54 protein-coding genes and 1 tRNA gene (1 of these 55 cut by a window edge) are annotated in these 57,028 nt (G+C 61.6%); 37 read left to right on the plus strand and 18 right to left on the minus strand.

The features are described from left to right. Nucleotides 1–616 precede the first annotated feature (616 nt). Nucleotides 617–835 carry a hypothetical protein gene (locus DM374_RS00005; RefSeq protein WP_110968035.1) on the minus strand — a complete coding sequence of 73 codons (219 nt, stop codon included), beginning with the start codon at nt 833–835 and terminating at the stop codon, nt 617–619. Between the two features lie 527 nt (nt 836–1,362). Between DM374_RS00005 and DM374_RS00010 the strand changes: the two genes are divergently transcribed. Then, complete coding sequence (locus DM374_RS00010) at nt 1,363–1,923, plus strand: hypothetical protein (protein ID WP_157969641.1); 561 nt, start codon at nt 1,363–1,365, stop codon at nt 1,921–1,923. Between the two features lie 310 nt (nt 1,924–2,233). On the opposite strand, the gene DM374_RS00015 is transcribed toward DM374_RS00010, so the two are convergent. Together DM374_RS00015 and DM374_RS00020 are read right to left on the minus strand one after the other, a co-directional pair. Then, nucleotides 2,234–2,617 carry an aegerolysin family protein gene (locus DM374_RS00015; RefSeq protein WP_110968037.1) on the minus strand — a complete coding sequence of 128 codons (384 nt, stop codon included), beginning with the start codon at nt 2,615–2,617 and terminating at the stop codon, nt 2,234–2,236. Nucleotides 2,618–4,465: 1,848 nt separating this feature from the next. Then, nucleotides 4,466–4,550 (minus strand) — tRNA-Leu (locus tag DM374_RS00020). A gap of 113 nt (nt 4,551–4,663) precedes the next feature. Between DM374_RS00020 and queA the strand changes: the two genes are divergently transcribed. The 6 genes from queA to DM374_RS00050 all read left to right on the plus strand — a co-directional run bounded on the left by queA (nt 4,664) and on the right by DM374_RS00050 (nt 10,746). Further along, nucleotides 4,664–5,713: a tRNA preQ1(34) S-adenosylmethionine ribosyltransferase-isomerase QueA gene (gene queA, locus DM374_RS00025; protein ID WP_110968038.1), complete on the plus strand. Its 1,050-nt coding sequence runs from the start codon at nt 4,664–4,666 to the stop codon at nt 5,711–5,713. A 14-nt stretch (nt 5,714–5,727) separates the two neighbouring features. Next, nucleotides 5,728–6,843 (plus strand): tRNA guanosine(34) transglycosylase Tgt, encoded by a 1,116-nt coding sequence (tgt, locus tag DM374_RS00030; protein ID WP_175651912.1) that lies wholly within the window; start codon nt 5,728–5,730, stop codon nt 6,841–6,843. 47 nt (nt 6,844–6,890) lie between these two features. Next, on the plus strand, nt 6,891–7,229 hold the full coding sequence (yajC, locus tag DM374_RS00035) for a preprotein translocase subunit YajC (protein WP_110968039.1): 339 nt from the start codon (nt 6,891–6,893) through the stop codon (nt 7,227–7,229). Nucleotides 7,230–7,291: 62 nt separating this feature from the next. Then, nucleotides 7,292–9,157: a protein translocase subunit SecD gene (gene secD / locus DM374_RS00040; protein WP_110968040.1), complete on the plus strand. Its 1,866-nt coding sequence runs from the start codon at nt 7,292–7,294 to the stop codon at nt 9,155–9,157. Nucleotides 9,158–9,166: 9 nt separating this feature from the next. Next, complete coding sequence (gene secF / locus DM374_RS00045; RefSeq protein ID WP_110968041.1) at nt 9,167–10,078, plus strand: protein translocase subunit SecF; 912 nt, start codon at nt 9,167–9,169, stop codon at nt 10,076–10,078. A 119-nt stretch (nt 10,079–10,197) separates the two neighbouring features. After that, on the plus strand, nt 10,198–10,746 hold the full coding sequence (locus DM374_RS00050; RefSeq protein ID WP_110968042.1) for a glycine zipper 2TM domain-containing protein: 549 nt from the start codon (nt 10,198–10,200) through the stop codon (nt 10,744–10,746). Nucleotides 10,747–10,894: 148 nt separating this feature from the next. Here the strand turns inward: DM374_RS00050 and suhB are convergent, their stop codons facing one another. Then, the gene (gene suhB / locus DM374_RS00055; RefSeq protein ID WP_110968043.1) at nt 10,895–11,710 is read right to left on the minus strand and encodes a type III secretion system regulator SuhB; all 816 of its coding nucleotides are present in this window, start codon (nt 11,708–11,710) and stop codon (nt 10,895–10,897) included. 145 nt (nt 11,711–11,855) lie between these two features. Here suhB and trmJ point away from each other — a divergent pair, with 145 nt between their 5' ends. The 21 genes from trmJ to DM374_RS00160 all read left to right on the plus strand — a co-directional run bounded on the left by trmJ (nt 11,856) and on the right by DM374_RS00160 (nt 30,483). Further along, the gene (gene trmJ, locus DM374_RS00060) at nt 11,856–12,617 is read left to right on the plus strand and encodes a tRNA (cytosine(32)/uridine(32)-2'-O)-methyltransferase TrmJ (RefSeq protein ID WP_110968044.1); all 762 of its coding nucleotides are present in this window, start codon (nt 11,856–11,858) and stop codon (nt 12,615–12,617) included. Continuing rightward, on the plus strand, nt 12,617–13,399 hold the full coding sequence (gene cysE / locus DM374_RS00065; protein WP_095159534.1) for a serine O-acetyltransferase: 783 nt from the start codon (nt 12,617–12,619) through the stop codon (nt 13,397–13,399). Before trmJ ends, cysE begins: the two co-directional genes overlap by 1 nt. A 166-nt stretch (nt 13,400–13,565) precedes the next feature. Continuing rightward, nucleotides 13,566–14,057 carry a Fe-S cluster assembly transcriptional regulator IscR gene (gene iscR / locus DM374_RS00070; protein ID WP_095159535.1) on the plus strand — a complete coding sequence of 164 codons (492 nt, stop codon included), beginning with the start codon at nt 13,566–13,568 and terminating at the stop codon, nt 14,055–14,057. Nucleotides 14,058–14,100: 43 nt separating this feature from the next. Continuing rightward, the gene (locus tag DM374_RS00075; protein ID WP_110968045.1) at nt 14,101–15,315 is read left to right on the plus strand and encodes an IscS subfamily cysteine desulfurase; all 1,215 of its coding nucleotides are present in this window, start codon (nt 14,101–14,103) and stop codon (nt 15,313–15,315) included. A gap of 46 nt (nt 15,316–15,361) precedes the next feature. Beyond that, complete coding sequence (gene iscU, locus DM374_RS00080; protein ID WP_003248539.1) at nt 15,362–15,748, plus strand: Fe-S cluster assembly scaffold IscU; 387 nt, start codon at nt 15,362–15,364, stop codon at nt 15,746–15,748. Between the two features lie 29 nt (nt 15,749–15,777). Beyond that, entirely contained in the window at nt 15,778–16,101 is a 324-nt protein-coding gene (gene iscA, locus DM374_RS00085) for an iron-sulfur cluster assembly protein IscA (RefSeq protein ID WP_095159537.1), read from the plus strand. An 8-nt stretch (nt 16,102–16,109) separates the two neighbouring features. Further along, nucleotides 16,110–16,631 carry a co-chaperone HscB gene (hscB, locus tag DM374_RS00090; protein ID WP_110968046.1) on the plus strand — a complete coding sequence of 174 codons (522 nt, stop codon included), beginning with the start codon at nt 16,110–16,112 and terminating at the stop codon, nt 16,629–16,631. Nucleotides 16,632–16,673: 42 nt separating this feature from the next. Further along, complete coding sequence (hscA, locus tag DM374_RS00095; protein ID WP_110968047.1) at nt 16,674–18,539, plus strand: Fe-S protein assembly chaperone HscA; 1,866 nt, start codon at nt 16,674–16,676, stop codon at nt 18,537–18,539. After that, a complete protein-coding gene (gene fdx, locus DM374_RS00100; RefSeq protein ID WP_110968048.1) occupies nt 18,539–18,880 on the plus strand; it encodes an ISC system 2Fe-2S type ferredoxin in 342 nt (113 codons plus the stop codon). Before hscA ends, fdx begins: the two co-directional genes overlap by 1 nt. A 13-nt stretch (nt 18,881–18,893) precedes the next feature. After that, a complete protein-coding gene (gene iscX / locus DM374_RS00105) occupies nt 18,894–19,094 on the plus strand; it encodes a Fe-S cluster assembly protein IscX (protein ID WP_095159541.1) in 201 nt (66 codons plus the stop codon). A gap of 91 nt (nt 19,095–19,185) precedes the next feature. Next, a complete protein-coding gene (gene ndk, locus DM374_RS00110) occupies nt 19,186–19,611 on the plus strand; it encodes a nucleoside-diphosphate kinase (RefSeq protein WP_095159542.1) in 426 nt (141 codons plus the stop codon). Nucleotides 19,612–19,639: 28 nt separating this feature from the next. Further along, the gene (gene rlmN, locus DM374_RS00115) at nt 19,640–20,782 is read left to right on the plus strand and encodes a 23S rRNA (adenine(2503)-C(2))-methyltransferase RlmN (protein ID WP_095159543.1); all 1,143 of its coding nucleotides are present in this window, start codon (nt 19,640–19,642) and stop codon (nt 20,780–20,782) included. A 13-nt stretch (nt 20,783–20,795) separates the two neighbouring features. Beyond that, nucleotides 20,796–21,533 (plus strand): type IV pilus biogenesis/stability protein PilW, encoded by a 738-nt coding sequence (gene pilW / locus DM374_RS00120; protein WP_110968049.1) that lies wholly within the window; start codon nt 20,796–20,798, stop codon nt 21,531–21,533. Continuing rightward, entirely contained in the window at nt 21,533–22,543 is a 1,011-nt protein-coding gene (locus DM374_RS00125; RefSeq protein WP_110968050.1) for a RodZ domain-containing protein, read from the plus strand. The genes pilW and DM374_RS00125 overlap by 1 nt, the downstream gene beginning before the upstream one ends. 3 nt (nt 22,544–22,546) lie before the next feature. Next, nucleotides 22,547–23,656, plus strand: coding sequence for a flavodoxin-dependent (E)-4-hydroxy-3-methylbut-2-enyl-diphosphate synthase (ispG, locus tag DM374_RS00130; protein ID WP_110968051.1), 1,110 nt, complete (start codon nt 22,547–22,549; stop codon nt 23,654–23,656). A 28-nt stretch (nt 23,657–23,684) separates the two neighbouring features. Next, on the plus strand, nt 23,685–24,974 hold the full coding sequence (hisS, locus tag DM374_RS00135; RefSeq protein ID WP_095159547.1) for a histidine--tRNA ligase: 1,290 nt from the start codon (nt 23,685–23,687) through the stop codon (nt 24,972–24,974). A gap of 38 nt (nt 24,975–25,012) precedes the next feature. Beyond that, complete coding sequence (locus DM374_RS00140; RefSeq protein ID WP_110968052.1) at nt 25,013–25,654, plus strand: YfgM family protein; 642 nt, start codon at nt 25,013–25,015, stop codon at nt 25,652–25,654. Beyond that, complete coding sequence (bamB, locus tag DM374_RS00145; protein ID WP_110968053.1) at nt 25,647–26,798, plus strand: outer membrane protein assembly factor BamB; 1,152 nt, start codon at nt 25,647–25,649, stop codon at nt 26,796–26,798. Before DM374_RS00140 ends, bamB begins: the two co-directional genes overlap by 8 nt. 118 nt (nt 26,799–26,916) lie before the next feature. Continuing rightward, entirely contained in the window at nt 26,917–28,383 is a 1,467-nt protein-coding gene (gene der / locus DM374_RS00150) for a ribosome biogenesis GTPase Der (protein WP_110968054.1), read from the plus strand. A 172-nt stretch (nt 28,384–28,555) separates the two neighbouring features. Beyond that, nucleotides 28,556–29,704 (plus strand): pyridoxal phosphate-dependent aminotransferase, encoded by a 1,149-nt coding sequence (locus DM374_RS00155; protein WP_110968055.1) that lies wholly within the window; start codon nt 28,556–28,558, stop codon nt 29,702–29,704. Continuing rightward, nucleotides 29,692–30,483: an amidohydrolase gene (locus DM374_RS00160; protein ID WP_110968056.1), complete on the plus strand. Its 792-nt coding sequence runs from the start codon at nt 29,692–29,694 to the stop codon at nt 30,481–30,483. The genes DM374_RS00155 and DM374_RS00160 overlap by 13 nt, the downstream gene beginning before the upstream one ends. Nucleotides 30,484–30,622: 139 nt before the next feature. On the opposite strand, the gene DM374_RS00165 is transcribed toward DM374_RS00160, so the two are convergent. Together DM374_RS00165 and DM374_RS00170 are read right to left on the minus strand one after the other, a co-directional pair. Next, a complete protein-coding gene (locus DM374_RS00165; RefSeq protein ID WP_110968057.1) occupies nt 30,623–33,190 on the minus strand; it encodes a PepSY domain-containing protein in 2,568 nt (855 codons plus the stop codon). Nucleotides 33,191–33,295: 105 nt separating this feature from the next. Next, nucleotides 33,296–35,638 (minus strand): TonB-dependent receptor, encoded by a 2,343-nt coding sequence (locus tag DM374_RS00170; RefSeq protein WP_110968058.1) that lies wholly within the window; start codon nt 35,636–35,638, stop codon nt 33,296–33,298. A gap of 209 nt (nt 35,639–35,847) precedes the next feature. On the opposite strand from DM374_RS00170, the gene DM374_RS00175 reads away from it, so the two are divergent. After that, nucleotides 35,848–36,528 carry a Fe2+-dependent dioxygenase gene (locus tag DM374_RS00175; RefSeq protein ID WP_110968059.1) on the plus strand — a complete coding sequence of 227 codons (681 nt, stop codon included), beginning with the start codon at nt 35,848–35,850 and terminating at the stop codon, nt 36,526–36,528. A gap of 1 nt (nt 36,529) precedes the next feature. Then, the gene (locus DM374_RS00180) at nt 36,530–37,288 is read left to right on the plus strand and encodes a tetratricopeptide repeat protein (protein WP_110968060.1); all 759 of its coding nucleotides are present in this window, start codon (nt 36,530–36,532) and stop codon (nt 37,286–37,288) included. Between the two features lie 122 nt (nt 37,289–37,410). On the opposite strand, the gene DM374_RS00185 is transcribed toward DM374_RS00180, so the two are convergent. Continuing rightward, the gene (locus DM374_RS00185; protein WP_095159557.1) at nt 37,411–38,574 is read right to left on the minus strand and encodes a type III PLP-dependent enzyme; all 1,164 of its coding nucleotides are present in this window, start codon (nt 38,572–38,574) and stop codon (nt 37,411–37,413) included. Between the two features lie 662 nt (nt 38,575–39,236). Between DM374_RS00185 and DM374_RS00190 the strand changes: the two genes are divergently transcribed. The 3 genes from DM374_RS00190 (at nt 39,237) to DM374_RS00200 (ending at nt 43,265) form a co-directional block, all read left to right on the plus strand. After that, nucleotides 39,237–39,725 carry a sigma-70 family RNA polymerase sigma factor gene (locus DM374_RS00190; protein ID WP_095159558.1) on the plus strand — a complete coding sequence of 163 codons (489 nt, stop codon included), beginning with the start codon at nt 39,237–39,239 and terminating at the stop codon, nt 39,723–39,725. Beyond that, entirely contained in the window at nt 39,722–40,708 is a 987-nt protein-coding gene (locus DM374_RS00195; protein ID WP_404821265.1) for a FecR family protein, read from the plus strand. Before DM374_RS00190 ends, DM374_RS00195 begins: the two co-directional genes overlap by 4 nt. Before the next feature lie 109 nt (nt 40,709–40,817). Further along, a complete protein-coding gene (locus DM374_RS00200) occupies nt 40,818–43,265 on the plus strand; it encodes a TonB-dependent siderophore receptor (RefSeq protein WP_110968062.1) in 2,448 nt (815 codons plus the stop codon). A gap of 109 nt (nt 43,266–43,374) precedes the next feature. On the opposite strand, the gene DM374_RS00205 is transcribed toward DM374_RS00200, so the two are convergent. Genes DM374_RS00205 through DM374_RS00220 form a run of 4 tightly spaced genes read right to left on the minus strand, consistent with a single transcriptional unit; the run spans nt 43,375 to nt 46,811 of the window. After that, on the minus strand, nt 43,375–44,529 hold the full coding sequence (locus DM374_RS00205) for an osmoprotectant ABC transporter ATP-binding protein OsmV (protein ID WP_110968063.1): 1,155 nt from the start codon (nt 44,527–44,529) through the stop codon (nt 43,375–43,377). Further along, entirely contained in the window at nt 44,526–45,179 is a 654-nt protein-coding gene (locus tag DM374_RS00210; protein ID WP_110968064.1) for an ABC transporter permease, read from the minus strand. Before DM374_RS00210 ends, DM374_RS00205 begins: the two co-directional genes overlap by 4 nt. Then, a complete protein-coding gene (locus DM374_RS00215; protein WP_110968065.1) occupies nt 45,176–46,084 on the minus strand; it encodes a glycine betaine ABC transporter substrate-binding protein in 909 nt (302 codons plus the stop codon). The genes DM374_RS00210 and DM374_RS00215 overlap by 4 nt, the downstream gene beginning before the upstream one ends. 13 nt (nt 46,085–46,097) lie before the next feature. Then, the gene (locus DM374_RS00220) at nt 46,098–46,811 is read right to left on the minus strand and encodes an ABC transporter permease (protein ID WP_110968066.1); all 714 of its coding nucleotides are present in this window, start codon (nt 46,809–46,811) and stop codon (nt 46,098–46,100) included. Nucleotides 46,812–47,227: 416 nt separating this feature from the next. On the opposite strand from DM374_RS00220, the gene DM374_RS00225 reads away from it, so the two are divergent. The 3 genes from DM374_RS00225 to DM374_RS00235 all read left to right on the plus strand — a co-directional run bounded on the left by DM374_RS00225 (nt 47,228) and on the right by DM374_RS00235 (nt 49,584). Further along, the gene (locus DM374_RS00225) at nt 47,228–47,560 is read left to right on the plus strand and encodes a type II toxin-antitoxin system RelE/ParE family toxin (RefSeq protein WP_225422437.1); all 333 of its coding nucleotides are present in this window, start codon (nt 47,228–47,230) and stop codon (nt 47,558–47,560) included. Further along, a complete protein-coding gene (locus DM374_RS00230; protein WP_110968067.1) occupies nt 47,561–47,890 on the plus strand; it encodes an XRE family transcriptional regulator in 330 nt (109 codons plus the stop codon). Between the two features lie 110 nt (nt 47,891–48,000). Continuing rightward, nucleotides 48,001–49,584: a peptide chain release factor 3 gene (locus DM374_RS00235; RefSeq protein WP_110968068.1), complete on the plus strand. Its 1,584-nt coding sequence runs from the start codon at nt 48,001–48,003 to the stop codon at nt 49,582–49,584. A 103-nt stretch (nt 49,585–49,687) separates the two neighbouring features. Here the strand turns inward: DM374_RS00235 and DM374_RS00240 are convergent, their stop codons facing one another. The 4 genes from DM374_RS00240 to DM374_RS00255 all read right to left on the minus strand — a co-directional run bounded on the left by DM374_RS00240 (nt 49,688) and on the right by DM374_RS00255 (nt 53,495). Further along, on the minus strand, nt 49,688–50,782 hold the full coding sequence (locus DM374_RS00240) for a polyamine ABC transporter substrate-binding protein (RefSeq protein ID WP_110968069.1): 1,095 nt from the start codon (nt 50,780–50,782) through the stop codon (nt 49,688–49,690). A 68-nt stretch (nt 50,783–50,850) separates the two neighbouring features. After that, the gene (locus tag DM374_RS00245) at nt 50,851–51,192 is read right to left on the minus strand and encodes a cupin domain-containing protein (RefSeq protein ID WP_095159568.1); all 342 of its coding nucleotides are present in this window, start codon (nt 51,190–51,192) and stop codon (nt 50,851–50,853) included. Between the two features lie 26 nt (nt 51,193–51,218). After that, entirely contained in the window at nt 51,219–52,625 is a 1,407-nt protein-coding gene (locus DM374_RS00250; RefSeq protein ID WP_110968070.1) for an NAD(P)/FAD-dependent oxidoreductase, read from the minus strand. 63 nt (nt 52,626–52,688) lie between these two features. After that, nucleotides 52,689–53,495, minus strand: a complete 807-nt coding sequence (locus tag DM374_RS00255) for a helix-turn-helix domain-containing protein (protein ID WP_110968071.1) — start codon at nt 53,493–53,495, stop codon at nt 52,689–52,691. Between the two features lie 252 nt (nt 53,496–53,747). Between DM374_RS00255 and DM374_RS00260 the strand changes: the two genes are divergently transcribed. Beyond that, on the plus strand, nt 53,748–54,644 hold the full coding sequence (locus DM374_RS00260) for a hypothetical protein (RefSeq protein WP_110968072.1): 897 nt from the start codon (nt 53,748–53,750) through the stop codon (nt 54,642–54,644). 210 nt (nt 54,645–54,854) lie between these two features. Here DM374_RS00260 and DM374_RS00265 read toward each other — a convergent pair whose 3' ends face one another. The 3 genes in view from DM374_RS00265 to DM374_RS00275 are tightly spaced (at most 10 nt apart) and all read right to left on the minus strand, a layout consistent with a single transcriptional unit that may run on beyond the window. Then, on the minus strand, nt 54,855–55,826 hold the full coding sequence (locus DM374_RS00265; protein WP_110968073.1) for a peptide ABC transporter ATP-binding protein: 972 nt from the start codon (nt 55,824–55,826) through the stop codon (nt 54,855–54,857). Then, on the minus strand, nt 55,826–56,794 hold the full coding sequence (locus DM374_RS00270; protein WP_110968074.1) for an ABC transporter ATP-binding protein: 969 nt from the start codon (nt 56,792–56,794) through the stop codon (nt 55,826–55,828). Before DM374_RS00270 ends, DM374_RS00265 begins: the two co-directional genes overlap by 1 nt. A 10-nt stretch (nt 56,795–56,804) precedes the next feature. Then, nucleotides 56,805–57,028: the end of an ABC transporter permease subunit gene (locus DM374_RS00275; protein ID WP_110968075.1), read on the minus strand. The gene runs 703 nt beyond the window's last position; only the last 224 of its 927 coding nucleotides appear in the window; its start codon lies beyond the right edge, outside the window; the stop codon is at nt 56,805–56,807.

Raw genomic sequence — 57,028 nt, forward strand, 5'->3', positions numbered from 1 at the left:
ATGAGCATTCCGACTGGGCTCGCGCACGAGGCTGTTTTCAACGCCGCATTACCGAGTATCAAGGCTTTTCATACAGAGCTTAGGTCCTTGGGCTTCCTGGGATATTAATGGGTCTCTTGGATTTCTTTCTTTGCGAGCGACCCACTGTCAGCTCTTCGGGTAGGGAACGATGTGGGAGGTCGACTAAAGTCAAACGGTCTTCCAGTACATTAATACAACTGCTGCATACAGGGCAGGCAATAACGTCCTGTTTAATATCGATCTTGAGAGACTTGGTGCAGGCTGGGCAGTTTCCGGATACCAGTATTTCGCGGGTACCGAAGATTTTTCTGAGCATTACGAGGACGATACAAAGCGCGATGAACCAACCTATGACAGGAATTAGCCCAAAGAGAACGGCAGCCATGGTACCGAAAATCACCCAGTTGGACCGGTAGTCAAGCTCACGCCATAACGTCCGTTTTTCTTTCCTTAGTTTCGTAGAGTGTTCCATGTTTTCCTCAAGTGGTAAAAGAGGACGGGCAAGAGGAGGCGCAAGCGGGGACAGATTTAATTTCCCTCGAATGAAATAAATCTGTCCCGTCTTTCTTGGCTATTTCTATAACGCCCTGGCGAATCAGCTGTTTTTGGAATTGAGCTTCCGCAACTCTTCATAGGTCGCCGACTGAACAAACCAGAAGCCGGAAATGATGCACCAGGTCAGGCTACCAACCACGAAAATTCCCAAGCCTGCCAGGAACCCGTTGGTAAACATGGTGACGAGAGCAACGAGCCAGATCACGGCCAGGGAGATGTAGAGGACGATGTTGTTGACGCTGATGACGAAGTCTTTCACGGGCTTATTCCTTGCCAAGTCTTGATGAAGCAGTTGTCTTTGGGATAGGCGAAAGATATCACATTGCCTTCATTCGTCGAGTTGGCAGGTGAAAAATTGGTAGCGGTTGTCGGGACATGGTTGAGCGCATTGGTAGTTCGGCTCGATTTCGAGGCTGGCGCCCCGCACTCGCCAGCCATGCGCCAAGGCTGGCAACGCGACTCCCGCAGAGCCATGGTCGCGGGTGTTCAACCTCAAAAACGCCGGGACCGCTCCGCGCTCCATCGCTGGCAAGCCAGCTCCCACCGAAGCGCGGCACGCTCACTTTCTTCCAGGCACAAAAAAACCGACTAATAAAGTCGGTTTTTTCTGGATTTTGGTGCCCAGAAAAAAGGGGGGGAATCTATTTTCGCTCTAGCCAAATAAATAAGTCCCGTCTTTAAATATCTTACATTCCCTTGATGTTGGAGTGCTGGCGTTTAACTATCCCTATAACTGTGATAGCATTTTGCCTCGGTAGCAAGACTTGACTCCCGCGATTTAACAGAATGGATAAGGAAAAAATGGATAAGGTTAAAAACGTTGTGCTTGCATCGTTGATTGCCGTTTTTTCGTGCACAGCATCAGCAGAAACTTTTGAGCACGTCGAGCTTGATAAAGATAGAAGAAGCGTTGAGTATTCTGGTCCTATCAATAAGACAATCAATGCGATTAAAGAGCGTAAGTGGTTAGGTCAAACCAAGGATATGAATGGTGGGGTTGTATTCACCCCTTATGTGAACCCCCAGTTTGGTAAGAACAATACTGAGTCCGGGGGTGCCATTATGGTGACTGCTACATTCTATCTATATGATCAACCCGTCAAAGAAGCGTTGATGGTTGCGCGTCAAAGCCAGATTCCCGGGTTTGTTGAGTTTTATGGCTACGACTCAAGAGAGCTTCAAATGCATATAAGAATGATTGATGGTGACACATTTCAATCTTTCGCAAGTGATACGCAATATCGCTCTCCTGAAGAGTTGAATACTTACAAAAAAGTTGAAAGTTTTAATAAGAGTAATTATAAGAGCGAATTGAAGTCTGCATTGGATGATGGCACTGTTTTTTGAGAAGTGTAAGCGACAATAAAAATACATGAGTGTTTTTGCTGATTTGAGGCCGATTAAGAAACGATAGGCTGCATTCGTATAAGGCGGTAAAAGGGGACGATGGCAACAGGGGGCAGATTTATTTTCGTTGTGTGTATGGCGAGCCGAGAAATGTGGTGATGGGGGTGAAGTATTCGCTCTGATCCAGCGCCCGAGCGGGCTTGTCGCGGCGCTGATCCCTACGACCCCGTTTCGGGCTTGGCACCCTGAAAAAATAGCCGCACAACGGACGTTGGCGGCTATTTCCTGACGGTTCGACGCGGTGGCCGTATTACTGTTTAACGGCCTTGAATGTCACTGTCGAGTTATCACCTGCACCGCCGCTGTAAGAGACATTGATCGTCTCGTTGTTGCTAACGATGTCGTAACCGTTGCTGCCCGCGAAAGGATTGTTCCAATGGATTTTGATATAGAAGACTTCTTCGCTGGCGGGGTCGTAGAACGCGTAGGTGCAATACCCTTCAGTGCCTGTGGCGAAGCCGTCGGACTCGCTGGTCCAGGTTCCCTTGCCCGGTACGCCTGATTGCGCCTTCGGGATTTTGAATGGCGGGGGTGTAATCCAAATCCCGTGATCAAGGATCTGGGAGTCCGGCACCAGGTTCAGGTTGGAATCGAGATAGTTTTCAAAAAACACTTCAACGCTTCTTGCGGCCATTGGCGTAAGTCCTTTTTATCAACACGGTGTTGGAAGGGTTTATCAACGTTAACGCGCGTTTTGGATGCAGCCTGACGGGAAGGTTCGGGTTGCTTTAGCCAGAGCAGGGGAGGATGCAGCCAGGTCCTTGGCTTTAGCAGGCATGTGAATCTCCTTGATCCATCAGGAGGTGAAGCCAGAGTGCGAGTGATGGCTCTTGGCTATCAATCCGAGGCTATGTTTTTAAAAAGTCAAGGCTGGGCCGCAGGCAGGGTGGCTGATGTTGTCTGGGCAGGAACCACAGCCTGTTTCAGAACCGAAACGCGGGGCAAACGGCAATCTGCAGCAACTGCGCGCGTTAGCAGGATCGTGCGAAGAAAGGCCGCAGGGGCGATGTCCCTGCGGCGGCGGTTCAGATGGGCATGCTGGTGACCGACCCGGCCATCGCGATCTCACGGTGGAACTCCTAGTCAACGGAGCTGCCACTTTTTCGCCGCTAAACGAATGGGTGGCAGTTGTATGCGGGTTAGCAGACCGAGGACTAGGTGACCCGGCGCACCAGAAGGTGCCCACACGCACAGCAGCCATTGATAGGTTCGCTGGTGTGCACTAGCCGTTCGGACTGCTAATCCGGTCGTCGATTTGGCAACGACCCGAGGGGGCTAGGCACCGATTCCACAGAGCGCAACAAGCTGGCGGGGCTGGGGGGTATGCTTGGGAAGTTGCCTACAAGAAAGTCGGAGATTGGGGAAGTTTCGTGGCGTTATGCGACGGTTTTCTGCTGATTGTTCGGCGTCTATCGTGCGAAACCGATCAGGTTGTTATCTATTCTGAAGTAAGCATTTGGTTTGCCGCGACGGGCATGGGGTCTAGATATCTTTCAGGCGTGTGGTGGCGGGAGGTTGACCGTCGCAATAATGGGTAAAAGCCACAGGTGCTTGCCTTGATATGTGCCGCGCCCTCGTAATCGAGCGCCGCCGGCGCATCGCGCGTCTGTCTGTCAGGCCATGGCTGACCGCCTTGGTAATGCGGCTCGGTATCAAGGCTTGCGCACCAGTTGTCCGCACACTTTCCTGCCATGCATCAAGGCCGGTGACCCCAATCCATCAGGCCATGGAACGTTGCAGCAAATGTGGGAGCCGGCTTGCCGGCGATGCGCCGCGCGGGCGGCGCTCGATCTCGAGGGCGCTCCAAGTCTCAAGATACGCACTTGGTCGCCATTGCCCGATGTTCTGGCAGACATTTTTCGGCTACCAATCGACTAGACGTTGCGTGGATCCCCCATGCGCGAAGGGTCGCAAAGCCTGAGGGGATGTTTGAGCTGCCTGTTCGGCAGTGAACGATGATGGGCGTTACGCTCCAAACGAGCACATTTTCTGAGCTGCCTACACGGCATTGAACCGACTGTACGTGGGTTAGCAGACTGAGACATATTTCTAAGCTGCCTACACGGCAGTGAACGAGTTGGTGCGTGACGCACTGATTGTCTTGGCTTTCTAAGCTGCCTACACGGCAGTGAACGATTAGCTGAACAGGTAATCGATGCCTGCCATTTTCTAAGCTGCCTACACGGCAGTGAACCGAGTGCGGTGACTCACGGCATAAATACCGTTTTTCTAAGCTGCCGGATAGGCAGCTTAGAAATGTCGAAGTCGCGGTTAACGGTGCTGGCAAGGGTTCACTGCCGGATAGGCAGCCCCAAAGGCCCAGAGTGCTGAAGTTGGCCAAGCATACAAAAGAGCGTTCCAGCTCAAGCCCCGGGACCGCTCCGCGCTCCATCGCACGCAAGCCAGCTCCCACAGAAGCGCGGCACGCCCCTTTCTTCCAGGCACAAAAAAACCGACTAAAAAGTCGGTTTTTTCTGGATTTTGGTGCCCCGAGGGAGACTCGAACTCCCACTCCTTTCGAAAACGGATTTTGAATCCGCCGCGTCTACCAATTCCGCCATCAGGGCTTGTGGCGGCGAAGTATAGAGATGGGCATACCGTTGGTCAATCACGTTTCATGGTCAATTTTTCCGCTTTCGGCTAAACTTCGCGGCCCTGTCGATCCCGTACCCTCACTGCCATGCGCGTCGCCGATTTTTCCTTCGAACTCCCCGATTCCCTGATCGCCCGCCATCCACTGGCCGAACGGCGCGGTAGCCGGCTGCTGGTCCTCGATGGGCCAAGCGGCGCGCTGGCGCACAAGCAGTTCACCGATCTGCTCGATTATCTGCGCCCCGGCGATCTGATGGTGTTCAACAACACCCGGGTCATCCCGGCGCGTCTGTTCGGTCAGAAGGCCTCCGGCGGCAAGCTGGAGATTCTGGTGGAGCGGGTGCTGGACAGCCATCGCGTGCTGGCCCACGTGCGTTCGAGCAAGTCGCCCAAGCCAGGCACGCAGATTCTGGTAGACGGCGGCGGCGAAGCCGAGATGGTGGCGCGCCACGATACGCTGTTCGAGCTGCGCTTCACCGAGGAGGTGCTGCCGCTGCTCGACCGGGTCGGGCACATGCCGTTGCCTCCTTATATAGACCGCCCCGACGAGGGCGCCGACCGCGAGCGCTATCAGACGGTCTACGCCGAGCGCGCCGGTGCGGTGGCCGCGCCGACCGCGGGCCTGCATTTCGATGAGGAATTGCTGGCGAAGATCGCCGAGAAGGGCGTCGACACGGCCTTCGTCACCCTGCACGTCGGCGCTGGCACTTTCCAGCCGGTGCGGGTCGAGCGCATCGAAGACCACCACATGCATAAAGAGTGGCTGGAAGTCGGCCAGGATGTGGTCGATGCCGTGGCCGCCTGCCGCGCGCGCGGCGGTCGGGTGGTGGCGGTGGGCACCACCAGCGTGCGCTCGCTGGAAAGCGCCGCGCGCGATGGCGTGCTCAAGCCGTTCAGCGGCGACACCGATATCTTTATCTTCCCGGGCCGGCCGTTCCATGTGGTCGACGCCCTGGTCACCAACTTCCATTTGCCCGAGTCCACGCTGCTGATGCTGGTTTCGGCCTTCGCCGGTTACCCGGAAACCATGGCGGCCTACGCGGCGGCGGTGGAAAACGGCTACCGCTTCTTCAGTTACGGTGATGCCATGTTCATCACCCGCAATCCGGCGCCACGCGGGCCCGAGGATCAAGCATGAGTCGCACCTGTCGTATGTCCTTCGAGTTGCTGGCCACCGACGGCAAGGCCCGTCGCGGCCGCCTGACGTTCCCCCGTGGCACCGTGGAAACCCCGGCGTTCATGCCAGTGGGCACCTATGGCACGGTCAAGGGGATGCTGCCGCGGGACATCGAGGCCATCGGCGCCGAGATGATCCTCGGCAACACCTTCCACCTGTGGCTGCGCCCGGGTACCGAGGTGATCAAGGCCCACGGCGACCTGCACGATTTCATGCAGTGGAAAGGCCCGATCCTCACCGACTCCGGCGGTTTCCAGGTGTTCAGCCTGGGCGCGATGCGCAAGATCAAGGAGGAGGGGGTGACCTTCGCCTCGCCGGTGGACGGCTCCAAGGTGTTCATGGGCCCGGAAGAGTCGATGCAGGTCCAGCGTGACCTGGGCTCCGACGTGGTGATGATTTTCGACGAGTGCACGCCATACCCGGCCGACGAAGACGTCGCGCGGGTGTCGATGGAGCTGTCGCTGCGCTGGGCCCAGCGTTCGAAGAACGCCCACGGCGACAACACCGCGGCGCTGTTCGGCATCGTTCAGGGCGGCATGCACCAGAATCTGCGCATGCGCTCGCTGGAAGGCCTGGACAAGATCGGCTTCGACGGCCTGGCCATCGGCGGCCTGTCGGTAGGCGAGCCGAAGCACGAAATGATCAAGGTGCTGGACTATCTGCCAGGCCTGATGCCCGCTGACAAACCTCGTTACCTTATGGGGGTTGGCAAGCCGGAAGATCTTGTTGAGGGTGTGCGCCGCGGTGTCGACATGTTCGATTGCGTGATGCCCACTCGCAATGCGCGAAATGGTCATCTGTTCATCGATACCGGCGTCCTGAAAATCCGCAACGCGTTCCATCGTCATGATGATTCGCCGCTGGACCCGACCTGCGATTGCTATACCTGCCAGAACTTCTCCCGCGCTTATCTGCATCATCTGGATAAATGCGGCGAAATGTTGGGCAGCATGTTGAATACGATCCATAACTTGCGTCATTACCAGCGCCTGATGGCTGGTTTGCGCGAGGCTATTCAACAAGGTACATTGGCCGCCTTTGTCGATGCCTTTTACGCCAAGCGCGGGCTGCCTGTGCCGCCCTTGGACTGATGTTACGTCGATCCTGACAAATACAATTTTGCAACTTGGAGTGCCTCATGAGCTTTCTGATTCCTGCCGCTTACGCGGACGCCGCAGCCCCTGCTGTCGCCGGCCCGGCCGGTACCGGTTTCGAATGGATTTTCCTGGTCGGTTTCCTGGTCATCTTCTACCTGATGATCTGGCGTCCACAGGCCAAACGTGCAAAAGAGCAGAAAAACCTGCTGGGCAATCTGCAAAAGGGTGACGAAGTTGTCACCAACGGCGGTATCGCCGGCAAGATCGTCAAAGTCAGCGATGACTTCGTAGTTCTGGAAGTCTCCGACACGGTTGAACTGAAGTTCCAGAAAGGCGCTGTAGCGGCAACCCTGCCGAAGGGTACGCTCAAAGCGATCTAAGTTAAGTTTTTTACCAATCGACGGGGCGCGCAAGGCGCCCCGCGTCTTGAACGGGCGGCGTGATGCTGAACAAAACTCCTCTATGGAAATGCGCACTGATCCTGGTGGTACTGGTGATCGGTTTTATTTATTCCGCTCCCAATCTCTACCCTGACGATCCGGCTATCCAGGTCAGCGGCGCCAGCACTGCGCTGCAGGTCAACCAGGCCGATCTGGACCGTGTCAGCAAGGCGCTGGTCGATGCCGGGATCGCGGTCAAGGGCGCAAACTTGGGTGAAAATGGTCGGGGCGCGCTGCTGCGTCTGACCAAGCAGGAAGACCAGCTTCCCGCCAAGGATGTTGTGCGCAAGGCACTGGGCGACGATTACGTGGTGGCGCTGAACCTGGCCCCGACCACGCCAAAATGGCTGCGCAGCGTCGGTGCTCATCCGATGAAGCTGGGTCTGGACCTTTCCGGTGGTGTGCACTTCCTTCTTGAAGTGGACATGGAAAAGGCCATGCAAGCGCGCCTGAAAGTCTACGAAGGTGAAGTGAAGAGCCTGCTGCGCAAGGAGCGTGTGCGCTACCGCAGCCTGCCGCAACAGGATGGTGGCATCCAGTTGGGCTTCTCCGACGATGCGTCCCGCGAACAGGCCCGCAGCCTGATCCGCAAGAATTTCAACGATTTCGACCTGACCACCAACGAGCGTAACGACCTGTTCGTGCTGCGCCTGGCGATCACGCCGGCGAAGATCACGGAAATCCGTGAATACTCGATCAAGCAGAACCTGACCACGGTACGTAACCGCGTCAACGAGCTGGGCGTCGCCGAGCCACTGGTTCAGCGCCAGGGTGCCAACCGCATCGTGGTTGAGCTGCCGGGTGTGCAGGACACCGCCGAAGCCAAGCGTATTCTCGGCAAGACCGCCAACCTGGAATTCCGCCTGGGCGCCGAGCCTGGTGCGTCGAAAGCCACGACCGAGGTCTTCGAGTTCCGTGAAGGCGGCCGCTCCGCGCCAGTCGAGCGTGGTCTGATCATCACCGGTGACCAGGTTACCGATGCCCAGGCCAGCTATGACGAGCACGGCCGTCCGCAGGTGAACATCCGTCTCGATGGCCACGGCGGCGAGCTGATGAGCCGCGCGACCCGCAGCAACGTCGGTCGCAGCATGGCGGTGATCTTCATCGAACAGCGTCCGATGACTCGCTACGAGAAGCAGGTGGTCGACAGCGTCGAGAAAGACGTAGCGATCCAGACCTTCAAGGAAGAGAAGAAGATCATCAGCCTGGCGACCATCCAGTCGCCGCTGGGCAGTCAGTTCCGTATTACCGGCCTGAACGGCCAGGGTGAATCGTCCGAACTGGCCCTGCTGCTGCGTGCCGGTGGCCTGGCTGCGCCGATGTACTTCGCTGAAGAGCGCACCATTGGTCCGAGCCTGGGTGCTGACAACATCACCAAGGGTATCGATGCGTCGCTGTGGGGCATGCTGTTCGTCTCGCTGTTCATCATGGCCATCTACCGGTTCTTCGGTCTGATCGCCACCGTCGCCCTGGCGGGCAACATGGTCCTGCTGCTGGCACTGATGTCGGTGCTTGGCGCGACCCTGACGCTGCCTGGTATCGCCGGTATCGTGTTGACCATGGGTATGGCGGTGGACGCCAACGTGCTGATCTTCTCGCGTATCCGTGAGGAGCTGGCCAACGGGATGTCCGTGCAGCGCGCCATCAACGAAGGTTTCGACCGTGCCTACACGGCGATTCTCGACGCCAACCTCACGACGTTGTTGGTCGGCGGCATCCTTTTCGCAATGGGCACCGGCCCGGTCAAGGGCTTCGCGGTCACCATGTCGCTGGGTATCTTCACCTCGATGTTCACTGCCATCATGGTTACCCGTGCGATCGTCAACGGGATCTATGGCGGGCGTGACTTCAAGAAGCTGTGGATTTAAGGGGCTGCCATGCTACGTACGATCAACTTCATGGGCGTGCGCAATATTGCGTTCGCCATCACCATGCTCCTTACCGTTCTGGCGTTGTTCAGCTGGTTCCACAAAGGGCTGAACTTCGGCCTGGACTTCACCGGCGGTACGCTCATCGAGCTGACCTACGAGCGTCCGGCTGATCTGACCCAGGTTCGCGAAGAGCTGGTCAAGTCCGGCTTCCACGACGCCGTGGTGCAGAGCTTCGGTGCGACTACTGACCTGCTGGTGCGGATGCCGGGCGATGACCCGCTGCTGGGCAACCGCGTTTCCGAGGCGTTGCAGAAGGCCGGCGGCGACAACCCGGCGACCGTCAAGCGCGTCGAGTTCGTCGGCCCGCAGGTCGGCGAGGAACTGCGTGACCAGGGTGGCCTCGGCATGCTCCTGGCGCTGGGCGGGATCATGATCTACCTGGCCTTCCGCTTTCAGTGGAAGTTCGCGGTCGGCGCGATCATCTCGCTGATCCACGACGTGGTCGTGACCATGGGTATCCTGTCGTTCTTCCAGATCACCTTCGACCTGACGGTGCTGGCGGCGGTACTGGCGATCATCGGTTACTCGCTCAACGACACCATCGTCGTGTTCGACCGGGTTCGCGAGAACTTCCGGGTACTGCGCAAGGCAACGCTGATCGAGAACATCAACATCTCGACCACCCAGACCTTGCTGCGTACCGTGGCGACCTCGGTGTCGACCTTGCTGGCCATCGCCGCACTGCTGTTCTTCGGCGGCGACAACCTGTACGGCTTCTCCGTGGCGCTGCTGGTAGGTGTTCTGGCGGGTACTTACTCGTCGATCTACATCGCCAACGTGGTGCTGATCTGGCTGAACCTGAGCACCGAAGACCTGATTCCTCCGGTTAAAACCGAAGGTGTGGACGAGCGTCCATAAGGCTTTTTCCTACGCCTCAGGCGGAAGAGGAAGGCGCGAGTATTGAACTCGCGCCTTTTTTTTTGCTCCAAGGCTGGGAGAAGCGCGGGTAAAACCCGCAGGTAAATCAGGAGGTTCACGTGAATAAGTCGATGCTGGTGGGTGCGGTACTGGGTGCTGTCGGTGTGACTGCCGGAGGTGCTGTCGCGACCTACAGCCTGGTCAACAGCGGGCCGGAATACGCCCAGGTGCTGGGTGTGCAGCCGGTCAAGCAGACTGTGAAGACGCCACGGGAAGTCTGCAAGGATGTGACGGTTACGCGGCAGAAGCCCGTGCAGGACCAGCACCAGATCGCCGGTACCGTGCTCGGTGCGGTGGCGGGCGGGTTGCTCGGCAATCAGATCGGTGGCGGCACCGGCAAGAAGATCGCCACGGTGGCCGGTGCGGTTGGCGGCGGTTATGCCGGTAACAAGGTTCAGGAGAACATGCAGAACAACGACACCTACTCCACGACACAGACCCGTTGCAACACGGTCAATGACGTCAGCGAGAAGGTGGTTGGCTATGACGTGAAGTATTCGGTGGGCGAGAAGGTCGGTCAGGTGCGCATGGACCGTGACCCTGGGTCGCAGATTCCGCTGGATAAGCAGGGCAATCTGGTTTTGGGGCAGGCGCAGCCGGCTCAGTGACCCGTAGGCCTCATCGCTGGCAAGCCAGCTCCCACAAGGGCGGTGTACAGATCCTTGTGGGAGCTGGCTTGCCAGCGATGAGGCCCCAAAAAATCCAGCCCAAAAAAAAGCACCTCGAAAGGTGCTTTTTTCATGCCCGGCTAAAAACTCAGCGCTTGACCGAAGGCGGCAGGTGCGGCTGGATAGCCGTCAGCACAGCCTTGAAGCACTTGATGTTGCCGGCAACGACGTGGCCTTTCTCGAGGAAGTCGTGACCACCGGTGAAGTCGCTCACCAGGCCGCCCGCTTCCTGGATCAGCAGCGCGCCCGCAGCCATGTCCCATTCGGACAGGCCCGACTCCCAGAAGGCGTCGAAACGACCAGCGGCAACGTAGGCCAGGTCCAGGCTGGCGGAACCGGCGCGGCGGATGCCGGCGGTCTGGCCGACCAGAGCGCGGAACATGCCCAGGTAGTTGTCCAGGTATTCCATCTGGTTGTCACGGAACGGGAAACCGGTGCCGAGCAGGGCGCCTTCCAGGCTGGTGCGCGAGCTGACACGCAGGCGACGGCCGTTCAGCTGGGCGCCACGGCCACGGCTGGCGGTGAATTCTTCCTGGCGAACCGGGTCCAGTACGACGGCGTGCTCAAGGCGGCCGCGGTATTTGCAGGCGATGCTGACAGCAAAGTGAGGAACGCCACGCAGGAAGTTGGTGGTGCCATCGAGTGGGTCGATGATCCACAGGTAGTCTTCGCCTTCACCGCTGCCGGCGTGCAGGCCGGTCTCTTCGCCTTGGATGGCGTGGGTCGGGTAGGCTTTGCGCAGCGCTTCGATGATGACTTTCTCGGCGGCGCGATCAACTTCGGACACGTAATCCTTGGCGTCCTTCTCATCAACCTTGATGGTATCCAGGCGCTCGATTGAGCGGAAAATCAGTTCGCTGGCGCTGCGGGCGGCGCGCAGCGCGATATTCAGCATGGGCTGCATGGACGTTTCACCTGAGTGTTAAAGAAAGCCGCACATTCTATCAGAAAACTTTCCGGGCAGAAGGGCAACATTTGCTTACGTAGCTTAATGGCGGTCGCTTCTGTAAGATTTGCTCCCCTCTTTTTAGTGTCTGAGAGCGCCTGCCGTGCTGGAAAATATTCGTGTCGTTCTGGTTTGTACCAGCCACCCCGGCAATATCGGAGGCGCTGCGCGTGCCATGAAGAACATGGGCCTGTCGCGGCTGGTGCTGGTGAGTCCTGCGGACTTCCCGTCGCCCGAGGCCAGCGCGCGCGCCTCCGGCGCTGACGATGTGCTGGCGGGTGCCCAGGTAGTTTCCACCCTTGAAGATGCGCTGGTCGGCTGCACCCTGGTGATCGGCACCAGCGCGCGCAGTCGCAGCCTGCCCTGGCCGATGCTCGAACCGCGCGAGTGCGGCACCGAAGTTACCGGACGAGCGGCGCAGGGCGAGCAGGTCGCCCTGGTCTTCGGTCGTGAACACGCCGGCCTGACCAATGAAGAACTGCAGCGATGCCATTACCACGTGCACATCCCGTCCAATCCGGATTTCAGCTCGCTGAACCTGGCGGCGGCGGTGCAGGTGCTGAGCTACGAGGTCCGCACGGCCTGGCTGGCGCAGGCGTCGCAGACGGAAAAAGTGGAGAAGGATGAGTCGGTCGAAGAACTGGCCACCATGGATGAGATGGAGCGGTTCTACGGGCACCTGGAAGACACGCTGGTGCAGATCGGTTTCCTCGATCCGTCCCGGCCCAAGCACCTGATGCCGCGTCTGCGTCGCCTGTTCGGGCGCAGCGCGGTGAATCGTTCGGAAATGAGTATTTTGCGCGGCATCCTCACCGAAACCCAGAAAGCGGCCCGGGGCGATGCACACAAGCGGAAGGATCAATAATGTTCGAGCGTCTGCGTGAAGATATCCAAAGCGTATTCCACCGTGACCCGGCGGCACGCAATGCCTTTGAGGTGCTGACCTGCTATCCGGGCATGCACGCGATCTGGCTGCACCGCGCGGCGCATTGTCTGTGGAAGAAAGACTGGAAGTGGCTGGCCCGGCTGGTGTCGAACTTTGGCCGCTGGATGACCGGTATCGAGATCCACCCGGGCGCGAAGGTCGGTCGGCGCTTCTTCATCGACCATGGCATGGGTATCGTGATCGGCGAGACCGCCGAGATCGGCGACGATGTCACCCTGTACCAGGGCGTCACCCTCGGCGGCACCAGCTGGAACAAGGGCAAGCGCCATCCGACCCTGGAAGACGGCGTGGTCGTCGGCGCTGGCGCCAAGGTGCTCGGCCCGTTCACAGTGGGTGCCGGAGCCAAGATCGGCTCCAATGCAGTGGTCACCAAGGCCGTGCCGGCCGGTGCTACGGCGGTAGGGATCCCGGGGCGGATCATCGTCAAGTCCGATGTCGAGCAGGAGGCCCGGCGCAAGGCCATGGCCGAGAAGATCGGCTTCGATGCCTACGGCGTCAGCGAAGACATGCCCGACCCGGTGGCCCGTGCCATTGGTCAGTTGCTCGATCACTTGCAAGCGGTGGACGGGCGCCTGGAAGACATGTGCGGTGCGCTGAAGAACCTCGGCAGCGACTACTGCGCCAAGGAGCTTCCGGCCTTGCATGAAGAAGATTTCGCCTGCGTCAAAGGCGAGGTTCGCAGCGACGCGCCGACGCATTGACAGGTCGTTCGTTACAAGGGGCGTGTGCTCACGCCCTGACTTTGCTATGATCGCGCCCGCCGTTCAGGCGCAATCCCGACTAAAGCAGTAGGTCTTATAGTTGACTTAAATGCTCGGGAATCGCATACTCGCACACATCCTGTAACTCCCGTGGTATCAAATAGCCATGCGACTGACTACTAAAGGCCGATACGCCGTGACTGCCATGCTTGACCTGGCACTGCACGCGCAAAATGGGCCGGTGTCCCTGGCCGACATCTCTGAGCGCCAAGGCATTTCCCTCTCTTATCTGGAGCAGTTGTTCGCCAAACTGCGCCGCGCCAATCTGGTTTCCAGTGTGCGTGGTCCAGGCGGTGGCTATCAGCTCTCGCGAGTCATGGAAAGCATCCAGGTGGCCCAGGTTATCGATGCGGTCAATGAATCGGTCGACGCAACCCGTTGCCAAGGCCTCGGCGATTGCCATGCCGGCGACACCTGCCTGACCCACCACTTGTGGTGCGACCTCAGTGCACGAATCCACGAATTCCTCAGCGGAATCAGCCTGGCCGACCTAGTGACCCGTCGAGAGGTCCAGGAAGTGGCCCAGCGCCAGGACCTGCGCCGCATTGCCGGCCGAGCCCCGCATCTGGACAAGATTGAAACGTCCGCCGTCGAATGACCGTTTCGAACGAGCGACGCGCCTGCCTGATAGGAGAGATTCAATGAAGTTGCCGATCTACCTCGATTACTCCGCGACCACTCCGGTCGACCCACGTGTCGCCCAGAAGATGAGCGAATGCCTGCTGGTCGACGGGAACTTCGGTAACCCGGCGTCGCGCTCCCACGTCTTCGGCTGGAAAGCTGAAGAGTCGGTCGAAAACGCTCGCCGCCAGGTCGCTGACCTGGTCAATGCCGACCCACGCGAAATCGTCTGGACCAGCGGTGCCACCGAGTCCGACAACCTGGCGTTGAAAGGTGTCGCGCACTTCTACAGCACCAAGGGCAAGCACATCATCACCTCCAAGATCGAGCACAAAGCGGTCCTGGACAGCACTCGCCAACTCGAGCGCGAAGGCTTCGAAGTCACTTACCTCGAGCCTGGCAGCGACGGCCTGATCACTCCGGCCATGATCGAAGCGGTCCTGCGCGACGACACCATCCTCGTGTCGATCATGCATGTGAACAACGAGATCGGCACCATCAACGACATCGCCGCCATCGGTGAACTGACCCGCTCCCGCGGTGTGATGTTCCACGTCGATGCGGCTCAGTCCACTGGCAAGGTCGAGATCGACCTGCAGAAGCTGAAAGTCGACCTGATGTCCTTCTCCGCCCACAAGACCTACGGCCCGAAAGGTATTGGCGCGCTGTACGTCAGCCGCAAGCCGCGGGTTCGCCTGGAAGCTGCCATGCACGGCGGTGGTCATGAGCGCGGCATGCGTTCGGGCACCCTGGCGACCCACCAGATCGTCGGCATGGGCGAAGCCTTCGCCGTCGCCAAAGAGCTGATGGCCAGCGAGAACGTGCGTATCAAGGCCCTGAGCGATCGCTTCTTCAAACAGGTCGAAGGCCTGGAAGAGCTGTACGTCAACGGCAGCCTGACCGCGCGTATCCCGCACAACCTGAACCTGAGCTTCAACTACGTCGAAGGCGAGTCGCTGATCATGGCGCTCAAGGACCTGGCCGTATCGTCTGGTTCCGCGTGCACTTCGGCATCCCTCGAGCCGTCCTATGTCCTGCGTGCCCTGGGCCGCAACGACGAACTGGCGCACAGCTCGATCCGCTTCACCTTCGGTCGCTTCACCACCGAAGAAGAAATCGACTACGCCGCGCAGAAGGTCTGCGAGGCCGTTACCAAGCTGCGCGAATTGTCGCCGCTGTGGGATATGTACAAAGACGGCGTCGACATCTCCAAGATCGAGTGGGCTGCGCACTAAGTAGTCGCCGGCAAGAGCGGCTCTCTGATGAGGAAGGAATTGCACCATGGCATACAGTGAAAAGGTCATCGACCACTACGAAAACCCGCGCAACGTCGGCAAGATGAATGCCGAAGACCCGGATGTTGGCACCGGCATGGTCGGCGCTCCGGCGTGCGGCGACGTGATGCGCCTGCAGATCAAGGTCAACGAGCAGGGCGTCATCGAAGACGCCAAGTTCAAGACCTACGGCTGTGGTTCGGCCATCGCTTCCAGCTCCCTCGCCACCGAGTGGATGAAGGGCAAGACCCTGGACGAAGCCGAGACCATCAAGAACACGCAGCTGGCCGAAGAACTGGCCCTGCCGCCGGTCAAGATCCACTGCTCGGTACTCGCCGAAGACGCCATCAAGGCGGCCGTTCGCGATTACAAGCAGAAGAAAGGTCTGATCTGAACCACCTTCAGCAGGTTTAAGGAGTCTCGATGGCTATCAGCATGACAGAAGCCGCCGCCAACCACGTGCGGCGCTCCCTCGAAGGACGCGGCAAGGGTGACGGCGTTCGCCTGGGTGTCCGTACTACCGGCTGCTCCGGTCTGGCCTACGTGCTGGAGTTCGTTGACGAGCCGAACGGCGAAGACGAAGTGTTCGAAAGTCACGGTGTGAAAGTGATCATCGACCCGAAAAGTCTGGTGTACCTCGACGGCACCGAGCTGGACTTCGTCAAGGAAGGGTTGAACGAAGGCTTCAAGTTCAACAACCCCAACGTGCGCGGTGAGTGTGGCTGCGGCGAAAGCTTCAACGTCTGAGGCTGCGCGTGGGTACTCCTTGTCATTTCGCCCTGTTTGAACTGCAGCCGGACTTCCGTCTGGACCTCGAGCAACTGGCCGCCCGCTACCGCGAGCTGGCCCGTGCCGTGCATCCAGACCGGTTCGCCGATGCGTCCGAGCGCGAACAGCGCCTGGCGCTGGAGCGGTCCGCTGGTCTCAACGATGCCTATCAGACCCTCAAGAGCGCGCCCCGTCGGGCGCGTTACCTGTTGGCGCTCGGCGGCCATGAAGTGCCGCAGGAAGTCACCGTCCACGATCCCGAGTTTCTCTTCCAGCAGATGCAGTGGCGCGAAGAGCTCGAAGACCTTCAGGACAGTGCCGACCTCGATGGCCTGGCCGCGTTCAAGCGCCGCCTGAAAGCCGCCTCCGAAGCCCTCAACGAGGAGTTCGCCGCTTGCTGGAACGACGCCGCGCAGCGTGAACAGGCCGAACGCCTGATGCGCCGCATGCAGTTCCTCGACAAGCTCGCCTACGAAGTGCGCCAGCTGGAAGAGCGCCTCGACGATTAACCCGGTGCCGCCCCTGGCGACACCCCTGGTATTCAGATAAGCATGGCCCTACTGCAGATCGCCGAACCCGGTCAGACTCCTCAACCCCACCAGCGCCGCCTGGCCGTGGGTATCGACCTGGGTACTACCAATTCGCTGGTCGCTGCCCTGCGCAGTGGTCTTTCCGCTCCGTTGCCCGATGCCGAAGGCCGGGTCATCCTGCCGTCCGCGGTGCGCTACCACGCCGACCACGTCGATGTCGGTCACGTTGCCCGTGAGTCGGCCTCTGCCGATCCGTTGAACACCATCCTGTCGGTCAAGCGCCTGATGGGGCGTGGTCTCGCGGACGTCAAGCAACTGGGTGAGCAACTGCCTTACCGCTTCGTCGGCGGCGAGTCGCACATGCCGTTCATCGAGACGATCCAGGGGCCGAAGAGCCCGGTGGAAGTCTCCGCCGATATCCTCAAGGTGCTGCGCCAACGCGCTGAAGAAACTCTCGGTGGCGAGCTGGTTGGCGCGGTGATCACCGTACCGGCTTATTTCGACGACGCTCAGCGCCAGGCCACCAAGGACGCCGCGCGTCTGGCCGGCCTCAACGTGCTGCGCCTGCTCAACGAGCCGACCGCTGCGGCTGTCGCCTACGGCCTGGACCAGAACGCCGAAGGCGTTGTGGCCATCTACGACCTGGGCGGCGGCACCTTCGATATTTCCATCCTGCGCCTGACCGGCGGTGTCTTCGAAGTGCTGGCCACTGGTGGCGATACCGCCCTGGGCGGCGATGATTTCGACCACGCCATTGCCAGTTGGATCGTACAGTCGGCCGGCTTGTCTTCCGACCTCGATCCCGGTGCGCAGCGTCGCCTGCTGGAAACCGCCTGCGCCGCCAAGGAAGCCCTGACCGACGCCGATTCCGTAGCCGTTCGCTACGACGGCTGGCAAGCCGAGCTGACCCGTGACGCCTTCGATGCGCTGATCGAGCCGATGATCGCCCGCAGCCTGAAAGCTTGCCGTCGCGCCGTGCGTGACAGCGGTATCGAGCTGGAAGAAGTCGAAGCGGTGGTCATGGTCGGCGGCTCGACCCGTGTTCCTCGCGTACGCAGTGCCGTGGGCGAGTTGTTCGGGCGTCAGCCGCTGACCGATATCGACCCGGATCAGGTGGTGGCCATTGGTGCTGCGATCCAGGCCGATACTCTGGCCGGCAACCGCCGCGAAGGTGGCGAGTTGCTGCTGCTTGACGTGATTCCGCTGTCCCTGGGGCTGGAGACCATGGGCGGGCTGATGGAGAAGGTGATTCCGCGCAACACCACCATTCCGGTCGCCCGAGCCCAGGAATTCACCACCTACAAGGATGGCCAGACGGCCATGATGATCCACGTGCTCCAGGGTGAGCGCGAGCTGATCAGCGATTGCCGTTCCCTTGCCCGTTTCGAGCTGCGTGGCATTCCTGCCATGGTGGCCGGTGCCGCGAAGATCCGCGTGACCTTCCAGGTGGATGCCGACGGCCTGCTCAGCGTTTCCGCGCGGGAGCTGGGTTCGGGCGTCGAATCGAGCATTCAGGTCAAGCCGTCCTACGGCCTGACCGATGGCGAAATCGCCCGCATGCTCAAGGACTCCTTCGAACACGCCGGCAATGACAAGGCGGCGCGCCAGTTGCGTGAACACCAGGTCGACGCCGAGCGCCTACTCGAAGCGGTGCAGGGCGCGCTGGATGCCGACGGTGAGCGTCTGCTGGACGCCGAAGAACGCCTGGCGATCGAACAACAGATGCAAGATTTGCGTGATTTGATGAGCGGCACCGATGGCTCGGCCATCGAGCAGCAGACCAAGCGTCTGTCGCAGGTGACCGATGCCTTTGCTGCCCGACGCCTTGATTCGACGGTCAAAGCCGCACTGGCCGGGCGCAACCTGAATGAGATCGAGGACAACTGATGCCGCAGGTTACATTTCTGCCCCACGAGAAGTTCTGTCCGGACGGCTTGACCGTCGAGGCAGCACCGGGGACTTCCATTCTCGAACTGGCCCATGACCACCACATCGAGATCGAAAGCGCCTGTGGCGGCGTGTGTGCCTGCACCACGTGTCACTGCATCGTCCGCCAGGGCTTCGACTCGGTCGAGGAAGCCGACGAGCTGGAAGAAGACATGCTGGACAAGGCCTGGGGCTTGGAAGCGCAGTCTCGTCTGGCCTGCCAGGTGGTCGTTGGTGAAGACGACCTGACCATCGAGATTCCGAAGTACTCGCTCAACCACGCCGCCGAAGCGCCGCATTGATCCTGGAGCCGACATGAGCCTGAAATGGGTTGATGTACTTGAAATTGCTATCCAGCTTGCCGAAAGCAAGCCGGAAGTCGATCCTCGCTACGTGAATTTCGTCGATCTGCATCGCTGGGTGCTGGCATTGCCAGACTTCAGCGACGATCCGGCCCGCGGCGGCGAGAAGGTCCTGGAAGCCATTCAGGGCGCCTGGATCGAAGAAGCCGACTGAGCGCACTCGGCAGGTTAGGCAATCCCCCGGAACCCGCGTATAATTCGCGGGTTTAATTTTTCGCATCACTTACTGTTTCTGGAGTTACACCATGGCTGTTCAACGTACTTTCTCCATCATCAAGCCTGACGCCGTTGCCAAGAACGTCATCGGCAAAATCACCACCCGTTTCGAAGACGCCGGCCTGAAAATCGTTGCTTCGAAAATCAAGCAACTGTCCAAGGCTGAAGCTGAAGGCTTCTACGCCGAGCACGCAGAGCGCGGTTTCTTCGGTGACCTGGTTGCCTTCATGACCTCCGGTCCAGTTGTCGTTCAGGTTCTGGAAGGCGAAAACGCCATCGCTCGCAACCGTGAGCTGATGGGCGCTACCAACCCTAAAGAAGCTGCTGCCGGCACCATCCGTGCTGACTTCGCCGAGTCCATCGACGCCAACGCCGTTCACGGTTCGGACTCCGAAGCCGCTGCCGCTCGCGAAATCGCTTACTTCTTCGCAGCTACCGAGGTAACCACTCGCTAAGCCACGGCTTTCGAGTGAGGGTGAATCCATGACTACATCGACTGGCAAAACTAACCTGTTGGGACTTACCCAGCCGGAAATGGAAAAATTCTTCGACTCGATAGGGGAGAAGCGCTTCCGTGCCGGTCAGGTAATGAAATGGATTCACCACTTTGGCGTCGATGATTTCGACGCCATGACCAACGTCGGCAAGGCGCTGCGCGAAAAGCTCAAGTCGTGCGCCGAGATTCGCGGCCCGGAAGTGGTCAGCGAGGACATCTCCAGCGACGGCACCCGTAAATGGGTGGTGCGCGTGGCCTCTGGCAGTTGCGTCGAAACCGTCTACATCCCCCAGGGCAAGCGCGGTACGTTGTGCGTATCGTCCCAGGCCGGTTGTGCTCTGGACTGCAGTTTCTGCTCCACCGGCAAGCAAGGATTCAATAGCAACCTCACCGCCGCCGAAGTCATCGGTCAGGTGTGGATTGCCAACAAGTCGTTCGGCAGCGTGCCGGCCACCATCGACCGTGCCATCACCAACGTGGTGATGATGGGCATGGGTGAGCCACTGCTGAACTTCGACAACGTGGTCGCCGCCATGCACCTGATGATGGACGACCTCGGCTATGGCATTTCCAAGCGCCGGGTGACCCTGTCCACCTCTGGCGTGGTGCCGATGATCGATGAGTTGGCCAAGCACATCGACGTCTCCCTGGCCCTGTCGCTGCACGCGCCGAACGACGCGCTGCGCAACGAACTGGTGCCGATCAACAAGAAGTACCCGCTCAAGGTTCTCCTCGAGTCGTGCATGCGCTACATGTCCGAGCTCGGCGAGAAGCGTGTACTGACCATCGAGTACACCCTGCTCAAGGACGTCAACGACAAGCTTGAACACGCCCAGGAAATGGCCGAGCTGCTGAAGAACGTGCCGTGCAAGATCAACCTGATCCCGTTCAACCCGTTCCCGCACTCTGGCTACGAGCGTCCGAGCAACAACGCGATCCGCCGTTTCCAGGACTGCCTGCACCACGCCGGTTACAACGTGACCGTGCGCACCACCCGCGGTGAAGACATCGATGCCGCGTGCGGGCAACTGGTCGGCCAGGTCATGGACCGTACCCGTCGCAGTGAGCGCTACATCGCTGTGCGGCAATTGAACGCCGACGCCGATTCCAGCGGCGCGGCGGGCAACTGAGACGAGGACCGCCATGACCTTGCGCGTCGCGCTGCCGCTTCTCCTGCTGACGCTGCTTTACGGCTGTGCAACGTCCGGTGACAAAGTACGCGACGAGTCCCGCAAGGCCTATGTGCAATTGGGTCTGGGGTATCTGCAACATGGCCAGAGCGAAAGGGCGAAGATTCCCTTGAAGAAGGCGCTGGCGCTCGGTGCCGATGATGCCGAGGTCAATGCGGCGCTGGCGCTGGTTTTCCAGCGTGAGAACGAGCCGGCGCTGGCCCGGATGCACTTCCAGAAGGCCCTGTCGGCCCAGCCCCATGACCCACGCATTCGCAATAACTACGGTGGTTTTCTCTACAGCCAGGGGCAATATGCCGAGGCGCAGCAGATGTTTCGCCAAGCGTCGGCCGATACCCTGTATCCTGAGCGGTCCCGGGTGTTCGAGAACCTCGGATTGACGGCCATCAGGCTGGGTCAGCGCGACCAGGCGCGGGAATACCTGGAAAAAGCTTTGCGTCTCAACCAGCAGCAGCCTCGGGCCTTGCTGGAAATGGCTGAGATGTCTTACGAAGACAGGCATTATGTGCCAGCTCGCGCGTTCTACGACCGGCACAGCCGCTTGAGTGAACCGAGTGCACGCAGCCTGTTGCTGGGCAACCGCCTGGCGACCGTCTTCGAAGAACGGACCACGGCCGCCGAACTGGGCCTGCAATTACAACGACTTTATCCCGGTACGCCGGAATATCAGCAATACCTGTCGGAGCAATGATGAAAGCGGCGCATCCCGAAGTAGCACCAGCGACTCGCGAAAATCCCGGTGAGATTCTGCGTCAGGCTCGTGAGAGCCGGGACTGGTCGCAGGCCGACGTGGCCCGCAAGCTCAACCTGACCGTGAGTTCCCTGAACAACCTCGAATCCGGCGCGTTCGACAAGCTGCCGGGACACACCTTCGCCCGCGGCTATATCCGCGCCTACGCCAAGCTGTTCGAGATGGACCAGGCCGCACTGGTCCAGGCCTTCGACCATTACACCGGTACGCATGCCCAGGGCAGTGACGTACACGCGCTGGGTCGTATCGAAGAGCCGGTCCGTCTTTCGCACAACATCATGCGCATCGTCAGCCTGCTGCTGCTGGTTCTGGTGGTCGGTGGCGGTTTCGTCTGGTGGCAAGACCAGAGCAGCCTGCGCGGCAAGGACCAGGCAAACATTGCCCTGGAGCATGTCGAAGTCGAAAGCGCCGACGGCACCACGCAGATCCATCAGTTGGACGAGCCTGAAGATCAGGCCGTAACCGCTGGCCAGGAACCGGAAGCCACCCCGCCCGTCACCGAGCAGGCCCCTGCGGCTACCGCTGAAGCTCCGGTCCCGGCCCCGGCTCCCGCTACTGCAACAACACATCCTGCTGCGCCTGTGACTCCAGCTGCTCCGGCTGCCGCGGCACCCGCGCCAGCAGTGCCCGCAGCACCAGTGGTCAGCGCCCCGACTGTAGCGGCCGCGACGCCAGCACCTGCCGCTCAGCCTGCCGCTGTTTCCGCTGGCAGCGGCCAACTGCACATGCAGTTCGTTGCCGATTGCTGGACCTCGGTGACCGACGGTAACGGCAAGGTGCTGTTCAGCGCGGTCAAGCGCAAGGGCGATACCCTGGAGCTGACCGGCAAACCACCTTTCTCGGTACGCCTGGGCTTTGCCCGCGGCGCGCAGATCACCTACAACGGTCAGGCCGTCGATGTCGCTCCGTTCACCAGTGGCGAAACCGCTCGCCTGAAGTTGGGGCAATAAGTCATGCACGGCGAATCTCCTATCAAACGTCGCGAATCCAGAAAGATCTGGGTCGGTAACGTGCCTGTCGGCGGCGATGCACCCATCGCTGTCCAGAGCATGACCAACACCGATACCAACGACGTTGCCGCCACCGTGGCGCAGATCAACCGTCTGGTAGACGCCGGCGTTGATATCGTCCGGGTTTCCGTCCCGGACATGGATGCCGCCGAAGCCTTCGGTCGCATCAAGCAACTGGTCAGCGTGCCGCTGGTCGCCGATATCCATTTCGATTACCGCATTGCTCTGCGCGTCGCCGAGCTGGGCGTTGACTGCCTGCGTATCAACCCGGGCAACATCGGCCGCGAAGACCGTGTGCGTGCCGTGGTCGATGCCGCTCGCGACCGGGGCATCCCGATCCGCATCGGCGTCAACGCAGGTTCGCTGGAAAAGGACCTGCAGAAGAAGTACGGCGAACCGACCCCGGCAGCGCTGGTGGAGTCGGCGTTGCGCCATGTCGAGCACCTCGATCGCCTGAATTTCCAGGATTTCAAGGTCAGCGTGAAGGCTTCCGACGTGTTCATGGCCGTCGAAGCCTACCGCTTGCTGGCCAAGCAGATCGTCCAGCCGCTGCACCTGGGCATCACCGAAGCCGGCGGCCTGCGTTCTGGCACGGTGAAATCGGCGGTCGGCCTCGGTATGCTGCTCGCCGACGGGATTGGCGATACTATTCGCATTTCGCTTGCGGCCGACCCGGTCGAAGAAGTGAAAGTCGGCTACGACATCCTCAAATCGCTGCACCTGCGTTCCCGTGGCATCAACTTCATCGCCTGCCCGAGCTGCTCGCGGCAGAACTTCGATGTGGTCAAGACCATGAACGAGCTTGAAGGCCGTCTGGAAGACCTGCTGGTGCCGATGGATGTCGCGGTGATCGGTTGTGTGGTCAACGGACCCGGCGAAGCCAAGGAAGCCCATGTCGGGCTGACCGGCGGCACGCCGAACCTGATCTACATCGACGGCAAGCCGGCGCAGAAGCTGACCAATGACAACCTGGTCGAGGAGCTTGAAAAGCTCATTCGCCAGAAAGCGGCCGAGAAGGCCGAGGCCGACGCGGCAGTGATTGCCCGCGGTTGACCGCTACAGATTTCGTTAAGGATTTTCCGTGAGCAAATCGCTGCAAGCCATCCGTGGCATGAACGACATCCTGCCCGAGCAGACGCCGCTGTGGCGCTACTTCGAGAGCACCGTTGCAGGTCTGCTGGATACCTACGGCTATCGCCAGATCCGCATGCCGATCGTCGAGTTCACCGAGCTGTTCAAGCGCTCCATCGGTGAAGTGACCGACATCGTCGAAAAAGAGATGTACACCTTCAACGACCGCAACGGTGACTCCCTGACCCTGCGCCCGGAAGGCACCGCGTCCTGCGTGCGTGCGGTTTTGGAGCACGGCATCAGCGGCGGCGGCCAGGTGCAGAAGCTCTGGTACATCGGCCAGATGTTCCGTCACGAGCGTCCGCAGAAAGGCCGGTATCGCCAGTTCAACCAGATCGGTATCGAGGTCTTCAACCTCGACGGCCCGGACATCGACGCCGAGCTGATCGTCCTGACCTGGCGCCTGTGGGGCCTGCTGGGTCTGCGCGATGCGGTGAAACTGGAACTCAACAGCCTGGGCACCAGCGAAGCGCGCGCCCGCTACCGTGATGCGCTGGTGGAATTCCTGTCCGCCCGTCTCGAGCAACTGGACGAAGACAGCCAGCGCCGCCTGAAGACCAACCCGCTGCGCATCCTCGACAGCAAGGACGCCAATACCCAGGCGGCCCTGGTCGGTGCGCCGAAGCTGGAAGAGTATCTGGACGAAGAGTCGCGGATTCACTTCGAAGGCCTTAAGTCGCGCCTGGATGCCGCCGGCATTCCGTACGTGATCAACACCAAGCTGGTGCGTGGTCTCGACTACTACAGCAAGACCGTGTTCGAGTGGGTCACCGACAAGCTTGGTTCCCAGGGCACCGTCTGCGCCGGCGGCCGTTACGATGGTCTGGTCGAGCAGATGGGCGGCAAGCCGACCCCGGGCGTTGGTTTCGCCATGGGTATCGAGCGTCTGATCCTGCTGCTGGAAACCCTGGAGCTGGTACCTGAGTCGATCTCCCGTCAGGTCGACGTCTACCTCTGCGCCTTCGGCGAGCAAGCCGAACTGGCTGGCCTTCAACTGAGCGAGCGTCTGCGTGACCGTCTGCCGAACCTGCGCCTGCAGGTCAACGCCGGCGGCGGCAGCTTCAAGAGCCAGTTCAAGAAGGCCGACAAGAGCGCGGCGCTGTATGCGCTGATCCTCGGGGACGACGAACTGGCCCAACAAGTGGTAGGTTTCAAACCCCTGCGTGGTCAGGGCGAACAACAAAACATTGCCTGGGATGCTCTGGCTGAGCACCTGGAAGCTTCCCTCGCGCAGGCGTGAAGCGCCCATCAGCGGATTTGGTGAAAAGGAGTATTGGGGTGTCGAGTACCGATGATGAACAACTGGCCGCATTCAAGGACTGGTGGGAGCGCAACGGCAAGCCACTGGTAACTGGCGGTCTGCTCGCACTGGTTGTGGTGTTTGGCTGGCAAGCCTGGCACAAGTACCAGAACAACCAGTCGCAAGGCGCCTCGAACCTCTATCAGGCCCTGCTGGAAACCACGCTGACGCCGACCGGTGAGCCCGACAAGGCCAAGGTCGCGGAGCTTTCCGGGAAGCTCAAAAGCGAGTTCCCGGGTTCGGCCTACGCCCAGTACGCCAGCCTGTTTGTCGCCAAGGTTGCGGTGGAGAGCGGCAAGCTGGATGACGCCGCCGCCGAGCTGAAGAGCGTCACCGACAAGCCTGCCGACGCGACCCTGGGCGAAATCGCCCGTCAGCGTCTGGCCCGCGTGCTGGCTGCACAGAACAAGGCCGATGAGGCCCTGAAACTGCTCGACGGCGACACTGACAAGGCGTTCGTTGCCACCCGCGAAGAGCTCAAGGGCGACCTGCTGGTGCAACTGGGCCGTAGCGATGACGCACATGCTGCATACGAAAAGGCCAAGGCCGCACTGTCTGACGACGATGCGGTAGGTGGTCTGCAACTCAAGCTCGACGACCTGGCCAAAGGGGATGCCTGACGTGATTGGTTGGAAACATGCAGCAGTGCTGAGCCTGGCCATTCTGGCCGCGGGTTGCAGCAGCAACAGCAAGAAGGAATTGCCTCCGGCCGAACTGACCAAGTTCACCGAAGAGGTGGTGCTCAAGAAGCAGTGGAGCCGTTCGATCGGCGATGGCCAGGGCGACAGCTTCAACATGCTGGTGCCGGCGATCGAGAACGACCGGATCTACGCCTCGGACGTCACCGGTGTGGTGATGGCCCTGGACCGTCTGAACGGCGACGTGGTCTGGAAGAAAGACCTCGACCTGCCGGTCTCCGGCGCTGTCGGCGTTGGTTATGGCCTGGTCACGCTCGGCACCCTCAAGGGTGAAGTGATTGCCCTGGACTCCAGCACTGGCGAAGAGAAATGGCGTTCCCGGGTGACCAGCGAAGTGCTGGCTCCGCCTGCGAACAACGGTGACATCGTTGTCGTCCAGACTCAGGACGACCGCGTGATCGGCCTCGATGCCAACACGGGTGATCGTCGCTGGATCTACGAAAGTACTCCAGCGGTACTGACCCTGCGTGGTACCGGTGCTCCGATCGTTACCAACAGCCTGGCAGTCGCCGGCCTGTCCAGTGGCAAAGTGGTCGCCCTGGATACCCGCAACGGCGTGCCGGTGTGGGAACAACGGGTCGCCGTTCCGCAAGGTCGTTCGGAACTGGAGCGCGTGGTGGACATCGACGGCGGCCTGCTGCTGTCGGGTGGCACCCTGTACGTCGCCAGCTACCAGGGCCGCGTCGCGGGTCTGGACCTGGAGTCCGGCCGTGTGCTCTGGCAGCGTGATGCTTCCAGCTACACCGGTGTGGCGCAGGGCTTCGGCAACGTTTATGTGAGCGAAGCGACGGGCACTGTCGAAGGTATCGACGAGCGTTCTTCGTCGGCCTTGTGGAGCAACGACCAACTGGCTCGCCGCCAGTTGTCGGCGCCGGAAGTGTTCTCCAGCTACGTGGCAGTCGGTGACCTGGAAGGTTACCTGCACCTGCTGAGCCAGGTGGACGGCCGTTTCGTTGGCCGTGAGCGCATCGACAGCGATGGACTGCGCGCCCGCCCACTGGTGGTGGGCGACACGATTTATGTGTATGGCAACAGCGGCACCCTTGAGGCGCTGAGCATACGCTGAGTCTATGCTTGGGGCCTGAGTGCCCCGGGCCGCGACGTCGCGAGACGTCGCCCGAAACTCCGGCCGCTGCCTCGCAGCGGCCTTTGTATTTTTTGAATTTACGCAAATGGAGAGCCGCATGGTTCCCGTAATCGCCCTGGTAGGTCGGCCGAACGTCGGCAAATCCACCATGTTCAACCGCCTGACCAAGACCCGCGACGCCATCGTCGGCGACCTCTCGGGTCTGACCCGCGACCGCCAGTACGGCGAAGCGCGCTGGCAGGGACGTAGCTACATCCTGATCGACACCGGTGGTATCACCGGTGACGAAGCAGGCATGGACGAAAAGATGGCCGAGCAATCGCTGATGGCCATCGAAGAAGCCGATCACGTGCTGTTCCTGGTCGACGCCCGCGCCGGCATGACCGCCGCCGACCAGATGATCGCCGAGCACCTGCGCAAGCGGAACAAGCGCTCGTACCTGGTGGCCAACAAGATCGACAACATCGATCCTGACACCGCCCGCGCCGAGTTCGCGCCGATGGGCATGGGCAACGCGATTCCGGTCGCCGGCTCCCAGGGCCGTGGCATCAATACGTTGATGGAAATCGTGCTGGGCGACACGCCGCGCGAGGAAGAAGAAGACGCACTGGCTGAAGACGTCGCCGAAGGCCAGGAAGCCGTACGGATTCCCGGCCCGAGCGAAAAAGATGGGATCAAGATCGCCATCATCGGTCGTCCCAACGTCGGCAAGTCGACCCTGGTCAACCGCATGCTCGGCGAAGAGCGCGTGGTGGTCTACGACGAGCCCGGCACGACCCGCGACAGTATCTACATTCCCTTCGAGCGCAACGAAGAGAAGTACACCCTGATCGACACGGCCGGGGTGCGCAAGCGCGGCAAGATCCACGAGGAAGTTGAAAAATTCTCGGTGGTGAAGACCCTGCAGGCGATCAAGGACGCCAACGTGGTGATCTTCGTCATGGATGCCCGCGAGGGCGTGGTGGACCATGACCTGAACCTGCTGGGCTTCGCCCTGGAAGCCGGTCGCGCCATCGTCATCGCCCTGAACAAGTGGGATGGCATGCAGCCGGGCGAGCGCGACTACGTGAAGACCGAGCTGGAGCGCCGGCTGTTCTTCGTCGACTTCGCCGATATTCACTTCATCTCGGCATTGCACGGCACTGGCGTCGGCAACCTGTACCAGTCGGTGCAGAACTCGTTCAAGTCGGCGGTCACCCGCTGGCCGACCAGCCGCCTGACCCAGATCCTCGAAGACGCGGTCAGCGAGCACCAGCCGCCGATGGTCAACAGCCGCCGGATCAAGCTGCGTTATGCCCACCTGGGTGGCGCCAACCCGCCGATCATCGTGATCCACGGCAACCAGGTGGAGAAGGTCCCGCGTTCGTACTCGCGTTACCTGGAAAACACCTATCGCCGCGTGCTGAAGCTGGTGGGTACGCCGATCCGCATCGAGTACAAGGGTAGCGACAACCCTTATGAGGGCAACAAGAACACCCTCACCGACCGCCAGGTCAACAAGAAGCGCCGGCTGATGACGCACCACAAGAAAGCCGAGAAGAAGCGCAAGGACAAGCGCAAGTAAAACCGTTGCGGCGCACCGTGGGCTATTCGCTCGCGGCGCGCCGCACGCGTTTTTGACCCGGATCAGCGCCCCGCGCCGGGAGTTTGTTTCAACCTTTTTCCTGACCACCCAATCCGCTATGCTCGGGGCCTGTCCGCGCCTCCCGGGGCGGGTCCGCAGGAAAGAGGGCTCCATGATCAGCAGCAAGCTGCCGAATGTCGGCACGACCATCTTCACCACCATGTCCCAGCTCGCCGTGCAGACCGGCGCGTTGAACCTGTCCCAGGGTTTCCCCGATTTCAATGGCCCGCAGGCCTTGCTCGACGCCGTCGGGCGGCATGTCAGTGCCGGACACAACCAGTATTCGCCGATGACCGGCCTGCCTGCGTTGCGCCAGCAGGTGGCGGCCAAGGTTGCGCGGCACTACGGCGTCAACATCGATGCCGACCACGAAATCACCATCGTTCCGGGTGCGACCGAAGGGATCTTCTGTGCCATTCATGCGGTGATCCGTGCCGGTGATGAAGTCATCGTCTTCGACCCGAGCTACGACAGCTACGAGCCCGCCGTCGAACTGGCCGGCGGTCGCTGCGTGCACGTGCAACTGGACGCCACGGACTTCTCCATCGACTGGCAGAAATTCAGCGATGCCCTGAGCCCGCGCACGCGCATGGTCATCATCAACTCGCCGCACAATCCCAGCGGCGCGCTGATTACTCGGGCGGATCTGGACCAGTTGGCGGCGTTGATCGCAGACCGCGACATTTACCTGATCAGCGACGAGGTGTACGAGCACCTGGTGTTCGACGGTGTCGCCCACGCCAGCGTGCTGGCCCATGAGGCGCTGTATCAGCGCGCGTTCGTGGTCAGTTCGTTCGGCAAGACCTACCACGTCACCGGCTGGAAGACCGGTTATGTGGTAGCGCCACCGGCCTTGAGCGCCGAACTGCGCAAGGTCCACCAGTACGTCAACTTCTGTGGCGTGACCCCGCTGCAATGGGCGCTGGCGGATTTCATGGCCGAGCACCCGGAGCATGTGGACGAACTGCCGGCCTTTTATCAGGCCAAGCGCGACCTGTTCTGCGACCTGCTGACGCCATCGCGTTTCAGCTTCCGTCGCGCTGCGGGCACGTACTTCCAGTTGGTGGATTACTCGCAGATTCGCCCCGACCTCAACGATGTCGACATGGCCCTGTGGCTGACCCGTGAACACGGCGTGGCGACCATTCCGGTGTCGGTGTTCTACCAGCAGCCCATTGCGCAGCAGCGCCTCGTGCGCCTGTGTTTCGCCAAACGCGAGGAGACGCTGCGCGAGGCAGCGGAGAAACTATGCGCGATCTGAGCAGCCTGCCCAACCTGACCGTTGCCCTGATCCAGACCAGCCTGCTGTGGCAGGACCGCCAGGGAAACTACGCCCATTTCGAAACCCTGCTGGACCAGGCCCGTGGCGCTGATCTGGTGATCCTGCCGGAAATGTTCACCACCGGCTTCTCCATGGAATCCGAGCGCCTGGCCGAGCCGGAAAACGGCCCCACCTACAAGTGGCTCAAGGCCCAAGCGGCACGTATCGATGCGGTGATCACCGGCAGCGTGATCATCCAGGCCGCCGACGGCAGCCACCGCAACCGCCTGCTCTGGGCGCGGCCGGATGGCGAGATTCTGCACTACGACAAGCGCCACCTGTTCCGCATGGCCGGCGAGCACAAGCACTACACCCCCGGCGAGCGTCAGGTGCAGTTCGAACTCAAAGGCTGGCGGGTGCGCCCGCTGATCTGTTACGACCTGCGCTTCCCGGTGTGGAGCCGCGATGCTCAGGACACGGATCTGCTGCTGTACACCGCCAACTGGCCGGCGGCACGACGCCTGCACTGGAACCGGTTGCTGCCGGCGCGGGGGATCGAGAACCTGTGCTATGTGGCCGCGGTGAACCGGGTGGGTACGGATGGCAAGGGCTTCGCTTATACCGGCGACAGCCAGGTGTTGGACTTCCAGGGCGAGAGCTTGCTCAGCGCTGGTGAGGCGGACGGGGTGTTTACTGCGGTGTTGAGCGCGGTGGATCTGGCGGCGTACCGCACACGGTTCCCGGCGAACCTGGATGCCGATACCTTCGAGCTTCATTGAAAGTTCTGGGGCTGCCTTGCAGCCCTTCGCGAGCAAGCTCGCTCCCACATGTTGATGACAGGTCCATGATCCTGTGGGAGCGAGCCCGTCGGGACGCCGAACCGTCGCGAAGGGACGCAAAGCGGCCCCAGAATCATCCTCAATAAACGTCCCGGCGATACCGCCCCAGTTCGATCAGCTCTTCCACCGCCGACTCACCCAGCAACCCGTTCAACGCCGCATCCACCCCGCCAGCCATGCCGTGCAGGCTGCCGCAGATATAGATCGCCGCGCCGTCATCCAGCCAGCGCTTCAGCTCTTCACCGCGCTGCAGTAACAGATCCTGCACGTAGACTTTCTCCGCCTGATCCCGAGAGAACGCCAGATCAAGGCGCGTCAGGTCGCCGCTTTCCACCCAACCCTGCAGTTCTTCACGGCAATGGAAGTCGTGCGCCCGGTTGCGTTCACCGAACAGCAGCCAGTTGCGTTGCTCGCCGCTGGCAATGCGCGCCTTGAGCAAGCTACGCAGGCCGGCCAGGCCGGTGCCGTTGCCGATCAGGATCATCGGCGCCGGAGCGCCCGGCAGATGGAAGCCGCTGTTACGGCGCAGGCGCAGGCTGACGCTGTCACCCAAGGCCATATGCTCGGTCAACCAGCCAGAACCCAGCCCCAAACTACCGTCCGCATGACGCTCCTGGCGCACGATCAGTTCCAGCACGCCGTCGCTGGCGATGGAGGCGATGGAGTATTCCCGTGCGTCGATGGGGATCAGTGCATCCACCAGTGCCTGGGCGTGCAGGCCCACTAGATGCTCGCGGCTCATCGGCAACTGCCGGCTGGCGAGGGCCACGGACAGCGGCTCCTGCAAGCCGTCGATCTGCACCAGCGTGTTGGCGTCCAGGCCGAGCCCTTGCAGGAAGCGCTCGATGGCGGCGGGAGCGAGGCGCGGGAGGATTTCCACCAGGTCGCCAGCGTCCCATTGCGCCGGTGCCGGCGCACTCAGGCCCAGCAGGAATACTGGCAAGCCCTGGCTGCCGGGATTGAGCAGCGTGCGCTGAGTCAGGGTCCAGGGCGCGAACTCCGGCGCCTGCCAGACCGGAACAGTGCTGCTGCCGCTCATCTGCGCGAGCTGCTGCTGCCAATGCTGCAGTGCCAGCGGATCGGCGCTGTCGACCTCCACCGGGGCGAAGCGGGCCTTGGCACCGCGCTCGTCCAGCCAGGTATTCAGGCGACGGGCAAAGCCGCAGAAGTGCGGGTACTGGCGATCGCCGAGGGCGAGCAGGGCGTAATTGAGGCCATCCAGGGACCACGGCTGGCCAAGCACCTTGCGTTCGAAACCGCAGGCGCTGTCTGGCGCTTCGCCGTCGCCGAAGGTACTGACCACGAACAGCGCACGCTGAGCCTGGCGCAGGTCGTCTTCGCTGATGCTCGCCAACGGCTGCACCCGCACCGGCAGACCGGCCGCCTGCAATTGGCCGGCGCTCTGCCAGGCCAGTTGTTCGGCGAAGCCGCTCTGGCTGGCGAAGCCCACCAGCCAACCGTTTTTCTGCTCGGTACTCGGGTTCAGGCCGCTGCGGGCTGCGCGGACCTGGCGTTTCTTGCGCCGACGGTCGAGGTACAGCAGCCAGCCGGTGACGAAGAACAGCGGCATGGTCAGGCTGGCGATCATCGCCAGGATGCGCCCGGTCAGGCCGAAGTAGCTGCCGACGTGTAGCGCGTAAATGCTGGTCAGCAGTTGCGCCTTGAACGACTTGTCGGTGTACACCTCCTGACGGCGAACCTGGCCGTTGGCCGGGTCGATGGTCAGGGTGTTGTAGGCACGTTCATGGGCGGCATCGTCGAGCAGGTAGAACAACGTCGCCGGCTGGCCGCCAACCGGCGGCAGGCGCAGGTTGTACGCAGCAAGGCCGGGGCCGGCGGCTTTTTGCAGGCTGGCCCAGATGGCGTCGTAGTCGACCACCAGCGCGGGTGCATTGGCGTCAGGCTTTTGCGGGCCGCCATGACCGCCGCGGTTGCCACGGCCTTCTCCGCGTTTCTGCTCCTGGCCGGCTGGCGGCGGGTCCGCCAGCAGTTTGTTCAGGCCTTCGCGGTACCACTCGTAGGACCAGAACAGCCCGGTGAGGGCAAACAGCAGATAGAACAGCAGGCACCAGGTGCCGGCCACCGCGTGCAGGTCCCAGTTGAAGGCGCGACCCTTCTTCGCCCAGTCGAGCGTTAGCCACGCCCGCCAGTTCAGCGCCTGACGCGGCCAGCGCAGGTACAGGCCGGACAGGCAGAAGAACACCAGCATCAAGGTGCAGGCACCGGTGATCTGCCGACCGGTGTCGCCGATGGCGAGGAAGCGGTGCAGGTTGAGCATCAGGTTGAAGAAGTCCTGGCCGACCACGTCGCCCTGGAACGCTCCGGTGTAAGGATCGACGTAGCGCAACTGGCCACGGCGCTCGCCCGGCGGCGGGGTGAAGAACACCCGCGCGGCGGCATCGCTGTGGGTTTCGACCCAGAGCATGGCAACCTTCTTGCCCTCGGTCGCCTCGACCCGGCGCACCAGCTCGGCCGGCGCCAGCACGCCTTCTTCGCGGACCTTGACCTTGAGCACCTGCGGGTTGATGGCCCGGAGGATTTCGTCCTGGAACGAATAGGTCGCGCCGGTGATACCCATCAGCGCGAGCACCAGGCCGGCGGTGATGCCGAAGAACCAGTGCAGTTGGAACAACGTCTTTTTCAGCACATCAACCACCTTGTCTTGCCGGGAATGCGAATTACTCGCGCATTATGCCTTGATACACAAAAGCCCCGTTCATCGAAATGAACGGGGCTTTGCCAATCAGCGACCTCAGAAGTGGACGCTGGTGCTCAGCAGGGCGGTGCGCCCGGCGGCCTGGTTGGCGAAGTGCGTGGAGAACGCCTTGTCGTAGTAGACCTCGTTGGTCAGGTTCTGCACGTTCAGTTGCAGGTCGACGTTCTTGGTCAGCTTGTAGGCGGCCATGGCGTCGTAGCGAACATAGCTGTCGACCATGGTGGTGTTGGCCACGCTGCCGAAGACGTCGTCGGTGTAGAACGCGCCGCCACCGATGGTCAGCTTCGGTGTCACCTGGTAGGTGGTCCACAGGCTGGCCGCGTTGTTCGGCAGGTTCGGCAACTGGTTGCCGTCGTTGGCCTTGCCCATCGGGCCGCCGTCGATCTGGCGACCTTCCATGTAGGTGTAGCCGGCGAAGACCTGCCATTTATCGGTCAGCTTGCCGCTGGCACCCAGTTCGATGCCGTCCACGCGGGTGGTACCGACGTTCTCGTAGGTGTTGGTGTTGACCTGGACGCGGGCGTTGTCCTTCTCGGTGCGGAAGATCGCACCGGTCAGCGACAGACGGCTGTCGAGGAAGTCCCACTTGGTACCGATTTCGTAGTTGCTGGTTTCTTCCGGCTCCATGTCGCTGCCGAGCAGGACGCCGCTGCGGTCAGTGCTGTTTGGCAGGAGGTTGCCTTCCATGCCTTCGCCGAGCATCGCACCCGGTGGGGTTGCGGAGGTGGCATAGGAGGCATAGACGCTGCCGTTGTCTGCCGGCTTCCACACCAGGCCCAACTGGCCAGTGATGAACTCGCTGGTGTCCTTGCCTTCGGCACGCACGCCGCTTCTGCTGACGGTAGTGGCACCGTCAGCGCCATAGGTGCGGTATTCGGTGTCGAAGTGGTCGTAGCGCAGGCCCATGTTGAGCAGCCACTGCGGGCTCAGCTCAAGAGTGTCGAACACGTAGATCGCGCGGGTCTTGCTCTTGGTGGTGGTGCCAGCGTAGTTGCGGCTGATCGAGCCGTTCCACGGATCATCCGGGTTCGGATTGGACAGCGAGGTGCAGTTGTAGCCGCTGGAGACGATCATGCCCGGGGTGCAGTTGGTGCTGGACGGCACTGTCGAGGTGATCGGCGTCAACGGCGTGGTATCGGTGTTGACGTCGTAGCTCGAACGCTCGCTTTCTTCGCGGCTCAGTTCGATACCGGTGGAGAAGCTGTTCTTGAAGCCGGCCACATAGAAGTCGCCGAACAGGTCGGTCTGGTTGGTGGTGGTGGCGGTGTTGCCCACGCGGGTGTTGGCCCGGCGCCAGACGCTGCCGTTGTTGACGTTGCCCTTGCTGTCGTCCGGCTGGGTCAGGATGTAGTCCTGCACCGAGTTGCCGTGGCGCAGGGTGTTCTTGATGGTCAGCGATTCCGTCAGGTCGTGCTCGACGGCGATGGTCGCGATGTCGGTACGGGTCTTGCGGAAATCGCGGTCGGTCAGGCCGTAGAAGTTGCTGTCGTCGCCACCGGCGTAGGGTTTGTCCGGGTTGGCCGAAGTACGGTTGGCGCCGCTGTAGGTGTAAGGCACGCCCGAGTCTGGCAGGTCGTTGCTTTCCATATGGTAGTAGTCGAGGTTGACGCGGGTGTCGGTGCCCAGGCCGAAGGCCAGGGACGGAGCGATGCCCCAGCGGTCGAAGTCGACTTTGTCGCGGCCGGCGACATTGCTCTCGTGGCTCATCAGGTTCAGGCGGCCGGCTGCGGTGTCGCTGAACTGGTAGTTGCCGTCGAGGGTGTAACGCTGGGTCTGGTCGGAGCCCCAGGTGAAGCCGCCGTCGAAGGAGTTGCCCAGGTGCGCCTTTTTGCTCACCAGGTTGATGCTGCCGCCTGCCGCGCCACGACCGCCCACGGCGGAGTTCGGGCCCTTGCTGACTTCAACGGATTCCACGGCGAAGATTTCGCGGGTCTGTGCGCCGGTGTCGCGCACGCCATCAAGGTAGGTGTCGCTTTGCGAGTCGAAGCCGCGGATGAACGGACGGTCGCCTTGCGGGTTGCCGCCTTCACCGGCACCGAAGGTGATGCCGGGCACGGTGCGCAGGGCGTCCTGCAGGGTCAGGGCGTTGGTGTCTTTGAGGACTTGTTGCGGAATTACCGTCACCGAGCGCGGCGTGTCGATCAGCGGCGCGGTGTATTTCGGCGAAGAGGCTTTTTCCACCTTGTAGTCGGTGCTCGCCTGATTGCCCTCAGCGTTGATGCTGGTGGCGTCCAGTGCAATCGAACCTTCCTTGCGGACAGGGGCCGGCTCGTCGGCGTACGCCATGTGTGCGGCGGACGTTGCGGTGATGGCTACACCAATGGCGGATGCGAGCAAGCGCGGCGAGCTGACAGCGGTTGGTACGAATTGACGTGACATCAGGTGGACCCCCTCCCAAGGTTTCGAGGGGGCGGAATATAAGAGCAAGTGATTGGCACTCACAATTGAGAAACGTTGGCATTTACATTCTTTACACCTTTTTCACGAAATTTTGCCAGGGATCAATGTCCACCCCTCGGATGAGGCTTGTGGCGAAGAGATAAGAATCAATACCATTGGCAACTTTTTCCGTTCAGGTGCCAACCGCCATGCTTTTACACATTCCCGGCTTGTTCAACCGCGAGGAAGTGCTGCGTATTCGCGAGGCACTGGAAAGCACCGATTGGGCGGATGGCAAGATCACCGCCGGCTATCAGTCGGCCAAGGCCAAGCACAACCTGCAGTTGCCCGAGTCCCATCCACTGGCCAAGGAAATCGGCACCGCGATGATCGAGCGTCTGTGGAACAACCCGCGTTTCATGTCGGCTGCGTTGCCGCACAAGGTGTTTCCGCCACTGGTCAACTGCTATCGCGAAGGCGGCAACTTCGGTTTCCACATCGATAACGCGGTGCGCCAGCCCCGCGGCAGCATCGAGCGGGTGCGCACCGACCTGTCCTCGACGCTGTTCTTCAGCGATCCCGAGGACTACGACGGCGGCGAACTGGAGATCCAGGACACTTACGGTCTGCAGCAGGTCAAGCTGGCGGCCGGGGACATGGTTTTGTATCCCGGCACCAGCCTGCACAAGGTCAATCCGGTCACCCGCGGCGCCCGTTACGCGGCGTTCTTCTGGACCCAGAGCATGATTCGCGAGGACAGCCAGCGAACCCTGTTGTTCGAGATGGACAACGCTATCCAGCAGCTCACCGCCGACGTGCCTGATCACCCGTCGCTGATCCAGCTCACCGGCACTTACCACAACCTGCTGCGCCGCTGGGCTGAGGTCTGACATGGCGTTCCAGTTGCGCCGTGAGGAAGTGATCGGCACTGACGCGTTCGGGCAGATGCTCGAACAGAGCCCGGCCAAGGCGGCCCAGGCCTTGTTGATGGCGTCGGCAGAGGGCGTGGTCGAAGCGCAGGCGTTGCTCGGGCAGATCCTGCTGGACGGGCGTGGTATCGAGCAGGATGCGGTCCTCGCCCGGCGCTGGTTCGGCATCGCCGCGCAGCAGGGCAGCGTGATGGCGCACAACATGCTCGGGCGCTGTCTGGAACACGGCTGGGGCGGTGAGGTGGACGTGACGCAAGCGGCGCGACATTACCGCGAGGCGGCCAATGGCGGGCTGGACTGGGGGCTTTACAACCTGGCCAACCTGCTTGCGACCGGGCGCGGTGTGGCGCTGGACCATGGCGTGGCGCTGGCCTGTTATCGCCGGGCGGCGGACCTGGGGCATGCCAAGTCGATGAACCTGTTGGGGCGTTACCTGGAGGAGGGTCAGCATTGTCAGGCGGACGTGTCGGCGGCGCGGGAGTGGTATCGACGCTCAGCCGAGGGCGGGGATTTTCGCGGGCAGTTCAGCCATGCGGCGATCCTGGCCGGGCAGGGCTTGCTCGATGAAGCGCTGGGCTGGTTGCAGCGGGCGCTGGAAGGCGGCAATGCGAATTTCCTGCGGGTAGCGGGGCCGGCATTGGAGCAGGCGGCGCAGGCGGAGATTCGGGCGATGGCGGGGGCTTACAAGGCGCGCTTGGCTTCAATATCAGCTGCAAGCTGAAAGCTGCAAGTTACAAGCCGCAAGATAAAGCGGCGGCGACACGGACTGCACTTTCTTGCCGCTTATAGCTTGCCGCTTATAGCTCAAAAAAAGGGGCTGAGTGATCAGCCCCCTTTTTTGCATTACAGGTAGAACGCTTTCAGCGGCGGGAAGCCGTTGAATTCGACGGCGCTGTAGCTGGTGGTGTAGGCACCGGTCGACAGCCAGTACAGACGGTCACCGATCGCCAGGTTCAGCGGCAGGCCGTACTTGTAGTGTTCGTACATGATGTCGGCGCTGTCGCAGGTCGGGCCGGCGATAACCACTTCTTCCATCTCGCCTTTCTTCTCGGTCCAGATCGGGAACTTGATGGACTCGTCCATGGTTTCGATCAGGCCGGAGAATTTGCCCACGTCGGTGTAAACCCAACGCTCGACGGCGGTACGCGATTTACGCGCAACCAGCACCACTTCACTGACCAGAATGCCGGCGTTGGCGATCAGCGAGCGGCCCGGCTCCAGGATGATTTCCGGCAGGTCGTCGCCAAAGTCTTCCTTGAGGAAGCGGATGATTTCCTCGGCGTAGGTTTCCAGGCTGTTGGTGCGGGTGATGTAGTTGGCCGGGAAGCCGCCACCCATGTTGATCAGTTTCAGTTCGATGCCGTCTTCTTCTTTCAGACGCTCGAAGATCACTTTGACCTTGGCGATCGCCGCGTCCCAGACGCTGATGTCGCGCTGCTGCGAACCGACGTGGAACGACACACCGTAAGGCACCAGGCCCAGGTCGCGGGCGAGGATCAGCAGGTCCATGGCCATGTCGGTCTGGCAGCCGAATTTACGCGACAGTGGCCAGTCGGCAGTGGTGGAGCCTTCGGTGAGGATGCGCACGTAGACTTTCGAGCCCGGCGCGGCCTTGGCGATGTTGCGCAGGTCGGCTTCGGAGTCGGTGGCATACAGACGCACGCCCTTCTCGTAGAAGTAGCGGATGTCCTTGGATTTCTTGATGGTGTTGCCGTAGCTGATACGGTCGGCGCTGACGCCGCGGTCCATCACTTTGTCCAGCTCGTAGATCGAGGCGATGTCGAAGCTCGAACCTTTCTCTTTCAGCAGGTCGATGATTTCGACCGCCGGGTTTGCTTTGACCGCGTAGTAGACCTTGGCGAACTCGAAGCCCGCGCGCAGGTCATCGTAGGCCTGGCTGATCATCTGGGTGTCGATGAGTACGAACGGGGTTTCTTGCTTGTCGGCGAACGCCTTCATTTTCTGGAAGGTTTCACGCGCGAAGTAGTCTTCGACTTGAATCGACATGCTTGGGGACTCCATGGGCAAACTGAAAAAATAAGTGGCTGCAAACTGAACGCCCTCCGTATCCCCACTTTGGTTCGCCTACTTCCCAAGGCATGTCGCCGAAAGCAAAAAGGTCATCCGCGCGATTGAAAGCTGCTGCGGGTGACCTTGCTGTCTCGTCGTCAGTACTTGAGCCGGATGGATCGTTTCCAGCATGGACGTTCGGCGCGAACTTTAGGACTTGAGGGGTTCAAGATCAACAAAAAATGTCGCGTTTTCGTACTGATCAGCCGCTCGTTGTCGACTTGTTTCCTTCATAACCGACTCAGGTGACAGCCAGATGTTCCGCTGGATCGTCCTTGCGTAAAAAATTGTGGAATAGGTGGCGATTTGCTGACTTCTCGGTAACTTCGTCATCTGGCGTTTTGATCGGCGAGTTTCGCTTCGAAATCACCTTTAAATGAAAAAACGACCGTTTGTCGTGTCGCTTCGTGGGTCTTATTTGAACGGCTCACTGTTCATATTTATGGCCACTTGAAAGGTGGGTATTTCCGACAAAAAAAATTCCCGAATCACAGACAAAAAGCGCTTGGTCGGAAGCCCCTACACAGGATTTGCCGGGCTTAATAAGAAACATTACTATTCGCGCACCCTTCCAACTGCCTGACGACGACCTTCCTATCGTGTCTCGACACAAAGGCTTCCTCGACCACTACCACGAGTTGATCGGCACCTGGACGCGCAAGTTGCGCAGTCGCCAGCAAGCCGAGGACCTCGCGCACGATGCGTTCGTGCGGGTACTGGAAAGCGAGCAGGACGCGGTGGCACAGCCGCGCGCCTATCTGCACCAGACGGCGCGCAATATCGCGGTGGACGGTTACCGCCGCGAGGACCGCCGCCAATCCCTCGAACAGCAGGCCCTGGACCTGACCCCGCCGCTGACGGATGACCCGGAGGCGTATATGAATGCGCTGCAGCTGGCCGACAGCGTCGAGCGGGCCCTGGCGGAGTTGCCGTTGAATTGCCGCAAGGTCTTCGTCTGGCAGAAGCTCGAAGGGCTGACTCAGGCAGAGATCGCCGAGCGCATGGGATTGACCAAGAACATGGTCGAAAAGTATATGATCCGCACGCTTCGCCATCTGCGCGAGCACTTGGATGTGTCGAAGAGATGAGTCAGGCGAATGTATTCATGAATCAGGGCCACAGCCCACAAGAGGCCGCGCGCGAGCAGGCGGCCGAATGGTTCGCCCGCGTCCAGGACGCGCCGCTGTCGTCCGAGCAGCAGGCGTGTTTCGATGCCTGGCTGGCGCAGGATCCCCTTCACCGCGACGAATACGACCAGCTCGGCCAGCTCTGGCAGGCGGCTGACCTGTTGCCGCGTGCGCGCCTCGAAGCGCTGTGTGTCGAAGACCGGGTCAGCACCTTGCCGCGTCGGCGTTTCGTCCAGCAAGCGCTCGCTGCCAGTGTGCTGGCGACGGCGGTGGGCCTGGGCTGGTTCGGCTGGCAGCAGCACAATCTCAATTACCATGAGCACTTGCAGACCGGCCTCGGTGAGCGCCGCCAGGTAGAACTGCCGGACGGCTCGCACCTGGAGATCAATGGTCGCACCCGCCTGGACGTGCGCTTCAGCGCCGGGCAGCGCGACATCCGCCTGGAACAGGGCGAGGTGATGTTCAGCGTGGCCCACGACAGCAGCCGGCCCTTTGTGGTCGATGCCGGCCATGGCACGGTCACCGTTACCGGGACGCGCTTCGATGTGCGCCGCGATCCCGGGCAAACCCGCGTCGCGGTGGAGCAGGGCTCGGTGCGGGTGCAGGGCCAGGGCGAGTCGAAGGCGCTGCTCAGCGCCGGGCTCGGGGCGCATATCGATGCTTCGGGCGCGGTGGCTGCTCCTTATAAGGTGGATGCTGCGGCACTCACCGCCTGGCGGTCCGGCAAGCTGGTGTTCACCGATGCCTCGCTGGCGCAGGTGGCGGAAGAAGTCTCGCGCTATCGCGAGCAGCCCCTGAAAGTGGCGCCGAAAGTCGCCGCCCTGCGCCTGAGCAGCACCTTCCGAATTGATGACACGGATGCTCTGCTACGAGCCTTGCCGAGCATCCTGCCGGTCACCGTGGTGGCCCATGCTGATGGCTCCCACGAAATAATTTCAAAATAGATTCAGGTATTTTCCGAGTTGTTCGTCTTCCTGCCCGACTTGTAACTGCCAAGCATTTCCATTCGCAACGGCAGTTGATCCCGATCCTCCCTCAGGACTTCTCGAAGACGTGAACAACAACAAGCTTTCTCCGCGCTCCGCCAGCCGTTCGCGCTGGTTGCCTCTGGCCCTGGCGTTGGCGGTCAGTGCCGGTATCGGCAACAGCTACGCTGACTCGGCCCCCACCAGCATCCAGATCCAGGCCCAGTCGCTGGCCACGGCGCTGAACCAGTTGGGCCAGCAGACGTCGCTGCAGTTGTTCTTCAGCCCCGCGCTGGTCGCTGGCAAGCAGGCGCCGGCTGTGTCCGGCAAGCTGTCGCCGGAGCAGGCGCTGCAAGCGTTGCTGCAAGGCAGCGGGCTGACCTACGAGATTTCCCAGGGCACCGTGGTGCTGCATCCGGCACAGGGCGACAGCCAGGCCGCCAACGGCACGCTGGAACTGGCGCCCACCGACATCACCATGGTCGGCGACTGGCTCGGCGATGCGCAGCAAACGGTGGTGCAGAATCATCCGGGCGCGCGCACCGTGGTGCGCCGCGAAGCGATGGTCGAGCAGGGCGCGATGAATGTGCGAGACGTGCTCAAGGGCATTCCCGGCGTACAAGTGCAGGATTCCAACGGCACCGGCGGCAGCGACCTGTCGCTCAACGTCGGCGTGCGTGGCCTGACCTCGCGTCTGTCGCCACGCTCCACGGTGCTGATCGACGGCATTCCGGCGGCGTTCGCGCCCTATGGTCAGCCGCAACTGTCGATGGCACCGATTTCCTCCGGCAACCTCGACAGCATCGACGTGGTGCGCGGCGCCGGTTCCGTGCGCTACGGGCCGCAGAACGTTGGCGGGGTGATCAACTTCGTCACCCGTGCGATTCCCGAGAAGGCCACCGGTGAAATCGGCACCACCCTGGAAACTTCCCGCCATGGCGGCTGGAAGCACATCGAGTCGGCGTTCATCGGCGGTACCGCCGACAACGGCCTGGGCGCTGCGCTGCTGTATTCCGGGGTCAACGGCAATGGCTACCGCAGCAGCAACAACGACAACGATATCGACGACGTGCTGCTCAAGACCCACTGGGCGCTGACCGACCAGGACGAACTGTCGCTGAACTTCCACTACTACGACGGCAAGGCCGACATGCCTGGTGGTTTGACCCAGGCCCAGTTCGACGCCGACCCGTACCAGTCCGACCGCGACTACGACAACTTCAGCGGCCGGCGCAAAGATGTCTCGCTCAAGTACCTGCGGCAGATCGACGACGTCACCCAGTTCGAAGTGCTGACCTACTACACCGACAGCTTCCGCGGCAGCACCATCGCCGCCCGCGACCAGAAAACCCTCAGTTCCTACCCGCGTAGCTACCGTACTTTCGCGATCGAGCCGCGGGTTTCGCGGATCTTCTTCAGTGGCCCGGCCACCCAGGAAGTCAGCGTTGGTTATCGCTACCTGAAAGAAGCCATGCACGAGCAGTCCAGCCGCCTGGCGCTGATCAATAACGTCCCGACCGTGACGCCGACCTCCGACGGCCATGTGTTCCAGGACCGCACCGGCGGTACCGAGGCCAGCGCCTACTACATCGATGACAAGATCGATATCGGCAACTGGACCATCACCCCGGGCGTGCGCTTCGAGCACATCAATACCGACTGGAAAGACCGCGCCGTGCGCGGCACCAACGGCGTACCGGTGCAGGCCAAGAGCCGCAGCGTGACCAGCAACGAGCCGTTGCCGGCGCTGAGCGTGATGTATCACCTGTCCGATGCCTGGAAGCTTTTCGCCAACTACGAGACTTCGTTCGGCAGCCTGCAGTACTTCCAGCTCGGCCAGGGCGGCAACGGCGACCAGACCGCCAACGGCCTGGAAGCGGAAAAGGCCAAGACCTACGAGATCGGCACCCGCTATGACAATGGCGAGTGGGGCGGCGAACTGACGGCGTTCTACATCGACTTCGACGACGAGCTGCAATACATCAGCAACGACATCGGCTGGACCAACCTCGGCGCGACCAAGCACCAAGGGATCGAAGCGTCGGTGCATTACGACCTGTCGGGGCTCGACCCACGCCTGGATGGCCTGAGCGCCAATGCCGGGTTCACTTACACCCGCGCGACTTATGAAGGTGAGATTCCCGGCTTCAAGGGCCGTGACCTGCCGTTCTACTCGCGTCAGGTGGTCAATGCCGGGCTGCGTTACCAGGTGGACCGCTGGACCTGGAACCTGGACGCCTTCGCCCAATCGAAACAGCGCGCACCGGGCACCGGCATGAACGCCGACGGCAGCTTCAACGGCAACTACATCACCGAGCCGAGCGCCGATGGCCAGTACGGCAATATCCCGGGTTATGTGACCTGGAGCGCGCGGGGCGGGTATGAGTTCGGCAAGGACCTGTCGAACCTGAAACTGGGGGCGGGGGTGAAGAACATCTTCGACAAGCAGTACTACACCCGGTCGAGCGACAACAACTCGGGGATCTATCTGGGTGAGCCGCGGACGTTTTATGTGCAGGCCAGTGTAGGGTTCTGATTTTCAGGTTGGCCTTTAGGGCCTCATCGCTGGCAAGCCAGCTCCCACAGTGTCCGTGGCGACACTGAACCCTGTGGGAGCTGGCTTGCCAGCGAAAGGGCCCCAAGCTTTAAACCACAGCCTCAGCCGGCGACACAATGCTGGTCTTCCCACCTCGCGACCGGCCCGAACTCAGGTACGCCGCAATCGACTCCTGCGTCACTTCCCCCAGGAACACCTGATCGCCATCCAGCACCGGCAACCACGCCCGGTTGAACTCGTACATCCGCGACAACAGGATGCGCAAATGCTCGTCATGCGCCGCAGTGGCGTTGAACGGGCGCAGGAAGTCGGCGCACGTCCCTTGCTGGCGATGCAGGTCGCGCCGGCGCACATAACCCAGCGCGCGGTTGTCCTGATCGGTCACCACCACGTACTTGCGGTCATGCTCATCCATCAGTTCCAGCGCATCGGCGACGACCATCTCCGGGCTGGCCGACGGGGCGTTGTCCGCCGCGTCTTCGGCGCGCACCAGCAGCAGGCGCTTGAGGGTGCTGTCCTGGCCGACGAAGTTGCTGACGAACTCGTCCGCCGGGTGCGCCAGCAGGGTGTCCGGGTGATCCAGTTGCACCAGCTTGCCGGCACGGAAGATCGCGATCTTGTCACCCAGCTTGATCGCTTCGTCGATGTCGTGGCTGACCATGATCACGGTCTTGTTCAGCGCCCGCTGCATCTCGAAGAATTCGTTCTGGATCATCTCGCGGTTGATCGGGTCGACCGCGCCGAACGGCTCGTCCATCAGCAGCAGCGGTGCTTCGGCAGCCAGCGCGCGGATCACGCCGATCCGCTGTTGCTGACCACCGGACAGCTCACGCGGGTAGCGCTGCAGATATTGCTTGGGCTCCAGGCGGATCATGCTCATCAGTTCGCGGGCGCGGTCGTGGCATTTCTGCTTGTCCCAGCCGAGCAGGCGCGGGACCACGGTGATGTTTTCTTCGATGGTCATGTTGGGGAACAGACCGATCTGCTGGATCACGTAGCCGATGCGCCGGCGCAGGGTTACTTCGTCGAGGCCGGTGGTGTCTTCGCCATTGATCAGCACCTTGCCCGAGGTGGGCTCGATCAGGCGGTTGATCATTTTCAGCGTGGTGCTCTTGCCGCAACCGGACGGGCCGAGGAAGACGCAGATCTCGCCTTCGTTGACGGTCAGGCTGACCGAGTCGACCGCCTTGACCTCCTTGCCGTTGCTTTGGAAGGTTTTCGAGAGGTTCTGGAGTTCGATCATTTGAGCAGTCCTTCTGGAGTCAGCGAGCGTTGCAGGGCTTGCAGCAGCAGGTCGGCGGCGATGGCCAGGAGGCTCACCAGCACGGCACCGACCAGCAGCATCGACATGTCGCTGCGGCTGATGGAGGTCAGGATAAGTACGCCAAGGCCACCGGCACCGATGGTCGCGGCGATGGTCATGACGCCGATGTTCATCACCACGGCGGTACGCACGCCGGCGAGGATCACCGGCACGGCGATCGGCAACTCGACCATGCGCAGGCGCTGGCCGAAGGTCATGCCGATGCCACGGGCGGCTTCACGGATGCCCGGCTCGACGCTGGTCAGGGCCAGGTAGGTGTTGCGCATGATGGGCAGCAGTGAATAAAGGAACACCGCGGTGATCGCCGGCAGCGGGCCAAGGCCCTGGCCGAACTTGGAGTAGAACGGCAGCAGCAGGCCGAACAGGGCGATCGACGGCACGGTCAGCAGCACCGTGGCGCTGGCCTGCAGCGGGCCGGCGAGGGCCGGGAAGCGGGTCATCAGAATGCCCAGCGGCACGCCGACGACAATCGCCAGGGTGACGGCGATGCCCACCAGGGTTATGTGCTGGCCAGTCAGTTGCAGCACTTGCGCCCAGTCCAGATGGGCAAAGGTATCCAGCAGGCTCATTGCGCACCTCCTTGCAGTGGATGCTGGCTGAGGAACTCGTCAGCGACCTTGCCCGGGCTCTGGTGCTCGACATCGACCTTGGCGTTGAGCTGGCGCATGGTCTCGTCGTCCAGTTGTTCTGCCAGCGGCTTGAGCAGTTCGGCCAGTTGCGGGTGGGCGTCGAGCAGTTCTTTGCGTACCACGGGCGCGGCGGTGTAGTCGGGGAAGTAGTGGCGATCGTCTTCCAGCAGCTTGAGGTCGAAGGCGCTCAGGCGTCCGTCGGTGGTGTAGACCAGGCCGGTGAACACCTGGCCGTTACGCAGGGCGGTGTAGACCAGGCCAGCATCCATCTGGCGGATGTCCTTGCGGGTGAATTGCAGGTCGTAGGTTTCGGTCAGGCCGGCGAGGCCGTCGGGGCGGTTGGCGAATTCGGTGTCGAGCGCCAGCACGTGGGTCTGCTTCGGCTCATCGCGCAGCACCTGGTTCAACTGGCTGATGCTGTTCACCTGCGGGTACTGCTCGGCAATGTTGCGCGGCAGGGCCAGGGCGTAGGTGTTGCTGAAGCGCGATGGTGCGAGCCAGATCAGGCCCTTCTTCGCGTCCAGCTCCTTGACCCGGGCGTAGGTGGCTTCGGCGTTCGGCATGCGTTCGTCGATGTGGTTGTAGGACACCAGCGACACGCCGGTGTATTCCCAGACCATGTCCAGTTGGCCGCTTTCCTGGGCGCTGCGCGCCAGGTTACTACCCAGCCCGCCGGTGATGCGCACCTCGAAGCCGTGCTGGCGCAGGTAGCGGGCGGTGAGTTCGGCGAGCACGGTCTGCTCGGTGAAGACCCGCGCGCCGATGCGGATCAAGGGTTTTTCGGCGGCATGGGCAAATCCTGCGAACAGCAGGGCCGCGCCCAGCAGCAAGGCGATTCTTTTCATCGGGGTCCCTCGGTCAGTGAGTCAGGCCGCGTTCCAGCCAGCGGCGGCTGCACTGGCTGACCAGCGCGTCGAGCAGCAGTGCCAGGGCCGCGGTGCAGGCGGCGCCGAGTAGCAATTGCGGCTGATTGTTCAGGGCGATGCCGGGGAAGATCAGGCTGCCCAGGCTGTTGGCGCCGATCAGGAACGACAGCGGTGCAGTGCCGACGTTGATCGCCAGGGCCACCCGCACACCACCGACGATGATCGGCACGGCGTTGGGCAGCTCGACCTTGAACAGCGACTGACGCGGGGTCATGCCGATGCCGGTGGCGGCTTCCTTGAGCGAGGCGGGAACGTTTTTCAGGCCTTCGTAGGTGTTGCGCACGATGGGCAACAACGAGGCGAGGAACAGCGCGAAGATCGCGGGGCCGGCGCCGATGCCGAGGATACTCAGGGCGATGGCGAGAACGGCGAGGGGCGGAACGGTGTTGCCAATGTTGAAGATCTGCATGAAGCGTTCGGCGCGGTCGACCCGGTGTGGTCGACTCAGGGCAATGCCGGCGGGGATACCCACGGCCAACGCCGCCACCATCGACAGCAGCACCAGCATCAGGTGCGCCTGCAGGTAGAACCAGAGATCGGCGCGGTAGTGCGCGATCGTATCGATGCCGATCCAGTGGATCAGCAGGGCCAGGATGACGAGCGCGGCGGCCCATCCCATCAGCCCCTTGCCATAGCGTTTAGCCACAGGCGGACTCCTTTTCTTGTCGGCGGACACACTCCCGTGGCGGCCACCATTCCAGGCGGCAGGCAGTGTGTTCGCGAGTAGCAGCGCGCGTTCCCGCAGAGGGTGATGTGCACGCCATGAGCGAAGCCCCGTCAGGCTCGTGTTGCCGGTGAAACCCACCCCGACCAACGGTCATTGCAGGGGAATGGACGCCTCCATTGCTTTAAAGGTTCCCATCTGATGCGGCATTTGGCCAGTGTTTATCCCTGGCGTGTACGAAATATCGCACGAGAAAGCAGCGTGATTCTGACGTGGAGGCGTTGAAGTACCTGCTGTTGGGCCGTTAGTCGCGAGGTTCAGTATTTCCTCTGTGCTTCTTGCGAATAGTCGCTTGAGGGAATATTCCTTTGGAGGTATTTTTGAGATGGTCAGTCAGGTTGTGCCCTGAGTTTGCTGCCGAATTTCGAACCTACGACGAACGGTTCAGGGAGGAATTGATTTCCCAGATGGAAGTGTTGGAAGCCCTGGGGCCGATGTTGGGACGTCCGAGGGTCGATACCTTGAAGGGCTCCCGGTATTGCAACATGAAGGAGTTGCGGTTTCGGTTCGGTGAAGGGGTGTGGCGCGTAGCTTTTGCTTTTGACCCTTCGCGTTGTGCGGTTTTGCTTGTTGCAGGCGACAAGGCCGGCGTCGGTCAGGGGCGTTTTTATCAGAAACTCATTGCTCAAGCGGATGAGCGTTTTGGCAGGTACTTGTCAGGAGAGGTCTAGATGTCGGTAACACTTGATGAAATACGAGGCAGTCTTTCTCCGGAAAGCAGAGCGCGCGTTCAGTCGCGAACCCGTGAGTTGCTTCGCGAGGAAATGACATTACAGGCGCTACGCAAGCAACTGGAAATCACCCAGGAAGATGTTGCAGGACGAATGTCGATTCGGCAGGCCAACGTTTCCAAGGTCGAGAAGCGCAGCGATATGCTGATTTCCACCCTGCGCAGTTATCTGGAGGCGATGGGCGGCACGTTGGAGTTGGTTGTTCACATGCCTGGCCGTCCACCTGTGACGCTGGAGGGGTTCACCGAGAAATCCAGCACGGTTGAGTGACACCTCAACCTGTGTATGGGAATAACAAAATCAGGGACCAGATTTTGGTCCCCGCCCGACTTCAGGTATGATACCGCCCCATTTTTCAATCCCCAGTCAGGCGATTTCCCATGACCAACCAGGCCGCCGAAGTCGCGAAGCGCCGCACTTTCGCAATTATTTCCCACCCCGACGCCGGTAAGACCACCATCACCGAGAAGCTCCTGCTGATGGGCAAGGCGATCGCTGTCGCCGGTACGGTGAAGTCGCGCAAGTCCGACCGCCATGCCACTTCCGACTGGATGGAAATGGAGAAGCAACGTGGTATCTCCATCACCACCTCGGTGATGCAGTTCCCCTATCGCGAGCACATGATCAACCTGCTCGACACCCCGGGCCACGAAGACTTCTCCGAAGATACCTACCGCACCCTGACCGCCGTGGACTCGGCGCTGATGGTGCTCGACGGCGGTAAAGGCGTCGAGCCGCGGACCATCGCCCTGATGGATGTCTGCCGCCTGCGCGATACGCCGATCGTCAGCTTCATCAACAAACTCGACCGCGATATCCGCGACCCGATCGAGCTGCTCGACGAGATCGAGGCGGTACTGAAGATCAAGGCCGCGCCGATCACCTGGCCGATCGGTTGCTACAAGGATTTCAAAGGCGTCTATCACCTCGCCGATGACTACATCATCGTTTACACCCCGGGCCACGGCCACGAGCGTACCGAGGTGAAGATCATCGAGAAGCTCGACTCCGACGAGGCTCGCGCGCACCTGGCTGACGAGTACGATCGCTTCATCGAGCAACTGGAACTGGTGCAGGGCGCCTGCCATGAATTCAATCAGGAAGAGTTCATCAACGGCCAACTGACCCCGGTGTTCTTCGGTACCGCGCTGGGCAACTTCGGTGTTGACCACGTGCTCGACGCCGTTGTCGACTGGGCGCCACGCCCGCTGGCCCGCGTTGCCCACGAGCGCACCGTGGAGCCGGTGGAAGAGAAGTTCTCCGGTTTCGTGTTCAAGATCCAGGCGAACATGGACCCGAAACACCGCGACCGTATCGCCTTCATGCGCATTTGCTCGGGCAAGTACGAGAAAGGCATGAAGATGCGCCACGTGCGCACCGGCAAGGACGTGCGCATCGGCGACGCGTTGACCTTCTTCTCCTCCGAGCGTGAGCAACTGGAAGAAGCCTTCGCGGGCGACATCATCGGTTTGCACAACCACGGCACCATCCAGATCGGCGACACCTTCACCGAAGGCGAGAGCCTGGGCTTCACCGGTATCCCGCACTTCGCCCCGGAACTGTTCCGTCGTGTGCGTTTGAAGGACCCGCTGAAATCCAAGCAACTGCGTCAGGGCCTGCAACAGTTGGCCGAAGAGGGCGCGACCCAGGTGTTCTTCCCGGAGCGCAGCAACGACATCATTCTCGGCGCCGTGGGTGTGCTGCAGTTCGATGTGGTCGCCAGCCGCTTGAAAGAGGAATACAAGGTCGAATGCGCCTACGAGCCGATCACCGTCTGGTCGGCTCGCTGGATTGCCTGCGATGACAAGAAGAAGCTGGAAGAATTCAAGGTCAAGGCCGTAGAAAACCTGGCGGTGGACGGCGGTGGTCACCTGACCTACCTGGCACCGACCCGGGTCAACCTGGCGCTGATGGAAGAGCGCTGGCCGGACGTGAAATTCCGCGCGACCCGCGAGCACCATTGATGCAGCCGCAAGTTTGAAGCTGCAAGCTACAAGAAGAAGCGGTCCGTGTATTGGCCCGCTTTTTCTTGAGGCTTGCAGCTTGTAGCTTGCATCTGGCCGAAGGTCAGTTGCCTGCTTTTATGCCGGTCCAGATCCGCGTTCTGATCCGGTCGATCTTCGCCGGCATCGCCTCCAGGGCATACAGCTTGCCCATCATGTCTTCGCTCGGATAAATCATGGTGTTGGCCTTGAGCTGCGGGTCTACCAATCCGTCCGCCTTGAGGTTGCCGTTGGCGTACTGCACGAAGTTGCTGATGTTGGCCATCACGTCCGGCTGCAGCAGGTAGTTCATGTAGGCGTAACCGGCTTTCTCGTCAGGCGCGTCCGCCGGCATGGCAACCATGTCGAACCACATCGGCGCCCCTTCCTTCGGAATCGAATAGCCCACCTGGACCCCGTTCTTCGCCTCGATCGCGCGGTTCTTCGCCTGCAGGACATCCCCCGAGAAACCCACCACCACGCACACGTCGCCATTGGCCAGGTCACCGGTGTACTTCGATGAGTGGAAGTAGCTGATGTACGGTCGCACTTTCATCAGCAGGTCCTTGGCTTTCTCGTAGTCCGCCGGGTTCTGGCTGTGGTGCGGCAGGCCAAGGTAGTGCAAGGCGATCGGCAGCAGTTCGGGGCCGTTATCCAGCACCGCGACGCCGCAGCTTTTCAGCTTGCTGATGTACTCGGGCTTGAAGATCAGGTCCCACGAGTCCACCGGGGCGTTGTCGCCAAGCACCGCCTTGACCTTGTCGATGTTGTAGCCGATGCCGGTGCTGCCCCAGAGGTAAGGGAAGCCGTACTGGTTGCCGGGGTCGTTCACCTCCAGTGCCTTCATCAGCACCGGGTTGAGGTTCTGCCAGTTGGGCAACTGGCTCTTGTCCAGTTTCTTCAGGGCCTTGCCCTGGATCTGCCGGGCCATGAAGTGGTTGGACGGGAACACCACGTCGTAACCGGAGTTGCCGGTCATCAGTTTGCCGTCGAGGGTTTCGTTGCTGTCAAAGACGTCGTAGGTGGGCACGATACCGCTGGCCTGCTGGAAGTTCTTCAACGTGTCGGGCGCGATGTAGCTGGACCAGTTGTAGATCTTCACCGAGTCGGCGGCGTGGGCCACGCCGGCGGTCAGCATCAGGGGGGCGAGAACAAGAGGTGCGAGAAGAAGGGTGCGCATGTCCGGGTTACCTTGCTTTGTCTGTTGTTATCGAAGGCAGGCGATCAGCGGATCAAAAGATCAAAAAATCAAAAAATCAGCACGTAGGTCTTGCGCACGGTCTCCTGGATATCCCAGATGCCGGTGCTGTTGGCCGGTAGCATCAGTGCGTCTCCGGCTTCTATGGAAAGCGGCTCGCCACCGTCGGGGGTGAAGGTGCAGCGGCCTTTGACGAAGTGGCAGAACTCCTGTTGCACGATCTGCCGCCGCCAGCGCCCGGGGGTGCACTCCCAGATGCCGGTTTCGACGCCGTCGCTGCGTTCCACGCAGGTGACCGACGTCACCGCGACGGGCTCGCCGAGGGGCACGGCGACGGGGTTGGAACTGTCCAGCGCGACAGTCTCGGTGTGTTTGAACTGGGTGATGCTCATGGCCGGTGAACCTCTGTGGTGAAAAGTCAGTGCATGAAGCCTTGCATGAGATCCGCCAGACCACTGGCCAGGCGTCGGCGCCAGGGCGGGCTGGCAGGGCTGGCAAGGGTGCGGTCCTCGAACACGAAACTCTGGATGATCGCGTTGTAGCCCAGCCAGCGGCAGGGTTCCGGCGGCCAACTGGCGAGACTCGACAGTGGACGGTTGTCGTGGACCCAGGGTTGTGCGGTGAGCGCGTTGTGCTGGCCGAGGATCAGCGCGGCGAGGGTGCGCCCGCCCAGGTTGGTGGCGCCCACGCCTTCGCCGCCGTAGCCGCCGGCCAGGGCGATGCCGCGCTGGCGGTCGCAGAGCATGTGCGGGCGGAAGCGCCGCGCCATGCCCAGGTTGCCGCCCCAGGAATGGCTGATGCGCACGTTTTTCAGGTGCGGGAACAGCTCGCCGAACAGGTAGCGGCGCAGTTCGATTTCGTTGTGGGTCAGGCTGAAGTCGTCGCGCAGCCGGCCGCCGAAGCGGTAGCCGCCGCGGGCGCCGAACACCAGGCGGTCGTCGAGGGTGCGCTGGCCGTAGGTGACCTGGCGGCTGTTCTCGCTGAACGCCTGGCCTTGGGCAAGGCCGATCTGTTCCCAGGCGGATTCGGGCAGCGGCTCGGTTGCCACCAGCAGGCTCTGCACCGGCAATTGATGCTTGCCCAGCGGCGGCAGGCTGGCGGCGTAGCCTTCTACAGCCGGCACCGCCCACTGGCAGCGGATCGTTGCCAGCGGCGTGCGCACCTGACCGGGGTTCCAGTCGATGGCCGGGGTGTTTTCGTAGATCGTCACGCCGAGGTTTTCGACGGCGCGGGCCAGGCCGCGTACCAGCTTGGCCGGATGGATAGTCGCGGTGTGCGGGCTGAAGATCGCGCCATAGGCGTTGCTGAGGCGCAGTTGCCCTTCGAGTTCTTCGGGGCGCAGCCAGCGGTAGTCGTCCGCGGTCATGCCCTGGCGGTACAGATCATCGAGCCAGGCGCGCAGGCTCTTCTCCTGTTCCGGGTAGCGAGCGGCGCAATAGAGCACGCCGCCTTTGCGGTAGTCGCAGTCGATGCCTTCGCGCTCCAGCACGCTGTGCACTTCATCGGGGATGCCGTGGAGCAGGTCGATGCTGTCGCGCCGCTGTTGCGGCGAGAGGGTGGCGAGCAGGCGGTCTTCGCCGAGCAAGTTGCCCATCAGCCAGCCGCCATTGCGCCCGGACGCGCCGAAGCCGGCGATATTGGCCTCGATGATGGCGATCTTCAGGTGCGGGGCTTGCTGCTTGAGGTAGTAGGCGGTCCACAGGCCGGTGTAGCCGGCGCCGATGATGCAGACGTCGAGGTCGAGGTCCTGGCGCAGGGCCGGGCGCGCGCAGAGCGGCTCTTCGAGCTGGTCCATCCAGAGGCTGATCGTGCGCCAGGGTTGCATCGGGTTCCGCTCCACATCATCAGGGTGTGGGAGCGATCCTAGTGGCGGGCGGGGCGCGCTGTCTTACGTGCGTGCACGCAGGGAAATCTGCTTCACATAGGCTTTTGGCGACAGCCCGGTGTGCTCGCGGAAGCATTTGTAGAAGGCGGACAGGGAGTTGAAACCGGCGCTGAAGGCCAGTTCGTCGATGGCGGCTGCGCAGTTGCCGCTGTCGATCCCGGCCAGCAGATGGTGCAGCCGGGCCTGGTTGACGTAGCGATAGAAGCTCTGGCCCAGCACTTGATTGAGCAGGTAGGAAATCTGGTTGCGGCTGTAACCGCTCTCGTTGGCGACCCGCTGCAGGTCCAGCTCGGCATCGAGATAAGGACGCTGGCGCTGGAAGTAGTGCTCCAGGTCCTGGGCCATGGTGCTCAACTGCCGAGGCGACAGGCCCAGGCGACTGGTGGCAGGGCGCGGTCCGGTGCGGCTGGCGCGCTGGTCGTCGCGGCGCACCAGGGTGGCGTACTCGTTGACCCGCCAGATCAGCCCGTCCCTGACGGTGATGGCTTCGCTGGACTGGAACGCGACCAGGCCCTCGCCGCCCTGGACCGTCACCTGATACTGGATGAAGGCTGTGCAGCCATCGACGCGGATGCGGTCGCTGTGGACGATATCTTCGCCGGCCTCATGGGGCAGGCAGGCGCGCACATAGTCGCGCAGTTCCCGGTAGCCGAGCACGCGGTTCTGGAAGAAGTCGTGGTACTCGACGTCCGGGTGGTAGAGCGCCATGACCCCGTCCAGATCGCGGTGCTTCCAGCACAGGTGATAGCGCAGCACCGTGTCGGCAGTGAGCGGGGTTTGGGCGGGGCCGTCGGGGATGGGCTGGGTCATGGCGGAAATAGTGCCGAGGGGGCTGAGTGTTGTGCAAGTCCCGGGGACATGTGCCCGGTCCGTGGCGGTGAGGTTCACACATCTTGCATAAAACCCACCAGCGCTTCGCCAATCCGGCATTTTGCACGGTCCTAAGACGCCTGCCTGCCCGTAAAGCCCCGTATTCATTGGGGTTCATCTTTTGAAACATTTGGCATGCCCGGTGCACCGTTGTAGAGCGAAGGGGACATTTCGCTCACCGGAGAGGCGCACATGATCACGACTAACGATTACTCACCCACGCTTGATGCAGGCCCGAATCGCTCGGGTGTGTCCTGGGCGGCCATATTCGCCGGCGCTGCGGCGGCGGCGGCCTTGTCACTGATTCTGGTGGTATTGGGCGCCGGGCTCGGCTTCGCCGCGACCTCGCCCTGGGCGAACGAAGGGGCCAGCGCCAAGGCGTTGGGAATCTCGACCATCATCTGGTTGCTGCTGACCCAGATCCTCGCGTCTGGCCTCGGTGGTTACCTTGCCGGTCGGCTGCGGGTGAAATGGGCCAACCTGCATGGTGATGAGGTGTATTTCCGCGATACCGCCCATGGCTTCCTGTCCTGGGCCATCGCGACATTGGTGGCGGCCGTGCTGGTCGTCGGTACGGTCGGCAGCATGGCCGGTGCCGGTGTCCAGGCGGGTGCCGTCGCGGCAGCCAACAGCGATGCGTCGATGGGCTACTTCGTCGACAGCCTGTTCCGTGGTGAAGGTCCCGCACCGGTCAGCGACGATGCTGCCAATGGCGTGGCAGCCCGTATTCTGGCCCGCTCCGTGACTCAAGACCGCGCCCTGGCGCCGGAAGACCATGCCTATCTGGCACAACTGGTGGCGCAACGCACTCGCCTGACCCAGGCGGAAGCCGAGGCCCGGGTTGATCAGGTTGTCGGTCAGGTGCAACAGGCGAAAGTCGAGGCCAAACAGGCGGCTGACACCGCGGCCAAGGTAGCGGCCTGGACGGCGCTGTGGACCTTTGTCGCGCTGCTGTGTGGCGCGTTCTTCGCCAGCTTCGCCGCGCTGTTCGGTGGTCGTCAGCGTGATCAGGTGCGCTGGCTCGAAGGTGACAACGTGGGCTATGCCGACCGGCATGCGGCGCGCAACCCTGCCGCCCCGATTCGTTAATTGAAATGAACTAGAAGGAGAACGATCATGCGTTCATTACTGCTGTGGATGTTGGGTGTGCCGATTCCGGTGATCATTCTGATTGCGCTGTTCATGCACTGATTATTTTCAGACCGCTTCGCGAGCAAGCTCGCTCCTACAGGGTTCATTCGGCGCCAACCATGACGCTAATCCTGTTCCTGTAGGAGCGAGCTTGCTCGCGATTGCGCCTTAAAGAAACTGCTCCGCGTAATGACACGCCACCTGCCGTGTCCCGACCTGACGAAACGCCGGCACTTCCCGCCCACAACGTTCGGTGGCATACGGGCAGCGTTTATGGAACGCACAGCCATCCGGTGGATTCAGCGGGTTGGGCAACTCACCGGCAATCCTGATCTTTGGCTTCAACGGGTCCGGATGAATCGTTGGCGTCGCCGACAGCAACGCCTGGGTATACGGATGCAGCGGCTTGTCGTAGATATCCGCCTTCGGCCCCATTTCTGCCGGCCGTCCGAGGTACATCACCAACACCTGATCGGCGACATGTCGCACCACCGCGAGGTTGTGCGAGATGAACACGTAGGCGGTGTTGAATTCCTTCTGCAGGTCCATGAACAGGTTCAGCACCTGGGCCTGGATCGACACGTCCAGCGCCGAGGTCGGTTCGTCCGCCACCAGCACTTTCGGTTGCAGCATCATCGCCCGGGCCAAGGCGATGCGCTGGCGCTGGCCACCCGAGAACATGTGCGGGTAACGCTGGTAATGCTCGGGGCGCAGGCCCACTTGCTGCATCATCGCCTGCACTTTCTCGCGCCGTTCGGTGCGCGACAGCGTGGTGTTGATCAAGAGCGGTTCGGCCAGTTGGTCGCCGATCTTCTGCCGCGGATTGAGCGAGGCGTAGGGGCTCTGAAATACCATCTGCACATCGCGCCGCAACTGCTTGCGCTCGCGCTTGCCGGCGCCGGCAACTTCCTGGCCGGCGATTTTCAGCGAGCCGGAAGACGGCTCTTCGATCAGTGTCAGGGCGCGGGCCAGGGTGGATTTGCCGCAGCCGGATTCGCCAACCACGGCGAGGGTCTTGCCAGCCTCCAGTTCGAACGACACGCCATTCAGTGCGCGGACGGTGGCGTAGCCCTTGAACAGGCCGCGCGAGACTTCGTAGTGACGGGTGAGGTCACGGGCAGTGAGGACGACTTCGCTCATCACGCTACCTCCTGGTTCAGTGGGTAGAAGCAGCGGGCCAGGCTGTGGGCCTGGGGATCGAGGTCGGGGCGTTGCTGGTGGCAGTTGTCGCGTACATAGGGACAGCGCGGTGACAGCAGGCAACCGCTGGGCCGGTCATACCGGCCGGGAACGATGCCGGGCAGGGTAGCCAGGCGCTCGGCGCCCAGGCTGTGCTCGGGAATCGCCTTGAGCAGCGCTTCGCTGTAAGGGTGGGCAGGCACTTCGAACAACTCCGGCACCTGGCCGACTTCCACCGCTTGCCCGGCGTACATCACGCACACCCGCCTGGCGGTTTCGGCGACCACGGCGAGGTCGTGGGTGATCAGGATCAGCGCCATGTCCTGCTCTTTCTGCAGGTTCAGCAGCAGTTCCATGATCTGCGCCTGGATCGTCACGTCGAGGGCGGTGGTGGGTTCGTCGGCGATCAGCAGCTTGGGTTCGCCGGCAATCGCCATGGCGATCGCCACCCGCTGGCTCATGCCGCCGGAGAGTTGGTGCGGGTAGGCTTCGAGGCGGCTTTCCGGGGCCGGGATCTCGACTTTCTTCAGCAGCTCCAGCGCCCGCTGGCGCGCCGCCTTGCCGCGCAGGCCAAGGTGCTGGCGCAGCACTTCCTCGATCTGGAAACCCACGGTGTAGCTGGGATTGAGGGCGGTCATCGGGTCCTGAAAGACCATCGCCATGTCCTTGCCCACCACCTTGCGCCGCTGTCGGCCGCTGAGCGTGAGCATGTCGTGGCCGTCGAAGGTGAGGGAATCGGCGCTGATGCGTCCGGGGGCGTCGATCAGTCCCATCAGCGCCATCATGGTCACCGACTTGCCCGAGCCGGACTCGCCGACGATTGCCAGGACTTCGCCCTTGGCCACGCTCAGGTCGAGGCCGTCGACCACCGGCACGGCGCCGGCGTCACCGAAGCGCACGTTGAGATTGCGGATTTGCAGAAGTGACATGGGCTTCTCCTCAGGCGGCATTCTTGAGTTTCGGGTCCAGCGCATCGCGCAGCCCGTCGCCCATCAGGTTGATTGCCAGCACGCTGAGCAAAATGGTCAGCCCCGGCAGGCTCACCACCCACCAGGCGCGTTCGATGTAGTCGCGGGCCGAGGCCAGCATGGTGCCCCACTCGGGAGTTGGCGGCTGGACGCCGAGGCCGAGGAAGCCCAGCGCTGCGGCATCGAGGATCGCCG

Origin of the sequence: Pseudomonas huaxiensis (genome assembly GCF_003231275.1) — a bacterium.
GTDB classification, from domain to species: Bacteria; Pseudomonadota; Gammaproteobacteria; order Pseudomonadales; family Pseudomonadaceae; genus Aquipseudomonas; species Aquipseudomonas huaxiensis.

Coding starts and splice junctions, on each gene's coding strand:
- DM374_RS00010 (WP_157969641.1), top strand. CDS start 1,363: ATGGATAAGGAAAAAATGGATAAGGTTAAAAACGTTGTGCTTGCATCG.
- DM374_RS00015 (WP_110968037.1), bottom strand. CDS start 2,617: ATGGCCGCAAGAAGCGTTGAAGTGTTTTTTGAAAACTATCTCGATTCC.
- queA (WP_110968038.1), top strand. CDS start 4,664: ATGCGCGTCGCCGATTTTTCCTTCGAACTCCCCGATTCCCTGATCGCC.
- tgt (WP_175651912.1), top strand. CDS start 5,728: ATGTCCTTCGAGTTGCTGGCCACCGACGGCAAGGCCCGTCGCGGCCGC.
- yajC (WP_110968039.1), top strand. CDS start 6,891: ATGAGCTTTCTGATTCCTGCCGCTTACGCGGACGCCGCAGCCCCTGCT.
- secD (WP_110968040.1), top strand. CDS start 7,292: ATGCTGAACAAAACTCCTCTATGGAAATGCGCACTGATCCTGGTGGTA.
- secF (WP_110968041.1), top strand. CDS start 9,167: ATGCTACGTACGATCAACTTCATGGGCGTGCGCAATATTGCGTTCGCC.
- suhB (WP_110968043.1), bottom strand. CDS start 11,710: ATGCAGCCCATGCTGAATATCGCGCTGCGCGCCGCCCGCAGCGCCAGC.
- cysE (WP_095159534.1), top strand. CDS start 12,617: ATGTTCGAGCGTCTGCGTGAAGATATCCAAAGCGTATTCCACCGTGAC.
- iscR (WP_095159535.1), top strand. CDS start 13,566: ATGCGACTGACTACTAAAGGCCGATACGCCGTGACTGCCATGCTTGAC.
- DM374_RS00075 (WP_110968045.1), top strand. CDS start 14,101: ATGAAGTTGCCGATCTACCTCGATTACTCCGCGACCACTCCGGTCGAC.
- iscU (WP_003248539.1), top strand. CDS start 15,362: ATGGCATACAGTGAAAAGGTCATCGACCACTACGAAAACCCGCGCAAC.
- iscA (WP_095159537.1), top strand. CDS start 15,778: ATGGCTATCAGCATGACAGAAGCCGCCGCCAACCACGTGCGGCGCTCC.
- hscA (WP_110968047.1), top strand. CDS start 16,674: ATGGCCCTACTGCAGATCGCCGAACCCGGTCAGACTCCTCAACCCCAC.
- fdx (WP_110968048.1), top strand. CDS start 18,539: ATGCCGCAGGTTACATTTCTGCCCCACGAGAAGTTCTGTCCGGACGGC.
- iscX (WP_095159541.1), top strand. CDS start 18,894: ATGAGCCTGAAATGGGTTGATGTACTTGAAATTGCTATCCAGCTTGCC.
- ndk (WP_095159542.1), top strand. CDS start 19,186: ATGGCTGTTCAACGTACTTTCTCCATCATCAAGCCTGACGCCGTTGCC.
- rlmN (WP_095159543.1), top strand. CDS start 19,640: ATGACTACATCGACTGGCAAAACTAACCTGTTGGGACTTACCCAGCCG.
- pilW (WP_110968049.1), top strand. CDS start 20,796: ATGACCTTGCGCGTCGCGCTGCCGCTTCTCCTGCTGACGCTGCTTTAC.
- DM374_RS00125 (WP_110968050.1), top strand. CDS start 21,533: ATGAAAGCGGCGCATCCCGAAGTAGCACCAGCGACTCGCGAAAATCCC.
- ispG (WP_110968051.1), top strand. CDS start 22,547: ATGCACGGCGAATCTCCTATCAAACGTCGCGAATCCAGAAAGATCTGG.
- bamB (WP_110968053.1), top strand. CDS start 25,647: ATGCCTGACGTGATTGGTTGGAAACATGCAGCAGTGCTGAGCCTGGCC.
- der (WP_110968054.1), top strand. CDS start 26,917: ATGGTTCCCGTAATCGCCCTGGTAGGTCGGCCGAACGTCGGCAAATCC.
- DM374_RS00155 (WP_110968055.1), top strand. CDS start 28,556: ATGATCAGCAGCAAGCTGCCGAATGTCGGCACGACCATCTTCACCACC.
- DM374_RS00160 (WP_110968056.1), top strand. CDS start 29,692: ATGCGCGATCTGAGCAGCCTGCCCAACCTGACCGTTGCCCTGATCCAG.
- DM374_RS00170 (WP_110968058.1), bottom strand. CDS start 35,638: ATGTCACGTCAATTCGTACCAACCGCTGTCAGCTCGCCGCGCTTGCTC.
- DM374_RS00175 (WP_110968059.1), top strand. CDS start 35,848: ATGCTTTTACACATTCCCGGCTTGTTCAACCGCGAGGAAGTGCTGCGT.
- DM374_RS00180 (WP_110968060.1), top strand. CDS start 36,530: ATGGCGTTCCAGTTGCGCCGTGAGGAAGTGATCGGCACTGACGCGTTC.
- DM374_RS00185 (WP_095159557.1), bottom strand. CDS start 38,574: ATGTCGATTCAAGTCGAAGACTACTTCGCGCGTGAAACCTTCCAGAAA.
- DM374_RS00195 (WP_404821265.1), top strand. CDS start 39,722: ATGAGTCAGGCGAATGTATTCATGAATCAGGGCCACAGCCCACAAGAG.
- DM374_RS00205 (WP_110968063.1), bottom strand. CDS start 44,529: ATGATCGAACTCCAGAACCTCTCGAAAACCTTCCAAAGCAACGGCAAG.
- DM374_RS00210 (WP_110968064.1), bottom strand. CDS start 45,179: ATGAGCCTGCTGGATACCTTTGCCCATCTGGACTGGGCGCAAGTGCTG.
- DM374_RS00215 (WP_110968065.1), bottom strand. CDS start 46,084: ATGAAAAGAATCGCCTTGCTGCTGGGCGCGGCCCTGCTGTTCGCAGGA.
- DM374_RS00230 (WP_110968067.1), top strand. CDS start 47,561: ATGTCGGTAACACTTGATGAAATACGAGGCAGTCTTTCTCCGGAAAGC.
- DM374_RS00235 (WP_110968068.1), top strand. CDS start 48,001: ATGACCAACCAGGCCGCCGAAGTCGCGAAGCGCCGCACTTTCGCAATT.
- DM374_RS00240 (WP_110968069.1), bottom strand. CDS start 50,782: ATGCGCACCCTTCTTCTCGCACCTCTTGTTCTCGCCCCCCTGATGCTG.
- DM374_RS00245 (WP_095159568.1), bottom strand. CDS start 51,192: ATGAGCATCACCCAGTTCAAACACACCGAGACTGTCGCGCTGGACAGT.
- DM374_RS00250 (WP_110968070.1), bottom strand. CDS start 52,625: ATGCAACCCTGGCGCACGATCAGCCTCTGGATGGACCAGCTCGAAGAG.
- DM374_RS00255 (WP_110968071.1), bottom strand. CDS start 53,495: ATGACCCAGCCCATCCCCGACGGCCCCGCCCAAACCCCGCTCACTGCC.
- DM374_RS00260 (WP_110968072.1), top strand. CDS start 53,748: ATGATCACGACTAACGATTACTCACCCACGCTTGATGCAGGCCCGAAT.
- DM374_RS00265 (WP_110968073.1), bottom strand. CDS start 55,826: ATGAGCGAAGTCGTCCTCACTGCCCGTGACCTCACCCGTCACTACGAA.
- DM374_RS00270 (WP_110968074.1), bottom strand. CDS start 56,794: ATGTCACTTCTGCAAATCCGCAATCTCAACGTGCGCTTCGGTGACGCC.